The following is a 43,687-nucleotide window of genomic DNA, read 5'->3' on the forward strand; positions in this document are numbered from 1 at the left end:
GTAGATGATGACTTTGGTTAGCAGCTTCGGATGATAGCTGTCTCGTCCACCTCCGGGATAAGCCGCGTCAAAGATGGCGTCGTCAAGCTTATTCACGGCTTCATTAACGACACGAACGAGATGATTTTGAGGAATGTCCTCTTCCAAATCCATTGGCAAGCATAGTTGGTCCATGGTATATTGAATGTACAAAGAAACCGTTCCTTTCGTAAGTGGGTGGGGGTACCTCCATTTTACCAAAGAACGGTTTCTTTTTGTTGTGAAAAATTGAAAAGAGGTGTCCGTAGCCATTTTCATAGCTTATGGGACAGCCTCATATAGATCAGAGGGCGTTTTCGTTTGTTAAACTGGATGCAACCGGTAGCGGCCCGTTCCGTGGAGATTACCCGTAAGATGGCAAGCTGCTCACGTAATCGTTTGTAGGTGGCCTTGTGAATCTCGCGCAGTAGCTTATACATATGTGTTAATGTGAAATCGACTCTTTCAATACCTCCCTAAACTTCATCGGTTCTCGACCGGTCAAGTTAGCCAAAGCGGGATCGGTTTGCGCGAAATCGCCTTTCCGGCTTGCATGAAAAATACCCGTAAGCAGGTTGGCCAGCGCTTCAGGAAGACCTTGGGAAATTAAGTAGTCCCGATATCGTTCATCGGACACGATAGTTCTGCGGATCGGGCGGCCGGTAATCTCCGAGGCAATCGCAGCGATTCCGTCCATGTCAATCGCTTCGGATGCGGTAAGGTTAGGGGTTATGCCGTCATATTTTTGATCAGTTATGATAGCCGCTGTAGCTTCGGCCAAGTCGGAGTGAGATGTCCAAGCAACCGGACCATCCTCAGGAGCGATCAATTCCCCTGTTTTGATTGCTCCACCAATCAACATAAGCGCTGATGAGGCGTAATAACCGTTTCGAAGCGACGTAAAGGCAATACCTGAGGCCTTGAGCATTTCTTCGGTAGCAGCATGGTGGACCATAGGTACGAAGTGCGACATCGGGGAAGCCCCCATGTGGCTTGTATAAAGCACTCGACTTGCACCGGCTTTTTTTGCTGTGTCAATTGCTGTTTGATGTTGACGAATTCCGGCTTCCCCCAGATTGCCGGACGATACGATGAGAACTTGTGACGCTCCCTCGAAGGCATGGACCAGACCCTCAGCGTCTTCGAAATCACCCAGCCGGACACGAACCCCAAATTCCTGAAGTTCATATGCCTTATTCGGTTCACGGACACTCACACCAATCTGTGCGGCAGGAACACGTTTAAGCAGCTGCTCTACCACCGCCCTACCCAATTTTCCGTTGGCTCCGGTAACGATAATCATTAACACAATCATCCTTTCTTTTGTTTTACCTGCACGAATGGGTGCATCAGTTGTGAATTTGAATAATCATACAACGTTGCTTACACAACAGTTTCGTGTAAAATACATTGTATAAGCAAAGGATAATGGAATTGGGCTTTTAGGACAACCGGCAGAAGGCTGTTTTTGTTGTGTTGACAACCTTTATGTATTTTTGTTGTTTTTCATTTTATAAGAAAGTGTGGAGTACTATGACGGTAAACCCTAATGATCCTCGAGTAAAACGAACGCGTCAATTATTCATGCATGCCTTCATGGAACTGCTCGAACAAAAGAAAAATATATACTCCATTTCTGTGCAGGATATTACAACAAGAGCAACCGTTAATCGCTCCACCTTTTATGCGCATTTCGAGGATAAATATGCTTTTCTTGAGAATTGGATGATGGAAAAGTTCCAGATGAACTTACAGAAAAGATTGCCCGATGATTCAATATTCGATATGAACAGCTTGCGGACCCTCGTTCAAACCGTATTTGATTTTCTTATCCGGTTTCGGCAATACATGACTCCGGGAGATAAGCAGTTTGAACCGATGTTTGAAATCGCAATGCAAAAGGAAGTTCATCGGCTCCTGCTCAAATGGTTAAGAGGGGAATCAATTGCCGCCTATTCACAAGAGAGAGTGGAGGCTACGGCCCTTGTCTTAAGCTGGGGCATTTTCGGGTCGGCCATGCAGTACAGCCGTAACCCCCAAGACCGTAAGGTGGAAACGATGGTAAGTGACGTGTTGGAGGTTGCGAAGGCCTGTTTAGCATCCGTTCGGGTACTATAAACCGGGCGGAAGGGAAGCCCCGGGATGAACGGCTTATTTCCGTTAGGGTAGCAATGCGGGAAGGGTTCCATGTTTTGGAAGTTTAGAAATGCACGGGCTTGGAGGAAGGATGCGCCCCGCGTTGAATATAGGTAAGAGAGTAGAGGCGTAGAGCGTAATGAGTAAAAAAGAAAAACGGATAGGGGAGCGAAAACCGTGATGCGAAACGAGCGGGAGCATGCGCGCGCCCGGGAGGTGGAAGAGCGCCATCTGCTGAAGACGAAGCTGTATGTGCCGGAAAATCCGTATTTTCTGTTAGCCCGGCAGCGGCTGTACAGCCGCTTGTCCGAGGCGCTGCGCTTCACGCAGCAGGTTCGGCTGGAAACCGGAACGCACGCCAATACGGGCAGGACCGATCTGCACCCACAGTGGATCGCTTTCAGGCTCTGGGGGCGTGACGGTCACAGCACGAAAGGTTGTCTGGGCCGGCGCCGGATTCTGCTGTTTATGCGCTTTGTACAGCCAATATTTTAATTGATGAACGGTTAGGTTCTGTTCCCCGCACCAGGCTTTCATCGTTTGGCCGCTGGCTTGGTAGGCGATAGTACGCTCACTCCATAACGCTTGCAAATTCGTATCCAATTCAGAATCCATCCTTCCGTCTTGTATGATGGATTCATTGTGACTGATTTAATCGTCCATGAACAGGTGTGCTATATTTGACGCTTACTACATATGTCTGTTCCGCTTAATACATACATACAGAAAAGGTGCTTCCCAACCCATTAAGAACGCCTTTTCTGTACATTCAAGAAATGAAGCATGAGTTTGACAATTCAATATATATTCGCGTTGACGTTTCAGGTGGTAGCCCAAATATGATATTACATGTAATCTCCATGGAACGGGCCTCGCGGATCTCGCAGCTGCTGCTCGTGGCCAACACCTGCAGCGCACACCATTTGCGCCGGCTCAACTGTTCTTTAGTTGCAGCTAGTTCCTTCTGCAACTCTTTCATGGTTTGTTACTCGAAGGGTCCGTTTTGCTCCGGATTGCTTGAAATAGCTGCCCAAGTCACTGAAAAATACATATGTACAAAAAATACCCTCCCACAAGGGAAGGTGGTGTAATTGGCTTACTCTTACTGTATGGAAAAAACAGATCTTTGATCTAGGCATCTGCTTAAATAAGGCCCTTTTATTTGTAAGGTAGCAGTCGCGGCTCGTCACGTAGCAGTCAAAACCTCGCTAGAAGAACAAACCGTGAAGATAGGATGAAGAATGAGAAAAACGAGGTAGAAATCAAAAATAAAAAAACGTTCGATTATGTGGCGATTTAAACGCCGATGCAGAGTCTACCAACACCGAATTTTCGATGACGATAGGGGATGATTTAACAAGCACCACGTTTTACAATCGTAGAATCTGGGTCTGGGATGAGGGGTTGTCCTATTATCCGTACACCTACAGGAAAGTCGAAAGCGGAGACGGTCTGATTCGCACGACCGACTCTACGTATGACGAAGTGCGTAAATTACCGGTACCGAGCAGTGTCTCTACTAAAAACAAAAAAATCAGTACCCAGCTGGAATCGGATGTGAGCACGGTGGATTACACCTACGACATCTATGGGAACAAGTTAACGGAAACCAATGCCCTGAGGGTGACGACTGAATATGGATATGACCCGACGACCCATCCGCTCAAAAGCATCACGCAGCCGATTCGTGCGGGGCTGAGCCTGTATCAAGGGCTGACGAGAAATGCCAAGCATACGGTCACACAGGAAGTGATCAAGGAAAATAACGCCAACGGCAGCGAATTACAAAAGACGGATTATGAGATCGATGGGTACGGGAACCCGGTCCAAATTAAAATTCTGGATGACGTGGTCGTCAAAACATCACCCAACTGGAATACAGCACAGATTATAACGGTGCGTTTCCGACCATGGAAACCCAAACGGTGACCGATGCAGACGGAATTCCATCCACGATCAGCCGGACCTTCGCGTATGACCCGATTAAGGGTAACCTCAAAACCGAATGGGGCCTATATGTTCAACTGATTAAGTAAGCGACAATATGCCAAAAACCGAAAAAGGTTGAACTACTGAAGATGGGTGTAAATGACGCTGTAACCTTTCAGCCTAAATTTATCGTAAAAGGTAAAGGTTTAATCAAAAATGAAGCAGATGGTTGGGGAATTGCCCCTCGGACGAGTATGGCTCAGAAAAAAGGCGGAACCATTTTGTTTATAATCATAGATGGCAGACAACCTGGTTATTCCATTGGAGCTTCTCTATATGACATTCAGCAAATTCTTCTTGAAAAAGAAGCTGTTACGGCAGCAAACCTAGATGGAGGTTCATCTTCAGTTCTTGTTAAAGACAATCAAGTGGTCAATCATCATTCCAGCAGTTATGGCATGCGCTACTTGCCAACCGCATTTTTAGTTTTCGATCATCCCAAACAAGCTCCTGTGAAAAATATTTGGCAGGGCATAGATATGGACCACTTTAACTCAGCCCATAAGCTTTTTTGATAATGATTTGGTTGACTCGCGAACAGATGATGACCCAGGTATGGAGTTTCAATTTTATGGGGGATACTAATGTCACTGTTCCATGGGACGATTGGAGTCAAGGTGAAAGCGGGGTCATAAATAGTGTTTCAATGGATTATAGATGCATTCAATCATCATGGATATATCCTATTATTCCTGTCTCTTTTTCTCGAATTGCTCGCGCTTCCACTTCACGGTGAGCTTCTTATGGGGTCAGCCGGGTTGTTAGTGTTCGAAGGGAAATTGAACTGGATATTTGGGTGTTTCTATTGGCATGACAACCTCCTACTTAATAGGGTATCGACTTGGTGTGCCTTTTGTCCAAAAGTATGGAAAGTATGTTCATTTCGGACCAGACAAGTTGGATCGGACGTCTCAATGGTTTACCTCTTATGGCAACAAGCTCTTGGCCATCGCCTATTTTATTCCTGGAGTAAGGCACTTTACCGGATATTTTGCCGGCATTGTCCGTATTCCTTTTCGGACTTTCGCTTTATATGCATACACCGGTGCATTTCTATGGGTAGGTACTTTTGGTACTTTTGTTACGATCGGCAAGCTGCTCGGACCTCAATGGGAGAAATTTCACAGTATCATTACCAAGTACTTGTTAGTTGGGGTTGCTATAGTGGGTGTTCTTATATTATTGGTTTATTTTCTGAAGAAATATCGCATGCCAATCATTCAATTTTTAGTAAATCTACCGAGCCGATCACATCATCTATTCCATTCGTTGGGTAGAGTTAAATTTATGGTTGCGTTGACGACCGCAGCTTTCCTGTTCTTTTCGCTATTTACCCTTGGACTGATCCAAGATTATTTGGATAATGAATTTGACCAATTCAACGAAGTTATCCTCGTAATGATGGGTTCCTTAATGGAGGATTTTTCGTTTGAATGGGTGAACTCAGCTTCAATATTATTTTCTTTGCCCGCTGGCATTATAATTGTAACTTGGGCTGTGATTTGGATATGGAGGATGGGAAAGGACAGGAAGCTGGAGATAAGTTCTTTGGTCATTACCCTCGTTGGAGGCGAGTTGTGGGGGGAGCTACTGACCAACGTATTTCATCGAATCGGTACACCAACTTCAACAGGAGACGCTGCTTGGATAGATATCAGGTTTCCATCCGAACCAACGCTAACCGCTGTTGTCCTGTATGGGTACATTTCGTTTTTACTTTTACGCCATACCTCTTTGGTTGGCTGAAAAGTATCACTTTTCCAGCGTTGATTGTACTGTTGATCTGGATTGGTTTGAACGATTTATTGGTTTTGGATCAGCTGCCAAGCAACATTGTTGCCGGGTTTTCATTTGGAGGGGTATGGGTGACCTTACAGATTGTTCTGCTTGAAATATTCTGAGTGTTGCAGAGACCGGCTTCTGTTAAGACTTTTTAAAATGGTGGAAGGATTAGAGGCTCGTTCATTTTGTGGGGAGTTAAGAAAAATATCCTATATAATGAACAAATATCATGGCCTAGAAAAATGATAAAATGGGAAATAAGATTGCATTATTATGATACTTTAATACATAATTTAATAAAACAGTTGGGACTTGGTTAAGAACTCCCCCTTTCCTGATTCTATGTGAAAGAAATAGACAGAGCAACATGTGCAACCGTCTATTTCAGAAGAAAAGGACTGGAATGGTTGGGATATTCACCTGCATGCCATTATATAATGATCTGTTAAATTGGGAACTTGTTATTTTACAATCACAATTAACCTTTTTAGTATCCATTCAACCACGCTGTTCCTGATTTTCATAACATACACAGATGTTGTTCTTGTTCTCTTCATTTTGTTGGTTATTATTAGTAGCACATTTATCTAAAAACGACTCTAACTTCCTTCCCGTTGATTGAAGTGCATCCCTTAGAATAGACATTGGTAAAGCCTCAGGTTTAAACGTAAGCGTCAAATCCCGCACACCTAGTAAAGCGACGGGATTAATGCGATCATTTGCGTAGCTGAAAGTTACGCGCGCACGTAAGTAGATGCGAGTTATTTTTCGACCGTGGCCACTAAACTCCCTCGGTAAGATTTAGTTTTTTCACGAATGCTCGCTTATTCGAAGGATTTCTCCCTTGCAAATAAATACAGAAAGATAGTAAAAGGGAAGCCATAGTAGACCAGAACAACATGAGCGTGAGGAAACAGAGGGGGAGATTGAAACCCCATATTCTTCCATATATTGCACGCAATCTCCACGCCGCCCCTGGAGGTTTTCACTCCCATGTCTCAACGGGTCGATGCCCATTGGTTTAATGTATCCGGTACTCCGTGCTTTTTTGAAATCCCGCGAATAAGCCAAAACTAATGCAGTTAAACGGGTAGATGCTGGCTAAGCCGCTAGCTGAATGGGCATCGTTTTATGAGGATTGTAGGCTTCGCGGCTGCGAGCCATTCCAACAAGTATGCGAGAAAGTTTTCCACATAGCTTCATAATAGACCTCATTTTCTTCATCATCTTCACCCGCACGTTGTACGCATGCATAGCTTGAAACTCCGGGTTGTTCATCACCAAACTCATGGTCATCATGAAGATAAAACGTCGTAGGCGAGAGCGTCCTCGTTTGCTAATTTTCATCTGTCCGGTCCATTTGCCTGAGCTGGTTTCTGCGAGGTTGAGGCCAGCATGACGCAGCAGGGCATTGCCGTGAACAAACCCGCTTAAATCGCCTGCCTCACCAAGAATACCAGCTAATGAAATGGCGCTAATCCCTTTGGCAGCAAGCATGGATTTTGCAAAAGGAATGCGATCTAGAACAGCAATGATCTCTGCCTCAACCGTTTTTAGTTGCTGGCAAGCAAGATCGTATTCATCGAGCAGTTGCTTTAAGTGAAGCTTGTAGGCATGTGTGGCTTGTTTAGATCCTACAGAACGACACGCAAGTGAGACAAGCACTCGAGCCTTACGCTCACCAGAATGCCGCTTCATAAGGGTTTTCCAGCCAGCAATAACGTCTTGAGGCTGCAGCTTACTCAGTGCTTCGGGCATTGGAAAAAGACGTAGAGTAGCTAACGAACCGGTGCAAATTAAGCTTTTGAACACTTGCCGCAGCTCAGGGAAAACAACGTCGACCCAGCGATGGATTTGGTTCTTGGCACTCACGAGTCTCGTTACGACAGAGTCGCGGTTTGAAAGGAAGACCCGAAGTTCTTCAAAAGTTTCTGGCGTGTTGTGAGTGAATGAGTAGTAGCCGTTCTTCACCATGTCGGCAATGACTGTCGCATCTTTTTTGTCACTCTTGGATGGCGTATTGTCGCGGTTTTCCTTATTCTTTTTTTACCAAATGAGGATTGACGAGAACCACTTCAAATTGACGCTCAGAGAGCCAGTTGGAAAGGTTAAGCCAGTAATGGCCGGTTGGTTCCATACCAACAATGGTAGCACTTAGGCTATGAACGGCTTGTAACGAGCGGATCCACTGAAGCAGGTTTTGAAAACCTTCTTCATCATTCGAGAAGGATAGGGGATGGCCAAGTGCGATTCCTCGAAAGTTAACCGCACGTGCGACATGAATTTGTTGAGCGATGTCGATCCCAACGACGAGATGCTGAGCGGTAATTTTTTCAATGAGTTGATTTTGTTTGTCCTGCGCTTTAAACTTCATAGTAGAGCGTCCTCCTGGATGATGGGATTTAAAGGGCTATGACCCGTTGCGTACTCCCATCGTACCGAGGCGCTTTTCTTTTTACAAAGACGAAAATTATCCATCTACAGGGATGCTAACGGGCAGAATTTCAGGTGTCTTTACAAAGCCCAATCCAAGTGCTATGATACAAACATGACGTTAACGTTGTATTCTATTTTGGAAGGAGTGATTGATCATGGACCGCATGCGCATCGGCGAGTTGACAGAACGGGCCGGGGTTACCCAGCGCACGGTGCGCTACTACGAGAGCATCGGACTGCTTCCTTCAGGCGAGCGCGAGGGCAACGGTCATAACTACTACACGGAAGAAACGATCGCCCGTCTGCGGAAGATCGATCAGTTGAAAAAGCTGGGCTTAAGCCTCGAAGAGATTCGGGACGTTATCGAGCTCTACTTCACGGACCCAAGCGGGGTGCAGCCGAAGCGGAAGGTTCTCGGCCTGTTGCGCCAGCATATGGCCGACACAGACGAGAAGCTCGAAGCGCTTGGGCAGTTCCACGCCGAACTACAGTCTCATATCGAACGCTTCGAGCAGTGGCTCGAGGTTAATGATCGTGACTAATTTTTTTTTTTTTTTTGCTAAAATCATGACGTAAACGTCATGTTTAAAAATTCGAAGGAGGTTATATTCATGAGAGAAAACATTGGTTTTATCGGGCTCGGCCAGCTCGGGCTACCCATCGCTGCCAATCTGCTCCAAGCCGGTTATGCGCTGACCGTATACAACCGCACCGCTGACAAAGCGGAGCCGGTCGTTGCTCAGGGCGCGTTGCAGGCGGGAAGTCCCGCTGACGCCGTGACGGCCGGTGGCATCGTCGTCACCTTGGTGTGGGACGATGAAGCATTGGAAGACGTCGTCAGGAGCGAGGGTTTCCTGGAGAGACTGGGGCCGGGCGGTATTCATGTGTCGATGAGTACGGTGTCGCCGGATAAGGGCAGGAAGCTGGCGGACTTGCACGCGCGGCACGGCTCCGTATATGTTGAGGCGCCCATCTTTGGGCGGCCTGAGGCAGCAACTGCCAGGCAGTTGTGGATTCCCGTTGCGGGTCCGCAGGAAGCGAAAGAGCGGGTGTGGCCGGTGCTGGAGGCTATGGGAGCCAAAGGGATCTTTGACTTCGGCGAAGGAGCCGGTACCGCCGTGCTAGTCAAGCTGATCGGTAACTTCCTCATCGTCTCCGCCGCACGCTCGCTGGAGGAAGCACTAGGAATGGCCGAGCGCGGTGGGGTCGATCCCAAAGCGGCGGTCAACATGCTTACGAGCACTCTGTTTACCGCCCCAATCTATCAAAGCTATGGCAAAATGATTGCAGAGAAGTCAACAACCATCTCCCAAAGCAAAATTCCGCAGAAGGATGTCGGCCTCTTCCTGTCAGCGGCGCAAAACGTGCAATTCCCTGCTCCGCTCGCCGGTCTGCTGCTCGATATGCTGGAGGACGGGGATCGGAGCAGACAATAGACAAAGCCGATTAGCAAAATTAGAAGGGGCTGTCCCAAGGTCACGAAAGTGATCCGAGGGACAGCCCGCTTTTTTCTTTCATCTTTCTACCGTATGGGGAGCATATCACCGTAGAGGGATGCTCCTTAAACTTGCCGTTAGAGACAGCGCGGTGAAACGAATACGATAGTTCAATGTCCGCCGAGGGCAATCCCAAAAAAGAGTTCCATTTAAACGATTTTATTATCAAGAAACACGAGTATTGAAGGAACACCGAATAACCCCGTATTGGATGGAACGGAGCTGAACGATGCTTATTTGGAATAGACGCGGCATACAAGCGGCAATGAAGCTGACCAGGGAACAAGCTTGCTCAGTGCTTCAGGATCTGCTGGATTGGGAAGCTGTGGCAGCCGCTCAAACAGATGCTGCAAGTACAGATGTGGCTTGAGACCGTTAGCTTTAGCCGTCTCCACGATGCTGTAAATGATCGCGCTGGCCTTGGCTCCGCGCGGCGTATTGCTGAACAGGAAATTTTTTCGACCGATAACCATGGGCTTAATCGAGCGTTCGCTGCGGTAATTATCGATTTCCAGCCGTCCGTCCTGCAAGAATACGTTCAGCTTCTCCCACTGGTTCGTACAGTAAGTGATCGCCGTACCTAACAAACTTTTGGGCAGTACACGCGACCGCTGAGCTTCTAACCAAGCAGAGAACGCGTCCAAGATCGGTCGACTCTCCGCAAGTCGGGCTTCATAATGCTGCTCGGGCGTCGCATCTTTCCACTTACGTTCCACCTCAAAGAGAGCGTTACACAGGGCCAGTCCTTCCGCAGCCACTGTGTTGGAACGCTGACCTGCAGGTAACGCTTGAAGGGCCTCGTGATATTTCCGCCTTGCATGAGCCCAACAACCCAACTGCGTGACACCTTCCACTTGATTGTAGCCGCTGTATCCATCGGTCTGCAGATAACCGGTAAATCCCTTGAGGAATTTGCCCGGATATTCGCTGCCTCGTCCCGTCTGGTAGTCGTACAGAATGATGTCCGGACCAACCCGGCCGGTGCGATACAACCACAGGTACGACTTCGTTTGCGCTGCACGCCCCGGCTCCTTGAGCACTTGAAGGGTTGTTTCATCCGCATGCGCAATGTCTCGTCTCAACAGTTCCTTATGCATGTAGTCATACAGCGGCGTCAGCCAGCGTTCTGCGCCCGCGATCATCCAGTTCGCTAGCGTTTGGCGTGACAGTTCAACGCCCAAACGCAGGAACTGCTGCTCCTGCCGGTATAGCGGCAGGCTGTCCACGTACTTCTGGCTCATAATCATACGCCATCATCGATGGCGATACCAGACTGCCCGGTACCACCGGTGTGGGCATCGGTGAGGTCACGATTGGCGTGGAAATCGCTTCTTGTTCGCAACGACGGCAACCGTACACATAGCGTATATGCTCCACTACGTTCACTTGAGGAGGGATGAACTTTAACTCCCGCCGCACTTCCGTACTCATTTCGTGCAGCTTTTCCCGCGCAACACGAACAAACCTGCTCATCTTCGCTCAGCCGGTATTCAATCGTCTCGACTGGCAGCGATGCGAGTTTCGCTTCTCGACCGCCGACCGTTTTCTTGCGCTTGTAAGTGATCGTCTCCAATATTTCAATTGTTCCAAATTGACTTGATTGGCACTGCACCATGCCACCATCGTTAGTCCGCTGGCCTTATAAGCTTCAATGCGTTTCGCCCACTCATTTTGACGTTGATCACTTTTTGTCATGAGGCAACCTCCTCATTTAGGATGCCTTCATTTTCTCATGAGCTTGAGGTTTCTTGAAAGGTGGGGAGTATTTTACGTTTACGTTATTTAAGAACCCGAGAAGGTGTTCACTAACGGATAACCATGGCGGCTACTGGTCGTTTCTCCTGTTTGCGTCGGGAAGAGCATGAGGTCAGTGGAACTTATAAAGTCGCCATTCTTGCTGCGTCGACTGCTTGCCAATCTTTTTACTCAACCGCATTTTGAAGCAATAAGGAACAGAGCTACTTGTTCGTTACTGTCAATTTTCAAAACATCCATCTAATACGACATGATTCAACAAATGACGACAAATTATCCCATGGAAAACAAGTTTCTCGACAAGATAGAATAGAAAATGCTGGTTTAAAATTGAAAAGGAGGTAAAAACGATTTCCATTGATTACTTCATTACATCATTAAATTAAGACCTACTAAATCGTATAAAAGGAAGGAAGAATCGATTGAAGAGCAAATGGATTAAAGTGACATCGATTGTTTGTGTATTGGCAACATTGTTTTCAGGTAGTCTTACTTCCCTGGCGAGTCCGATTATAAGTAACAACAATAGTCTCCAGAGTAAAGATCAATCCTCAGTAAATCAATCTGTGTATCAAACTGTTTATCAATCTCAACCTACATTACAGAAGTTCAGTTACTTGGTGACTCTAAAAGATGGGGTGGATACGGAAAGATTTTTAGGAAAAAAACAATACAAAAATCAAAAAATCAAGAAATCAAATGAGTCTAGGACGATTGGAATAGAATTGAATTCCAATGATGTGGAAGACCTTAGTAAGGACTTGGATGTAGCTATTATTGAGAAAAATCCCCTACTAAAAATACCTTTAATTTCTCCATTAAGGAACGGTCATCCAGATGCTGAGCAATTGAAGACTGATAAGCAAATAACACCATGGGGTATTCATGCAATCGGTGCCGATCTTGCTATTGAAAAGAAATTTGAGGGCAGTAACATAAAAGTAGCCTTGTTAGACACAGGTATTGGGTCTCATCTTGATTTAAATGTAAAAGGCGGTATTTCATTCGTAGAAAATAATCGATCCTACGTGGATGATAACGGCCATGGTACACAAGTAGCAGGAACATTAGCTGCAGTGAACAATCATTTTGGAGTTGTAGGAACGGCATCAAAAGTAGATCTATATGCTGTAAAAGTACTTGATAGTAGCGGAGTAGGCGATTATGCACAAGTTATTCAGGGAATCGATTGGGCTATTCAAAATAAAATGAACATCATATCCATGAGCTTTGGTGGCAGTGAAGACAGTAAAGCTCTCCATCAAGCTATCAAGCGTGCAATTGATAAAGGAATATTAGTCATAGCTGCTGCCGGGAATAACGGTTCAAGTACAGAGAATCCATTATATCCGGCACGTTTCTCTGAAGTCATATCGGTTGGTGCCGTAGATAAGAACCTTCAAAAGGCCTGGTTCTCCAGTACAGGAGAGAAGATCGATTTAATGGCTCCAGGTACTGATATTTTAAGTACTTCTATGGATGGTCAATATAGTGTTATGTCGGGCACTTCAATGGCTGTACCACATGTAACAGGTTCTGCAGCTGCACTATGGTCTGTTCATCAAAAATGGAATAACAGTGATGTTAAAAACAAGTTAATAGAGACGGCTACCAATTTAGGAGATGTACGTTCTTACGGTCATGGTTTAGTAAACATGGCTAGAGCTTTAAATCTAATCGAGGGTCCTGTACCATTGAATACTCGGATTTCATCAAAAAATGTACTGGATAAAAGTCGGGTTGAAACAGATAAAACTTTGCTTGGACTCGGGAATCGACTTCTTTATCTAAGTGAAAAAGCCTACAAACAAAATAATATGGAGTTGTTCAAAACACTGACTACAAGCTATTATGATCTACTCCAAAAAAATGTTTCTCTACATAAAGCAAATAGCAGTAATGGGGTTTCAAACACTACGATAAAAGAATCTGTGTATGGAGTGGTGCATACTTCATCTGAAAAAAATGAGTATGATCAATTAATACAAGAGTATGAGACGGTCATCGGTCAATATGATCATAAACCTCAACGAAGAATGAGCATTACTGCACAATCGATTACATATCCGGCTATAGGATTGGATACACCTTTTTTACAGGACAACAACGTTGGAACTAATTTCGAATTTACGCCTCCATCAACAGGTGTATATCAATTTATTTTGGAACCCATAGATAAAGAGAGCAGTATGGATATTACCTGTGATATGGTGACCCCACAAGGAGATTGGGTTTATCATGATTATAGTTATATCCATAATAAAACAATTGTAACGGTAAGTCTTGAGGGAGGCATTACGTACCCTATTGAAATAATGACAAACATGTCAGATCCAAGATCACTCGTAACTGTAAGCAAGAAACCAATTATTGATTTGAATCTACCTATCGATGTCTCATTACCAGAAGGACAGTTTACAGTTTTTAAATTTACACCTACACAATCATTTGATTATACCTTTAAAACGATTGGATACGGTGGCTTTAGTCCATATGGAAGTGATTCTCTGATTGGGTTGTATACCGATGCGAATTTATCTAACCTAATTACTGCTAGTGAAATGGAGTTATCCTATTTTTTAAATACGGGAGTTACGTATTATATTAAACTGGCCCCTTTAAATATGGATGAAATAGTGCACACAAGAATACAAATTGTATCCAATAGTAATAATGTGCTTTTAGTAGATGCACCCACAGATGTAGATAAACAAGGTACAGATACTTGGATATTAAATTTTATTCCCCCCACGACAGGAAACTATAATATAGCTACGGATTACTTTGGTGGTATAGAGACGGATAGAACCCCACCATATACAGTAGTCAGTGTGTATGATGAGACATTATTCCAGCTGTTTGGGTGGGGTTATGGGAGTGTGAATGATTTACATTTAGATGGTGGGCGAAGTTATTATGTGAAAATAAAAGTCTATACGCCACAGGTAAAAGTAAGGGTTGCGGTAACTCTAAAAGATACAGCTGTTGACGAAGTGCAACCCAATACAGCAATAGATGTTATGAAACCGTATCAAGTAGTGGCCCATTACAAATTTACTCCTGGTACCTCGGGAAAGTATGTATTCTGGACTTCATCGTATGGGGATCAAGGAAGTGAAAATGATACGATTCTTGAGATCTATAATAACCCGACGTCTTCAAACTTATTGGCCACCAATGACAACTACAACAGTACCCGTTTTTCCCGGGTAGAAATGGACTTACATGCATCGACCCCCTATTATATCTCGTTGAGATCTAATGAGGCACTACAAGCAAGGTTTATGGTTGCTGCATTAGGTGATTCATTAAAACCAACCAATTTAACCACAATGAACATAGATAATACCAGTTTACTATTAAGTTGGAAAGCGGCGTTGAATAAAGGGAATGTAAGTAATTACAATATTTACAACGGGGCGTCACTGATCGGAAGTGTGGGCGACAGCACGACCACGTACATTGTTACAGGCTTGAACACGAACACGAATTATAGTTTTACGGTAGAAGCAAAGGATACGACAGGGAATATATCGGTTGTAAGCAATGCAGTCAGTGCAATTATAGACACGCAAGCACCGACTGTACCAACTAATATAGCCGTTAGCGGTACAACAGGAAGTACAGTAACACTGACATGGACAGCTTCTACGGATAACGTAAGTGTGAGTGGTTACGATATTTACAACGGTGACAGGCTGACCGGAAGTGTAAACGGTAGCGTGACCACGTACACGATTACAGGATTGACTGGGAATATGAGTTATAGCTTCACTGTAAAAGCGAAGGATGCTGCAGGTAATATATCCGCAGCTAGCGATGCAATCAGTGTCTATGTTGATAACCAACCACCCAGTGTACCGACAAATCTATCGTTAATAAGTTATACTCCCAATAGTGTAATTATGACATGGTGGGGATCAATAGATAATGTTGGGGTAACGGGTTATGATGTGCTTGTAAACGGTCAAGTATACGTTACCAATTATGGAGCTACCAACTTTACAGTAAGTGGATTGAACGCAAACACGACATATAGTATTACAGTGAAAGCAAGGGATGCAGCGGGTAATGTATCGGCAGCCAGTAATGCACTCAGTGTCTATATAGATACCCTGGCACCAAGTACACCAACGAATCTATCGTTATTAAGTTATACTCCCAATAGTGTCAGCGTGGCATGGGCCGGGTCAACAGATAATGTTGGTGTTACGGGCTATGATGTGTTTGTAAACGGTCAAGCTATCGTTACCAATCATGGAACTACCAGATACACTGTGAATGGATTAAACGCAAACACGACATATAGCATTACAGTGAAGGCACGGGATGCAGCAGGTAATGTATCTGCAGCCAGTAATGTATTCAGTGCCTATATAGATACCCAGGCACCAAGTGTACCGACAAATCTAACGCTATTAAGTTATACTCCCAATAGTGCCACAATAGCATGGACGGGATCAACAGATAATGTTGGGGTTTTGGGCTATGATGTGCGTGTAAACGGTCAATTCTTCGCCGTCAATCATGTAGCTACCAGTTACACCGTGAATGGATTAAACGCAAACACGACACTTAGTATCACAGTGAGAGCAAGGGATATGGCCGGTAATGTATCAGCAGACAGTAATGCACTCAGTGTCTATATAGATACCCAGGCACCAAGTATACCGACAAATCTCATGATAGCAAGCCGTACAGTTAATAGTGCTAGCATCACATGGGCAGCATCAACAGATAATGTAGGAGTTACGGGTTATGATGTTTATGTCAACGGTCAAGTAGTCGTCACCAACCATGGAGCTACCAGCTACACCGTGAATGGATTAAACGCAAACACGACATATAGTATCACAGTGAAAGCACGGGATGCAGCAGGTAATGTATCGGCAGCCAGTAAAGCGATCAAAGTTTTTTGGATTACCGCTCCCCATTATGTGTACGATGCTAATGGTCGACTGGATTACATCCAAATGCCTTCAGGGCAAATTATCGATTACCAGTACGATAACAATGGAAATATGACTAAAGTCGTATTACCGTGAATCCATGAAAGAATGTTTCCAAGACGCATCAATAAAACGATCCAAATCCATTGTATGAACCGATAATGATCCCGGAGGTAATTATGTTTAAGAAGCTCACAGCCATATCGCTTGTATTCCTTATTGTATTCAGCCTGGCCACACCTTTGCTAGCCGCCCCAAACCCATCCTTTGAAAAGGATGAAGAAATCGGCTATATTGTCAAATTCAAAGACGGCCCCAAAGGCAACACAGCATTACGTACGATGAATAAAAAGACGGAGAAGGCATTCAGCAATCGTCTGAATGCCCACGCAACGGTGCGTTTAAAGAAAGCTGACCTTGCGAAGCTACAGCAAGATCCCAATGTGGCTTATATCGAACCGGATGGTTACGTCCATAAAACAACGGACCAGATGACACCCAATCTGACACAAATACGCTTGCCGAATGTCACAGATAGTGTATACGGCAGCGTTTATGGTGGTAAAGGTGTGAAAATTGCTGTATTTGATACGGGAGTATCAACAAGTACAGAGGAATTGCGTATTTCAGGAGGGGCTTCTTTTGTTCCCAATGACCCGACGTATAATGATATAAATGGTCATGGTACGCACGCGGCAGGAATCATCGCTGCCTTAAAAAATGACAAAGGAATCGTAGGGATTGCTCCCCAGGCAGACATTTATTCAGTTAAAGTTTTGGATGAAAATGGAGGTGGCAGATATAGTTGGATCATTAGCGCATTAGAATGGGCGATTGACAACCATATGGATGTGGTGTCCATGAGTTTCGCGGGTAATCAATATTCCAGAGCTCTGGAAGAAGCTTCTCAATTAGCTTATGACAATGGAGTTTTACTCATAGCAGCTACAGGAAACGATGGAGTGAATGTGGTTTCCTATCCAGCAAAACTTCAATCCGTAATTGCTGTTGGAGCTGTTGACTCTTTTAATCAGTTAGCTTCTTTTTCAAACACGGGTAATGAAGTCGAGTTGGTCGCTCCCGGGGTTAATATACAAAGTTTGGATTTGAGTGGGCGGATTGTTTCCATGAGCGGTACCTCGTCTGCGGTACCTCATGTTGTTGGGGTTTCTGCATTGATTAAATCCCAATCACCTCATATCAACAATAAAGAGATCAGGAATGTACTGACCAAAACGGCAGAGCGGCTTGGTGCAAATGAGCAATATGGTTACGGTCTACTTAATGCTAGTGCAGCTTTGGATCTGATCAGTCATTCAACACAGAGTAGCAGTCAACAACTAAATAAACAACAATTGAGCGCTACGTACAATACTGCTGAAGATTGGATTCAGCAATGGTTAGATCAGGGCTATACGTTGGATCAAGTTGGACAAGCCTTGCAATTTAAACAAGATTCGGGTAAATCCATAGAAGAATCGCTGAACCATGTCGCGCCAGGTTACGCAAAACCAACGACTCCAGGTAACTCCTCACAGCAGAATTCACCTTCGCCAGAGCCCGATGCGATGCAAGACTACTTCGTCCAAGCAACGGCTCAACCCGAATCATTTTTTGATCCCGACGCTTTTTCTCAAGTTAAAGTGAATGCGGACCAGGCTCCGTACTCGGTGAAAAACGGGAATGAAAATATTTCTACTTTGAGTGGTTCTCTCTCGTTAAGTAATGCTGAATTTCATTTACCAGGAAGAAATGGGTTATCTCTAACCTTGCAACGTATGTATGATAGCTCGTCTTCACTCTATTTCGAGTTGGAAGCTCCTAAACTATACAAATGTGATTGCAAGGTGAGCTTTAATGGCTATTATTATACAGAAAAAATCAAAAATAATGTTGTCATTTCACAGTCCAATCCGATCCCTTATCGATTTAGTTATGAAGATACCTACCGTCTGGATGCAGATCGTCGAATGGATTGGATCAAGAGCCTCGCCGGGCAATTGTTTGATGTTCACACTGATAGTCCGGACTCAAGTGGCACATCAACTAAATATTATAATTACGTAAACACAATGGATCAACTACAACCGGAAGTATATGTTAGATATTTTGGAAACGACCATACTAATTTCGTGCAAAATGATACCTTTAATCTACCGGATGCCGAAAAAATATTTCATCTGGGAAAAGGCTGGAGATGGAACCTCCCTTATCTTTCCATAGATAAGGAAAGAGGGAAGAAGGTTTACCATACAGCTGAGGGCGCATCCTACGAAATCCTGGTTGACATCAATGGAAACGGTAGTCTGCGGGATGCTCAATATACAGATTTGAGATATAACGGCAGTATCGTACATACCTTAACCGGAGTGACTGAAGAATTTGATTATACGACCGGACATATCACAAAAATAAGAGATTTGAATGGCAACACGATTTCATTTACGTATGCTAATCATACGAAGTATGGAACGGTGCTTTCCAAAATTGAAGATGCAATCGGGAATACAATTGAAATCACCTACACGAATACTTCCGTCACCATAAAACAGGGAGACAGTTTCGTCACGTATAATAAAACGAAATCGAACACGACGGCTTCTTACCCCTGGCAAAATATTGACCACGAACTGTTAACCGAAGTTGTGGATCCGATCGGAAGAAAAACGCAGTATACGTACATGAAAAAAAATGGGGGATTTAGTCTTACTTATGGCGGAGGCGCAAATGTCGATTCCGCTTTACTAACACAAATCATTCATCCAACAGGCGGCAAAACGAACTATACCTATGCAAGTGATAGGAAATATTTAGGGGGCAACTATGCAGGATTCTCCTATATTGACTCTCATGTGATCACATCCAGAGAAGATCAAATGCTTACTAACAATGGAAATAGTGAAATTAAAAATCATAGGGAGTTCACTATTCCTGTAGGACCTTCTGATAGAAATGTGTACGGCGACTATACTTCTTCCTCATCAGTATGTGATGGACCCAGTTCGAGTACATGCGTTAACCGGACTACCTACGTGTATAAAAGGAAATATAAAGCGGAAACGAGTTTAATTAAATCACAGAGTGATTATTACAACATACAAACCAGCCAATTTTTAAATAATACGACGGAGTTGCGAACCGATAAAACATATGATGAAACTAATCGGAACCCTTTGCCAGTAACGATCAGTCAGTCAGTCAATGGTAACGATAAAGCGACGACAACAAGAACGTATAATTATCTGGGGCAAGTAACAAGTGAAACGGATGCCCTGGGCCGTACGGCGAAGTATGAATATAACTTTGAAGGTATTCCGACATCTTCACTTATACCGATCAGTGCAACATTAAATTTATACCAATCCTATGTGTTTGATTACAGACGTCAATTGACAAAATTGGTCGCCCGGGAAAACAATCAGGAGGGTAAACTCGTTCAACAAATTGATATTCCGGAACGGGATAGTTATGGCAACATACTGAAGACGGTGGTGAAGGATGATACTCGAAACATCGTCACGACCCGCGAATATAGTACGGATTACCAATCCGGTTTTCCTACCAAACAATCCACATACTTTATCAATGCGAATAATGTGGGTTCCTATAAGGTGGTTCAATCCGAATATGAGATGCTAACCGGTCGAATGAAAAATTATAGGGACGGAAACGGATACAAGACCTCCTATTCCTATGACAAGCTGGGTCGAGTGGTATCTGTAACCCATCCAGATGAATCCGTTGTTAAGCTGGAATATAACGATATCGACAACAAGATCACACAAACGGATGAAACCGGTAAGCAAACCATTGTGACATGGAATCCTATTGGTGAAAAGATACAGGAAGGCATTCTGGATGGAACGTATAAAGCTAAAATCAAATACGGGTATGATGAATACGGACGTTTGCAATGGATGGAAGATGCAGAGGGTAATCGAACCTTGTATGCCTATGATAATCTGAGCCGACAGCACTATGTGATGTTTCCTGGTGGTGGTCAGTCGGAAATGCGATATGATGATGCAAATCGCATGCAAACGTCGATAGACCCCGAGGGGAATGGCATTCGAACAACGGTTGATAAACTGGGACGAGCTATAAAAAGTGAAGAGGTTCGCAATAGTGTAATTACAACACTTGGAAGTACGGAATATAACTATGCGGGACAAGCAATAAAGCAGACGGATGGAAAAGGAAAGTCTACAACCTATGATTACGACACATTTGGGCATTTGCTATCCGTAACGAATCCACTTCTGGAAACAACACGGTATACCTATTCAATGGCTGGGCAATTAACGGAGTTGCAGTACCCAGATGGTAATAAACTTAAGAAGCAGTATGATGAACTCGGACGGGTAATCCGTACGATTGATCCTATGCAACTGCAGCATGTGTATGAGTATGATGGCAATGGGCAAATGACCCGGCACCAGGATCCAAAGGGACAGGTATTCAAACAGACGTATAACAATCGAGGATTCCTGACGAAAGTGGAAGCCCCTGACGAAACTCAGGACTATACGTACGACGCAGCAGGCCGCCGGACCAGCATGAAGGACGCAACCGGCATTACGAGCTACAACTATAAGGCAAATACAAAGGAACTGGAAACGGTCACCTACCCAGATGGGAAAACGATTGGCTATGCGTACGACAGCCGCGGCAACCGGAGCTCGATCCGCGATCCGTTCCAGAACACGTACTATTCGTTTTATGATCAACGCAACCGGCTGCAGGCTGTATCGACCTCATCGGACCGCAATGCAACCGGAGCATACGAGGGCAGCTACAACTATTTTAACAACAATTTGTTAAAGACGATTCAACAACCGGGCAGCCTGACAACGTACACCTATGAGGGAGTCAAGCTGCAAACGTTGAACCAAAATAGCGGCGGTGGAACCAACCAGTACACGTATGGCTATGATGACAATCAAAACATGAGTAGCATCAGTGGAACGCTGGGAGCGAGAAATCCAGTGACTCCGTTTCAGGAATCGTTTACGTATGACGATGTGAACCGGATTGCTACTGCCAGCCAAAGCATACAGGGGCAAACACCGAATCCATTGAAAGAGAGCTATACGTATACGAACCGGGGCAACCGGGAGACGATGCAGTCCAACCGCGGTGTGAATATTTCGGGGGATCAGTATGTGTATGATAGCTTGAACCGATTGAAGCAGGTGATCAAGGATGGGGGCTCGACGATCTCTTACTCGTATAATGGGGACGGGTTGATGGTGGGCCGAACAGAAAATGGGGATACGACGAAGTATTACTACGACGGCAACCAGATTATTGCGGAAGGTTCAGCTAATGGAGCCTTTAAAGCGCGGACAGTTCGCGGACTGGGACTGCTGGCACGACAGGACAATGTGGCCAAGGGCTACTACCTGAGCAATGGACATGGAGATGTAACCGAACTCAGGAGTAGTGCAGGTACTTTACTGAACGCTTACACGTATGACATTTGGGGAAATACGCTATCTGCTCAAGAAGCGATGTCGAATCCGTTTAGGTACAGTTCCGAATACTGGGATACGAGCAGCCAGCTTCAATATTTACGAGCCAGATGGTACGATCCGAGTATGGGGCGGTTTATTAATAAGGATACGTATGAAGGGGATATTAGTAATCCGCTGAGTTTGAATTTGTACACGTATGTAAGTAATAATCCATTGAGGTATACCGACCCTACAGGGCATTGGCAAGATGGGGATGAGTACATTCCTCAAGATTCTGGTGCGTATACAAACATCAAGTTCTGGTCAGCCGTATGGGATACGGCAAACAATGGTGGGTATGAAAATAATTCAAGGATGAAAGATTTATCATCGGAGCAAGCTAGTGTAGCAAGAAATGGATACTGGACTTCATTTGGGGAGAATATTGCAAGTGGCATTGACCAAAATCAGGCTCCTATGTTTGTTGGTGGTGTAGCAGGAACAACAATTACTGTTCCAAGAGCAGGTAGTGAACCTATGTCAAGGGGCGCAGGTCTGGGTTTATTAGGACTCGGTCTCGTAATTGCTGAAAAGATTACCGCTAGTATGGATGAAGTTTCCAATAATAATTCCCAATCATTTATTTTCCGTGATGGTTCAGGAACAAATACTAATCTAACCCCAAGACCAGTAGATACAGGTGGATTGTCTTATTTCACTGCTCCAAAAACAGGTAAGTATACTTTCACTACCTTAGAAGCAGTAAATGAGACAGGAGTATTGAAAGCATTTATTGACAATGCTTCAACAGGTCATGTGAGTGTAATTGCAACAAATCCTGCCCATCAAACTGCTTGGATTGCATCCAGAGCAAATGCTGAAGCTAATCCCTATTACTTGACAACAATTTTGAGGTCAATTTCTATTAAAGGACCATAACAAGAACTATTGGAGGAGAGAATGAGCGAACACCTTTCTTTTATTGAATTGATGGATAACAATAATACTGTAGTTGATTCAAAGCTATTCGTTAATTTTAGGAACTACAGCACGGTTTATTTATCATTAACAGCAGATACCCTTTTTTATGAGAGTCAAGAGAATACTTATTTAGAAGCTTTAGCAACAATATTTCGTCAACTTCCAGAAGGTTACAAAGTGAAGTTACAAAACAGAGTTGCTGTAACTTCGGGAAAGGGAAATCATTTTATTGATATTACTGAGTTAGTTTCATTAACGTATCTTGCTTCGGCTGATGATAGCGTTTTGAGATTTGAAATACAGTGCTTATTTAATGATACTCAATATTCCGCTGAAGCTACTGAAGATTTCTCAATAGCATTACAGAAGTTAAAGAATAAAATGAATGTGAATTTCAATATCTGTGCATTTTGTGAGAATGGAGATTTTATGTCCACTGGTGGGGAGGATTTAAGGCACGGTTGGTATTGTTTAAGAGAAGTAATGCCTCGGGAACGTTTGTTACCTTGGTTTGAAAGAGAAGATGAATTTAAGAAAGCAATACCGAATCTAAGTGCATTTCATTGGTGTCCAAAATTTAGCCTTAGTGATAAAGAGTTCATTTAGCAAGCTGTTTTAAAACCACAATGCCACTGTGCTTGTGGTTTTTTGGACAACAAGAAAAATCGACATTTATGTGCCCGCGGCGGCTAAAGTGAGATATGGAATAGCTTCTTTTCTTTAATGCTGTCCCAAGCAGGATGATACTAAAATCGGGCGTCATCACTTCTTGAGTCAATGCTTCACATTAAGCTATACCATTCACTCGAAGAGAAGTGATACACAAGCACAGGAACTGTACATTAAACAAGGGAAAAGTGTTCTAGTGGCTGGTGTACACAAAAAGGATTTGAAATAAGAAAGTATAAAAAAGTAAATACCAACGGGAAAATGGATCGATATGGAAATAAAACTGGACAAATGTATGCTCGTATGATATAATATAATTTATTTGAATTGGATCGGGAATATGCATATCTAAGAGGATGGTCATTGACCATCTTCTTTTTGTGGTTTCATTTTCTGTAGATAGGAGGATATAAGGTTGAAGGTGCTGGCACATTTCCTTGAATGTACCATAAGCTTGGTCAGCAACTGGGAAAATAATCGCAGCAGCATGTTACAATAGAAAATAAGAAATTATATCGAGTATGTTGATAGAGAATGAGGTTAAAGCATATATGTAACGATCATGCGTGATAATTATAGATCACGTTTATTTGTCGTTTCCGTAAAGATCATGGAGGTATTCAAAATGTTTAATGAAAGAGAATTTTATTACTGTTATTCTACGAACTTGTTTAAGTTCTTGAAGATGGAAAAGAAGATAAATTACAATTGCTCAGGACTACATGAGGTTACATTACGGAAGTTCTGGCAATTCAAGCGTGATGAAGAGTTGAATCAAGCGTTGGTGGAATATAAACAACGTGGCGTGAATATGGGCGTTAGATAAAGCTGGTTCAAATAGGATTAATACTAAGAAGGTTAAATTAAAGGAGATTTTGAATATGAATATGACTGAATTAAGAAAAACTTTATGTGTAAGTGAATTGACTAAGGATGGAAAGCTCCCAATACTTTTTATGCCTAATGAAATATTTAACGATATTAGAGATAACGTTAACGGTACTTCTCAGTTTGTAGCGAGTATATACTGTTGCTATTACTTAGATGTGTTGCTTTATAGGTATGCTATCTATGGTAATAATCATGAAACTTTGAAAATACCAACGTATAAAGAGATTCTTGGCTATCCAAGAAATAGTAGGGTAATTGATCCCATTATCAAAAAAGATGGTCTTTTGAATTTAATGGGCTACACACGACCAGAATCAAATTATCCAATAGGTTGGTCTTTAACAAAAGAGAATGATCCGATTTACGAGCTTGAGTTTGCATTGTTGAAAGATAGAAGGATTGATGAAGATGGTAAGGATCACGGTTACTATCTGCCAGACATGATTATGAAAGCGGTGGCTAACAGAGTGAAAATTCATTATCCTATTAAAGCTTTTGTTAGGCAACATACAGACACCAACGGAGAGAAAAGTGAACTTGGAACATTTTATAGTATTTCACATACGCATGGTATCGAGTTAGAAACATTTTTGAAATGTATGAGCGATCCTGAGTTGGGAGTTGAAGGATTTTACTTGTATGCTCTGATTAAGAGTAAAAGTGATTATTTTCAAGAGTATTGGAATGTAAAATTCGATGATTTAATAAAAATGTCTGGGCTAAAGCCTACTAAATTCAAAGAAGTATTGTTAACATTAAGGGAATATCGAATGATTGATGTTGAAAATATGCCATGGGTTATTGACAGACCATCACATATTAGCACTAAAAGTAATGGATATAAAGCAAACGATTACAGTCAGTTTAAAAGCTTTAAACAACCAGTTGCAAAACCCATAAAAACTAGTTGGGAGCGTTGTATGAGGGACTACCCCGATGCAATACTTAGTCAGTTAAGTCCAGATGAATTAGATGGGATAGAACTACAACTACCTTAATATGAAATTTAAAAACGTCGTTATACGGCTTATATTAAATATACTACCACCCACCTCTAACTCTAGTATATTACAGGGGTATAATATATATTTAATATAAGCCGTATAAACACGTTATTGAAAATCGGAAAGAAAAATATTTCAATAATAGAAATTCATAAGAAATAGTAAAACCTTTTATGATGATTATTTGGGACTACTCTAAATAGAAGGCTACTTATACAAATAAAGTTTCAACGAAAAATTCTTAGTTCTTAAGGATCACATTAACTAAAAATGATTATAGCTATAGGGCTTATTCTTACATAGGATAAGTCCTTTTTTTGTGATTTTCACGATCATTCGCTTACAAAAATGTGGATATCATCTAAGCTCAGCACGCCACCAGACGCTCAGATTTCGTGTTCAGAGTTACTTGGATAAGTGGGAGAGGCTATGTAATGTTGAGGGTGAAAGTAGCCTTCTGATTACAATCAAGGCTATGCTATCATGTGTTGTTTATGTTGATGTCCTAATTAAGCTAACGAGTAGGCATGGTTTTCTTCCTGTTCTGCAGTTTACGTTCAGGCAGGTTTGAATATAAATCTGAAGAGTTTGAAGAGGTAAATGATAATAAAAACATATATCGAATATGAAGAAGTAGGAGCTACCGATTAAATACTGTAACCAGTTTAAAATACTCATATAAGTCTATAAAAGTGTTCTACGGTGCTACACATGTTAAAGCTTACGATAACTATTAGATAATCTCACTTTTTCTATAAAGTATTTGACTAATTATCTTGTGAAAATTGCTGATGGGTTCTGTGGAAAAACTGTGCTTATCATTAAAAAATTTTCATTTTCATCGATTCCAGATTGATGAGCAGCTGCATACATAAAATCGGAGTTTTATCTAAGCTCCACACATAACCAGACGCACAGATTTCGTGTTCAGAGCCACTTGGATGAATTGGAATCATTATGGTATGTTGAGGTGGGTCGGGGCTTCTGATCAAAGACAGATCGTGTAGGGTGAGGAAATTGGATTAGCGACATCTTTCTCATCAAGTTTTGTTCAGTCGTTTGCATATGAAGGTTTTTACACAAGCGGAACGAATTTGGGAAGTAATGTATGGGCAAGAAGATTTGAATGGAAGGTGAAAATTAATGGATACCGAAGCGCTAAAACATTTCATCACAACATATAATGTTCTTCAACGCACTTTAGATGGATTTCAATACTACATGGATAAATGGAAGGTTGATGATCAAAGTGATTTTGAAACTACGTGGGAAAATATAGACCCAAACTCCATAGAAGTCAGGGTTAAAAAAATATCTTTAACGATTAATTACACTTTAGATACTCCTATTGAATACGTTCAAGCATATGCCTGTATTCTGAATGATGGTGAAGAAATCACGGTATATCACTCATTATTTACACTTGATGGCTTGGGTTATGATGATGTATTGAGTTCCACTGCTTTAGAATGAGAGAACAATTTTGTTAGCGGAGGCAATTTATGTACGATTTTATAAGCATTTGTTCTGATGCGATGTACTCCAAGAAGATTAGAACAGAGGTACTGGAAGAATACTTAGTTTCCATGCTAAAATTTACAAAGGAAAGCAACTTGATTTTTTCTATGGAGAGTGGTGGAGAAATTGTGAGAATTACGGGTATTCCCGCTAATTCGCAAGGAAACTATGCGTTTAATTCGCTTGAGGGGGTCGAAGAAGTGAATTTGATTGAAATAGCTGTCCCTTGGAAAATAAATGATGATTCAGAAAAAGTAATATCCGACATTGCTAAAGCAATAACAAAAGAATATGCATGGATAATTGATGAGGGGTGAGCTAATGGATACGATCAGGAAGTTACTAGCCAAAATCGAAAATCTCCCTTATTGTATCATATACCCTGCTACTACTATACCAAGTATTAATGGAGGACATATTTTGCCTCAAGATGTACATGAATTTTATCATCGATGTGGTGGTTTAAGCCTATATTCAAATAGTGATTTTGCTATTTCTGTTGTTCCACCGAAAGAATTAATTTTAGCTAATCCAGTTATTGTTGGTGAAAAATGCGAAGATGATATTTCATCTACGTGGTATACCATTGCAAAAGATGATAATGGAGATTATCTGACCATAGATCTTCAAATCGAAAGATTAGGGAAATGCTATGACAGTTTTTGGGATAGACATGGCGTGATAGGCGATTGCCCAGTTATAGCAAATTCGTTTACTGATTTACTTAAGCAGCTTATAGAGAATGGTGGAAATAGGTGGTATTGGCTAGAAAATGATTTTGTTTCATTAGGCGATGCTTATGATGATGTTGTTTAAGGACTTACATGAAAGCACTTAAATAAGGGAGAACACTAATGAAAAAATCATTATTCACTTCTCTAGACTATGTTGATGAAGGTTTTATAACATACTTGGATAAAATGCAGATTGATTTTCCAGTTTGGCTAGATGCTCGATATTTAGAATATGAAGAACCGCTCCATCTTCTATTAACTTATTACTATTTCCTGAATTATATTGCAGATGAAGGAGTCTTGTTTGGAAACCATCGTGGTACATTGTTACTCGCTTCGAAAACAATAACTGATTTGTTAGGGGTATACAGTTGTTCGAAAAGTGGTTGTATACATCAAGCATCGACTATTACTAGATCACTCTTTGAGACAGTAGTAGCAACAAAGTTCATTTATCTCGATTATGAGCAACGTATTGATTTGTTTTATGATTTCAAATACATTGAGCAACATCAAAGACTTCAGAAGGATCAAACGGCGATAGAAGCATATATGTATGAAGAAATTGAGCGTAAATATCAAGAAATTAAGTTTAACTACAACCCTAAATCAAGTTGGTATAGTAAGTTGTTATTAAAAATTATACAAAGTGATCCTAGATTAAGAGGAAAGCACAGGAAAGCTACTTTAAGAGCTTTATGTGATGCTGTTGATATGAATGAGGACTACGATAGGATTTATAGTTCGTTATCATTAACAGTACATGGTTCCCCAGTGCTAGATCATCTATTTGTGGAAAATGGAAATTTTACTGCAGCTCCAGTTTTCAATAGTCTTGTTTTCACTCAATCGAGTTTGGCTATGAACTATGCTCATAAAATATTTTGTTTAATTTTAGAGCGGATAGATAATGATAAAGCTCTGCAGTTGATTGACTATTCAAGGTGGCTTCTCTATGCGAGTTTAGAAATTACGCAAAAAAACAACAAATAAAAGAGAAGTTTTATGTAAGACCAATCGTATCTGAGAAGGAGAAATATGATATGAGTTATTCGTTTTCAATCATAACTGTTTTAATGCAAGTCATTTCATTGCTAATGGTAGTATTACTAGTTTTTGCGTTGATCAGCGGAATAAGGTACTTTAATTGGAAGAAGAAAAATGATGTTGAAATAGCAAGAAGCTTGATAAAGTAATTGAAATGCTTGGTAAGGATAGGTCATAAAAACGAATAGATAAGTTTAATCATTTATAGGCAAGATCATAAAAAGAGCACAAACAAATCAACATAATAAAAAGTGAATTATTTTATGAGCAGGGAGCAATGCGCCAAACAAAAGGAGGTTAAGTGGAAATTGGAAATTGGTGAAATTAAGGAGCTTTTAACTAAAAGATATCCACACTGGAATTTGTTTTTTGATAAGTATGGTGTGGCTGTCTGGATAAGTATGAATGATGGCAAATCAAATTACTTTGAGATACAAGTCACTCCGAAAGATGGAGTAGGGATATCGACTAGAAGAGAAATAAATGGTTTAGATTTTAGTGGTCATGATGAAGCATTTAATAGTCTTTATGAAGCGTTGGATTACATGGATAACATAGTTGATTGAAGCTGATTCTTGGAAAATTGTATTTCAAACTTTAAGGAGTAGACGTTATGTCCATCACATTTTTAAAGTTAATACCAGTTCATCCAGAGTTCACACCAAATCAAGCAGACTTAATTGCTGTTAGAGACTGGATGAAAGTAGATTACCATGACAACGATGAAACGAGATATGTTTTAACGGATGAAGTACGCTTTATTGATCAAGGTGAGAATTTTGAAAACATACATTGTCCTTGCTGCTCCAGACAGATTGATATCTCTTGGTGGCAACAAAAAATGGATGAGGCATATAAAAGTCTATTTCATAGTCTCCAAATTGTGCTTGATTGTTGCGGAGAGGCAATTTCCTTGAATGATCTAGAATATAAGTGGGCTGCTGGATTCGCACGTTTCTCAATTGAAATCATGAACCCAGAAAACGATCTAATAGACAAGGATATATCCAAGCTAGAACAAATACTGAAATGCTCAATAAGAAAAATTCTTGCATATTACTGAATAGATCTACGGATTTATTTAAAAAGTATCGAGAGGTGAACTTGTGACAATAAGTAAAAAGGGTTCCAGAAAAATAGTTGTAGACGAAGAAGAATATAGGTGGATTATCTCTGCAACTTCAAAAGGACGTATCGTATTAATTACGGAACATGGTCAAGAAAAAGGACAAAGAATTGAAGTGTATATTGAATCAGACATTAATGAGTTTTGGGTCGAGTTTCCTTATGTTGATGATTTGAATTTGAAGATAGTAAAGCCAAAAGAAGTAGCAGTGATTATAACAAAAGCAATTGAACAAGGCTGGAGATCAAAGGAAAAGGGTGCTCCGATTGCATTTGATTGGTTTGAAAATAAGTTGGTGAAAAGGTGAAATGAGACTTGATTATTTGGTATTAGGTAGAGATGATATGCCAGATATACCAAGACGCTTTTTTAAAAATAATTTAGGAGAAGATCACAGTGGATGATAAATTTCAAGAACATACAAAATACTTAAATATTGAATCTGATAATGATAAAATATTAGGAAATGTTAGACTAATATATGACAATAAATTTATAGGAATACAAATCTCGCAAAATGATGAAGATGGAATGACTGCGGAGATCCAATTAAATATTACTAAGTTTCAAAGAGTGGTGAAGGCACTTGAAAAAGCATATGATCTAATTTTAAATGGTGCTTTCCATCATGAGAGAGAGACTGTTGATATTATTTACACCAAAGGATCTACAGAAAAAAGAAAAGGTTTTGTGCTTGTTAGTATTTTTGAAGACTCTATTATTATTGTTGTTTCACTGACTAATGGGGGTGACCCATATCTAATGATAAGGAAGAAACAGATTTCGGAACTGATAACGTTATTTCAGACTGTTAAAGCAAATTAATTAAAGCCACAATACGACTTACGATTTTGGTTCATTTCAAGAGCAAGCAGTTGTTTTTGAATAGGAGGTAAGTTATGCAATATCCAGTTTTTCTTGTGAAAGTAAGTGAATCGTCCGAAGAAGTAATTTATAAATATACTAACTTCGAAAATGTCCCACTTGGTATAGTTGAGATTGATTTTGAAAAAGGATAGTACACATCAATAGCGCAAATGAATAGCGAATCAGATAAGTCACTTTTCAATGAGTTAAGAACAAATTTAGATAGGCACTATCAACCAACGATTATGCTATTCCTAGAAGCTAATGAAGAAAGTCTGGCTAAATATATATGTTTTAATTACAATCAGGAGTTAGTTTGCCGCTTTCTAATTAATAAAGTATCATTATCTATTTCACCTGTTGATGTAAATAACAACTTGAATCAAAAAGAGGACTTCATTGAGAAGTCCAAAGAAAGACTGAATCAGCACCTTTTAACGAAGTTTTATCCTTCAAGCGTTTTTATTACAATGCCAGAAGAGATTGTTTCAGACAATTTGTATATGTTGATGGATTCTAGTCATAAAAGTAAAATGGAATATTTATACTCTAATTCAATAATTCCATTCGGAGAAGTGCTATTATCTAAATTAAATGGAATTGTCACAATACTTTCAACAATCTATGTTTCCGACAGTGAAAAAGTATTTGAAGTTGTTCGTAAAAGACTCATGAGCTGCTATATGGAAAAGCATTATCATAATTCCATCAAGTTAGAGTACATACAACCAATAATTCAGATTAGCAATGACAATATAACATTAGCTGATATTCCAAAACCAAATGCATCTTGGGAAAGAATAAACCGCTTTGCCTTATCATTCAATGGTTATCAAGAGTTTGGTTCGTTTGATGCTGTTGTTAAGATTGATGATATAGTCAATGATAAGTACAAGGAGACAGGCGATTTTTCATTATGTAGTATAACAGAACTGCGAACTAGCTTGTTTTTGATTCAAAGAGGGTGTACGCATAGAGGAGATCAACCTGAAGGTGAGCATCTGTCATTTGTACAAGAATTGATTGAAGAAATTAGAACGAAAGTGAATGGGAATGATAACTGTTCTTAAATAAAACAATGAGAATGATTTTATCAAAGTTCTGAAAGGAGTACTCTATGGTACGAGGAGGTGAACAGTTATCTCAGTTTCATCATCTTTCGATTTTAGTTTTTCTCAATGTTATTCTGCAACTAAAATATTAAGAAGTTTACTAGATTTCGGCTGGACTTTAAATGACAATGGTTTAATATCATATTTGCCAATAGGTGATGATGATAAGTTTGACTGGAAAAGTGAAAAAATTAGTTTTGAGTCACTTATACAAACCATAGAAAAAAAAGGAACGAATTGAGGAAATTATTGGCGTTATTCTAACATGGCAAGATACAGGAATTGGAGGACAATTTTTATTTAGGTGTAATGGAATAATCTCCGTTAATGTAACATTATTGCGAAAGCGAATAAGTTCAAATTCAAATGTAGAAATAACAGATATTAATTGGTATTTGACCAGGTTACTCAATGTATTTAATGAAAAGGGTATGCAGGTAGAGCATTTTTCATATGAAGAACATGTTTAGAGTACAATTGTATGAACAGGATGGTGAAAGACTGTGTTAAATATTAAGAATTTCGGTTTAGTAACAGAGAAAGTTACTGATTTCACATTAAGTGACTTACAATTTATCTGGGACTTAAAGTATTCCATTAAAATAGATACGGTTTCCTTGTTCGATGTTTATAATAAATCAATATTAGACATTAGCTTCATTTTAATCCCAAAACAGAATGTTAAAAATTATAAGGTTGAATTTCGATTTCATAATTTAGGTAGTCTACAACTCAATGCAGGTGGAACTGCTATTCAATTAACTGGATTTGAGATTTTGGATATTATGGATAGTGGCTGGGAATCAAAAAAGTATCTTGTAAGTGATATTGAAAATGAAGATGATTTTAAATTTTATTGCAATGAGATTGAAGTCATATCTATTGAGGAAATCGAACTATGGATTGGATAAAACATCATAAGAGAGGGAAATAAAAGACGGTGGAAATACAGTTGAAAGGTAGCTAATTTCAATTGTAACGAAGGTAGCTGAGTGATAAAAGTCCAAATGAGATATGGAGGCTCATGATGAAAGAAAAACCTTATTCCATGTGGATTGAAGCGGAAAACTGGGTAGATGGTGAATGGGATATATATGATGATAACACAGATGTGATAGCAGACCTGTTGATTAACCAGATTTTGTAACTCTAACCTCAACAGAGACATACGTTTGAATGAAGCGCTGAATACAAACGATCCATTCAACGGGTAACTTACCAAGAACGAAAAAGCGTGAAAACTGAACAAACGAGAGCCTTGCATGCCGAGGCATTCCCGTGGAAACGGCGTCAAATAACCAGGTAAGCAAAACATAGACCATTAAAGCAGAAAATAACTGGCCATATACGGCGTTTTCGGTGGTGCCGAATAGTGTAGCCAGGTTTAAATGCTGCTTGATCCAGCGGAAAAAGACTTCGATCTGCCAGCGAGCTTTGTACATCTGCGCGATCTGCTCCGCAGTCACTTGCATCAAATCGGTCACTACCCGGATTTCACGGCCCTCGAAATCTCGAAAGATCACGACGCGATGGCGCTTTTCCGAACGACATTGAGGGGTTCCGAGCTGGCAGGTGATGTCGCGAATGACCGGAGAATCCGTGGGGCTTTGGCGACGCAATGCTTTTGGTTTTTCCAGATGGATATTGTCGCGTAGGCGAATGACGAAGGATTGTCCTTCTATTTTATAGCGATCCAGACGCTCCAGCTTGCCATATGCCCGGTCCATCACCAGGATAAAAGAGGACGGAGTCAGGCTTTCGCTTACGGGTCCGTCGTGTCGGGAGCCGACGGTTTCCACGACTTGCAGTGGTTGCTGCGTTTCGGCCTGAAGGGCCACATGCAATTTGATACCTGCTCGTTTAAGGAGCCCAGGGTAAACGGGTTTTACCTACCGTCACCGTGGTGGAGTCGATGAGCAGCAGTTCCTTCGGGAAAGCCAGTTTTCGCCGAATTTCCCGGTTGCACTTACGGATAAGTAAATGAAGGAGTTCCTTAAATACGGCAAACGGTACTTCGGACGCTTTACTTGAAAACCGGGAATAATGAACTTCTGGTAAGCCACTGAGGGATGCACGATCGGCACCAGCGCGATAACTCGGCCATTCTTCGTAAGCCGCCGTGCACCAATACTGTAACAACGGGTGTACCGTAAATTTACGGGCTTTATCCTCGTACCCCACCTCTTTGACGACGGATTCGACCTCTTCTTGGCTCAAAATGGATTGAAGAATAGACAGGATCGTGGTAGACTTTTTCATGGAGTCGCCACCTTTCGGGAGTTTGTAGGGGTACAAACATTTTACCGATTTGGCGGCTCTTTTTCTACCATTTTGTGGTTATTCAACAGGTCTGATGTGATAGTTACATTTGATGATGGATCAAGATGGGTAGCATCATTTTTCACATACAAGAACATACAAACACTGACTGAAAAGAACAGAAAGACTGGTGAGTGCTTATATGGTAAGTATTTTTGGGGAAGTGACATGTTCCTTGTAGATGAATGTAGTCGTAACCGTATTGAAGAAGTAATTAGGGATCTAATAAAAGAGGGTGATTTTGAAAATATATTTAATAGATGTGAGGAATCCAATTAATCATGGAGGTTAGTATGTATTTGAAGGAATTTGAATTAGACCTGCCTTATGCTTCGGATAAAGATAAATTTATTGAATATTTTAAACAAAATGAATTACCTTTACGGGGTAAGGATAAAGATTGTCCAATTGAGTGGAAGTGGATCAGGCGTGAGTTTGTGCTCGAAACCAGATGTATTACAGCTATGTTTGAAAGGTTATTTAGTAATTACAAAGTAAGAGGAGGTCGAAAAGTTCTTGTTGAGTGTGTAGATCTAATAAAAAGCGAAACTGTGCTAAACTTTTCAGGAGTATACGTTGTCCAAGTAAAATTTAATTTTTTAGATTTTATAACACTTTCGGATTCTGATAAAAAGAAAGTTTCATTGCAATTGCTTAGAGAAGGTGTAGAAAAAATAGCTTCATTAAATAAATGGATATTTGCTCCGTTTGATTTGGTATTCTCAAAGATTGTAGAAGAAAACTACAATAATGTGTGGGTTTGGAATAAGCCTGTAAAAAATGCTAATAAACAATATGTTGCTGAAGTTATTTGTGAACATGAAGTGAGGGCAATAAGTATCTTTATAGAAGTGAAAAATATTAAAGGCATAAGTTTGGGGAGAAAGCTTGTAGTTACAGAGCAACCACATGAATTTGCTTATGCTAGACAACTTGGAGATATCATATGGCTCACAGAAGAAACTGTTGCACTAATCAGCAAACAACATGATGAGAAGTGGATATTAGATATGAAGCAATTAACTTAAAAGTAGAGGTTCGCCACAATACGACTAACCCTCGCTTGTGGTTTCTATTGCCATGACCGCTGATAGTCTACATTTTCCAATCGTATATGATATTGGAAATCTATGAAAACACGAAAAATAGTAACAACTGATGTAGCGGCAAGAACAAGATCAATAGCAGCATATCGATTCAAGAAGGGAGCAACTTTTAATTAAGGAGCATATTTAAGAAAAGTTTGACTATCCTTTTCATATATTGAAGAAATACCAGATGTCCTATTCAGGATTTAAGACCTGTTTGTAATATGTGAAAATAATCTCTCAAAATCTCATCAAAATTGGGTTCATCAGATAATTCCTCAATATATCTCCAAAAAATTAATTCTTCAGTATGCTTATTTAATACCTCATACTCCATTTGTCGCGATTTCCACACAGTTACTTGTCCCAGACAATTATATGATTCATGTATAATTCCTGTTGAGGGATTAGGAATAAGACTTTCATCTGTATTTGCATGGTTTACATATTCTATTGAAATAAATAATTCCAAAAGTTTATCATTATTGCCTTCTATCCAATTCTTGAATTTCTGTCTAATCATCTCTTATATACTTCCTTTCTTTTAAAAGGAATTTAAATTATATCATAAATGCATGATGCAGGATTTACCAGTAATTTGTTGAATTTTGTAATAATAAGTTAGAATCTCTTCGTAACATATACGTAAATAAGAGAGGAATTATGGAACTTTTCTTGGTCAATCTTGTAGCAACATAAAACGTGTTGTATTAGTGAACTTGAAAATAGAAGAAGATACATGGATTAGGATAAAAAGGTTGTTCTCTAGTGAAGTTCAAGTTGAATGGATAACAGGGCAAGAATGCGTAAAAAAGATGGCTCTTAGATTGTTAGATGAGGAAGAAACTGCTACACCAATGCAATAGATTGTTGAGGCTCAGATTCGAAGGAGGAATTATTAATTGTGCAAGGAATGCTTCTAAGATATTTTCTGGTTGAAGGTAAACCGAATGGGTTGAGAACTGTAGAGATATCAAACATGACGATTTATGGTACGATTTTTCCTAGAACAAAAATCAACCTATTTGAAAATAGAGAGTCCGCTACTAAGCCAGGCGTTTACATATTGCTTGGAACAGATGTAGATAACCTTGACCAACCAGTTATATATTGGTGAAGGTGATCCTGTTCTACCAAGATTAAAGCGACACTCCGTTAATAAGGATTTTTGGACTGAATCTATTGTATTTACTTCGAAGGATGACTATTTAACAAAGACACAAATACAATACCTTGAATCGGTTTTGATTGAACAAGCTAAAGATGCATTTAAAGCAAAAATAGATAATACGAATAGTCCTGCTAAGCCCAATATCTCAGAAGTAGATAAATCAGAAGTTGAACAATTTATTGAAGGGATTGAACTAATTTTGTCCTCACTGGGATATGATTTTTTAGTACCGAGGACTCTTAATAATGATTTAGTTGAAGCAAAAAAATCTTCTCAAGTATTTGAGCTTAAAACAAAAGATGTAATAGCTAGGATGTTGATTATAGATAATAGTTATGTTGTTTTGTCAGGCTCAACAGCAGTTTTAGAGAATCGTACATCGATTCCAGGTTCAATTCAAAAACTACGTAAAGATTTGATTGATTCGGGAATTATGTTGAATGAAGGTAACGGAGTCTATACGTTTAAGCAGGATACCTCATTTAATAGTCCAAGTTACGCTGCGGCAGCTATAATAGGGGCAGCAGCTAACGGAAGGAAAATTTGGAAATATGGTAATAAATCACTGAAACAAATTGATAATGAACAAAACGGTAAAATAGATTATGAAGTTTAGAGTAGAGGGGAAATCTTTAAATGACCTAAGTGGTTATTTTTTAAAAGATTCTTGTATCTACTTTATTATAAGGCATTGTCAAAAAGTATACTTTATGCCATGCCGATTCAACTTCCATTCTTTATAGTATTTTGCCTTTCAAAATGTGGGGTTTCCATATTTGAAACATTTCAAATAAAACTGTCAATCGTCAGTGAAAATGTCACCATGAAGCGTACTTAATTATTCAGTGAAAATGTCACTTTTAATGGGTTGAGGCGATGGGTTTACAGCGAGCCTCTGGCGGCCGAGCATAAGGCGCTGTGGCGACTCCAAAAGGAGCCGCCTTGGCACAAGCCTACTCAGCCGCCTCTCGCTGTAAACCCATCTAATTGGGGTGGTTTTTACCATGACCCTTCTGCATAGCTATTATGTTGGGAGTTCATGGCATCTTGGAACTGAACTTGTTTTCTGTTAGAATGAACTTGGTTATTCGTGAGGCTCTCCTTTGTTTTCCAAGGTGGCCTGCAGCGGGTTTGCGTGGCGACGCAGAGCCCGCTTTTTTGGTTTCTACGGTGGTTGGACGATCAGGCTTTTGGGTGATGCGAAGCGGGATCGGGTGGCCTTGATGAAAAAGTACGACTTCCCCCTGAAGGGTTTCCCGGACTTCCACCAGCGACTTATTCTTAAAGCTTACGGTCTGTTTAGCGTCTAGGGTATAGAGCTTGCCGTTATAAGATAGCGTCTGTCCGTGGCCGATCTGACGATGCTCTCTGAGCGTAAAGACATAGGTTAGATCCGTGCCGTTTTTGAGCTGTCGATACGCAGAATCCTCCTCTTTGGGGAGGACGGCAAACTGGTGGTTATGTTTGGCCATGAGCTCGGGAAGCAGAGCATTGGCTTGTTCGAGTGTACACACATTCCGTAAACGAAGCTGGATGACTAAGCGATCTTGCAGCGTACCCCAAAGCCGTTCAATGCGTCCTTTTGCCTGAGGAGTCATCGCCTTGATGTGAGAGATGTGAAGCTCAGACATGGCTTTTCCAAATTGGGACAGGGGTTGATGCTCACCAGCTAACTCCTGTTCCAACGTGAGCTTTTCGTTGGGTGAACGAAAGATGTTGTGGCGATCGCTGTAAAGTCCCAGCGGAACTCCATAGGTCTCAATAGCTTGCCGCATGACGGTAAAGTAGCCCTCCCGGGTCTCGGTCGGTCGGAAAACAGCGCCCACGACCTGTCCGGTCGCATCATCAATAGCTGCGTGAAGTGTGAGTCTTGGCCCTCTATCTTCTAACCAGGCGTGAGAACTGGCATCGGTCTGCCAAAGTGCACCCGCTTGAGATCGGCGCTCACGAGGCTGATGAATCCGTTGGCGTCGCCGTGCTTTATTTTGCTTAAGTCCAGCGGATAACAAAATTCTTCGCACCGAAGATGGACTCAATACTAACGCCTCCTTCTCTTCCAATAGTTCGGCAAAGTGGCAGTTGTTGCTGTCACGATATCTACCGCGGTATCTACCGCGGTATAGCTGAATGACTTGTTCTTTAACGTGATCCTGCGTTGTGTGAACCGGCTTACGCCCCCGGTTCTTGTGGATGAAACCCTTTGCTCCCTCCTGTTGATAGGTTTTTTTTAATCGAATTACCTGTCGGTTAGATAAGCCCAAACGTTCGGCTGCTTCCCGTATGGTAAACTGGCTAGCAATCACTTTTTCGATGACTAAAACTTTTTTCATCTCGGCATCGGTCAATGTAAAGGTCTCCTGTCTCATAGTGACATTTTCACAGAAGAGTTACATGGTGACAATATCACAGCACAACAACACATTTCAAATAAAACTGGTATGTTTTGAAATAACATGCTAATATACTGGAAACCAATCGAAGGGTGAGAGCCAATATGGGAGAGATACGGAGCTTTGGCTATATACGTGTTTCAACGAAAGAGCAAAATGAAGCAAGACAAATTGAAGCATTGAAAGGTTTGGACATTCAAGAACGCGATCTTTACATAGACAAGCAAAGCGGTAAGGATTTTGACCGACCAAAATACCAAGCATTAAAGTTGGTATTGAGAAAAGGCGATATACTTTTTATTAAAGAGCTGGATCGGTTAGGCAGAAACGCAGAAGAGATAAAAAAGGAATGGAAGGAAACCACTCAGGAAATTGGCGCGAATATTGTTATTTTGGATATGCCAATTTTAGATACCAGGCAATACAAGAATGGTTTAGAAAAAGTCATAACCGCAATAGTATTAGAATTATTGTCGTATATGGCTGAAAGAGAAAAGGAAAAAATCAATAGTAGGCAAATGGAAGGAATTGCAGCGGCTAAAAATAGCGGTGTTAAGTTTGGTAGACCAAAACGTGAAATTAGCAATGAGTTTATTGTTGTTTATGAGGAATGGAAAACTGGAAGCATTACCGCGGTAGAATGCGTAGGGTTGATATGAAACCTAATACGTTTTATAGAAGAACAAATGAATATGAACAGGAGAAGGCATCCATTTAATAATGGATGTTATTTTGCATAGAAAAGCGGTCAGTCTTGGTGGATTGCAAAAAATGTATGTGATGTATTAGATAATAAGAATCCAACAATGTCATTAAAGAAGCTAGACGAAGATGAACTGACTAAGTATAACTTAGGGGGTCAACAGGGAGAAATAAACATAGTAAATGAATCTGGTCTTTATACGCTTCTTCTTGGAAGTCGGGAGAAAGAAACATTGAGAATTTTAATCTCCTTAATTTTAAGGAGATCGAATATACCGATACAATAGGTAGGAAACTACCAATGTATGAAATGACGCGTGATGATTTTATGCAAGGGGTAGTAGCAAGAAAACATTGAAAATTTCAACGACCTTAATTTTAAGGCGGTTGAATATTTCGATAAAAAGGCAGGAAACTGCCAATGTATGAAATAGCACGCGATGGGTTTATGATGTTGGGTATGAGATAAACGGTCAGCCTAAATGAATCTGGTCATTACTAATAGACACACGAAAACATTAAAAATTTCACTGAACGCAATTTTGTTGTGAGTGAATATTTCGATACACAGGCAGAAAACTGCCAATGTATGAAATGATGCGTGATGGTTTCATGCAAGGTGTAGTTGCAAGAAAACATTGAGAATTTCAACGACCTTAATTTTAAGGCGGTTGAATATTTCGATAAAAAAGGCAGGAAACTGCCAATGTATGAAATGACTCGTGATGATTTTATGCAAGGGGTAGTCACAAGAAAACGTTGAGATTTTAACGCGCTCAATTTTGAGCGCGTTGAATATTCCGATACAAAAGGCGAAAAAAGACCCATGTATGAAATAACGCGTGATGGCTTCATGATGTTGGCTATGGGATTTACTGGTCAGCCTAAATGAATCTGGTCATGGTAAGTAGTAGCATTGAAAACGTTGAGGATTTTAATCGGCTCAATTTTGAGCCGATCGAATATTTCGATAACATAGGCAGGAAATATCCAATGTATGAAATGACACGTGATGGGTTTATGATGTTGGATATGGGATTTACTGGTAACCTGGTTTGTTGTGACATACTGATATATGCTAATACAAATTAATCAACGGAACCTTCAAATGAGAGAGCATCTAATAATAGTGGATGCTTTTTTTCTTATAGGGGAAGGGGGGATGGGATATTACTATGTAGCAAAAGTGTATTTTGTAGCAGGGTATAGGCACTGCAAATCGCCGCGCTGTATTTTGAATGAGAACGATAATTATCAACTACAGCTACATGCCAAATGGTATAATAGGTATAAATAGGGAAAAAAGACGTATCCTTTTGGAATACTTCAGAGATGAAATATGGACTCAAATGAAACCTTGGAGCGTTGAAGATCATGAACAGGTCTGTCTTCAAAGTTATTTAGCGATGATCCGCAATATGATTGTATGGAAAAAAGCAGAAAAACTAACAAAATAATAATTTATATAAAACAATTGTGAGGTACATGGAATAGATGAACATCGAAAGCTTATTAACTCAACTAAAAACCATTCCTGATTGTGTTGTTCATTCACCAAGTGGATTTCCTATTTTAGAAGAAGGGCTTCTATTGCCTTCTGATCTGACTGATTTTTATAAGTTTTGTGGAGGAGTAACCCTTTTTACAAAAGGTGATTATTCGATTTCCATTGTTTCTCCTAGTGATTTTGTATTAGCTAATCCAGTTATTGTTGGTGAAAAATGCGAAGATGATATTTCATCTATGTGGTACACCATTGCAAAAGATGATAATGGAGATTATCTGACCATAGACCTTCAAATAGAAAGATTAGGAAAGTGCTATGATAGTTTTTGGGATAGACATGGCGTGATAGGCGATTGCCCAGTTATAGCAAATTCGTTTACTGATTTACTTAAGCAGCTTATAGAGAATGGTGGAAATAGGTGGTATTGGCTAGAAAATGATTTTGTTTCATTAGGCGATGCTTATGATGATGTTGTTTAAGGACTTACATGAAAGCACGATTTTAAATAAGGGAGAACACTAATGAAAAAATCATTATTCACTTCTCTAGACTATGTTGATGAAGGTTTTATAACATACTTGGATAAAATGCAGATTGATTTTCCAGTTTGGCTAGATGCTCGATATTTAGAATATGAAGAACCGCTCCATCTTCTATTAACTTATTACTATTTCCTGAATTATATTGCAGATGAAGGTGTCTTGTTTGGAAACCATCGTGGTACATTGTTACTCGCTTCAAAAACAATAACTGATTTGTTAGGGGTATACAGTTGTTCGAAAAGTGGTTGTATACATCAAGCATCGACTATTATTAGATCACTCTTTGAGACAGTAGTAGCAACAAAGTTCATTTATCTCGATTATGAACAACGCATTGATTTGTTTTATGATTTCAAATACATTGAGCAATATCAAAGACTTCAGAAGGATCAAACGGCGATAGAAGCATATATGTATGAAGAAATTGAGCGTAAATATCAAGAAATTAAGTCTAACTACGACCCTAAATCAAGTTGGTATAGTAAGTTATTATTAAAAATTATACATAGTGATCCTAGATTAAGAGGAAAGCACAGGAAAGCTACTTTAAGAGCTTTATGTGATGCTGTTGACATGAATGAGGACTACGATAGGATTTATAGTTCGTTATCATTAACAGTACATGGTTCCCCAGTGCTAGATCATCTATTTGTGGAAAATGGAAATTTTACTGCAGCTCCAGTTTTCAATAGTCTTGTTTTCACTCAATCGAGTTTGGCTATGAACTATGCTCATAAAATATTTTGTTTAATTTTAGAGCGGATAGATAATGATAAAGCTCTGCAGTTGATTGACTATTCAAGGTGGCTTCTCTATGCGAGTTTAGAAATTACGCAAAAAAACAACAAATAAAAGAGAAGTTCTATGTAAGACCAATCGTACCTGAGAAGGAGAAATATGATATGAGTTATTCGTTTTCAATCATAACTGTTTTAATGCAAGTCATTTCATTGCTAATGGTAGTATTACTAGTTTTTGCGTTGATCAGCGGAATAAGGTACTTTAATTGGAAGAAGAAAAATGATGTTGAAATAGGCAAGAAGCTTGATAAAGTAATTGAAATGCTTGGTAAGGATAGGTCATAAAAATAAAATAGATGAAATAGCCTGTATTCATTCTTTGTTAGATGACGAATATGTAATTGAAGTAAAGATGATGATAACACAAGTTGATAGTTACAGTTTATTTGGTGAAAAATGGGTACGGGAGTACTAGAATCATCTCAATAGAACCGCCCACAAACTCAATTCGTAACGTACTTCCATCGTACTGAGGCGCTCGTTTTTTTACAAAGCTGAAATTTATCCATCTACAGGAATCTAACGGATAACTATAGGCTCAATAAACAACTAAGATGCAACTGCTGGCATAGATCGTCAGCCGTGTTGTGCTAACGGGAGTTTACTGGAAACACTGCATCTTGGTTGCAAAGCAAAGATAAATCTGGGAACATAAAAAAAGATTTGGATTCAGGAGGTGACGTTGATGGGAAATGACAAGGCTAAAGAAGTCTTGACTCAATTTGAACGTTTATCCGAAGAAGACAAAGACTCCGTAGTCAAAGCATTTATACATCATTTCGGACAAATAAGATTTTCATTGGACGAATTAACGAAAATGGACCTAAAAGACTTAGAAATAATTAAATCAACAATAGGTGGTTTGATTCTTACCAGAGAGTGTTTACCAGATATTCTAATGGAATATACAACAAAGGATAACGTATTACCCTCTAAAATTTCTTTCGGTATACATTCTGAACGTGACAAGGATTAACGTTTTATCGCTCCTTCAATATAATTTAGAAAAAGGAGCTTCTCAAAGGATGCTCCTTTTGCTGCAAGAAACTTGTTCGTATTCGAAGTGCCTCAAGTTGTATGAGTCTGTAAAATAGATTGTGTAAACTCCAAAACCTATTAAAATGAAAGAATAGGAAAGGTAGGGGAGCACACATGGGATTATGGACCAAACAACAGCTTCGTCAGTTCATAAAGGAGAATAAGCT

Annotated in this window: 38 protein-coding genes and 7 pseudogenes; 34 read left to right on the forward strand and 11 right to left on the reverse strand. The window is 40.4% G+C overall.

The genetic code is table 11. From position 1 onward, the window contains the following. The 3 genes from LRL21_RS47115 to LRL21_RS42420 all read right to left on the reverse strand — a co-directional run. Window positions 1–192: transposase (locus tag LRL21_RS47115; protein WP_476703995.1), on the reverse strand; the 192-nt coding region annotated here is incomplete at its 3' end. Window positions 193–293: 101 nt separating this feature from the next. Then, window positions 294–458 carry a hypothetical protein gene (locus LRL21_RS42415; RefSeq protein WP_240421791.1) on the reverse strand — a complete coding sequence of 55 codons (165 nt, stop codon included), beginning with the start codon at window positions 456–458 and terminating at the stop codon, window positions 294–296. Window positions 459–463: 5 nt separating this feature from the next. Then, window positions 464–1,321: an SDR family oxidoreductase gene (locus LRL21_RS42420; protein ID WP_240421792.1), complete on the reverse strand. Its 858-nt coding sequence runs from the start codon at window positions 1,319–1,321 to the stop codon at window positions 464–466. Between the two features lie 293 nt (window positions 1,322–1,614). On the opposite strand from LRL21_RS42420, the gene LRL21_RS42425 reads away from it, so the two are divergent. Beyond that, entirely contained in the window at window positions 1,615–2,136 is a 522-nt protein-coding gene (locus LRL21_RS42425; protein WP_240421793.1) for a TetR/AcrR family transcriptional regulator, read from the forward strand. Between the two features lie 294 nt (window positions 2,137–2,430). Here the strand turns inward: LRL21_RS42425 and tnpA (LRL21_RS42430) are convergent, their stop codons facing one another. Then, on the reverse strand, window positions 2,431–2,757 hold the full coding sequence (gene tnpA, locus LRL21_RS42430) for an IS66 family insertion sequence element accessory protein TnpA (protein ID WP_240421794.1): 327 nt from the start codon (window positions 2,755–2,757) through the stop codon (window positions 2,431–2,433). 732 nt (window positions 2,758–3,489) lie between these two features. On the opposite strand from tnpA (LRL21_RS42430), the gene LRL21_RS42435 reads away from it, so the two are divergent. The 4 genes and pseudogenes from LRL21_RS42435 (at window position 3,490) to LRL21_RS42445 (ending at window position 5,889) form a co-directional block, all read left to right on the forward strand. Then, complete coding sequence (locus LRL21_RS42435) at window positions 3,490–4,083, forward strand: hypothetical protein (protein WP_240421795.1); 594 nt, start codon at window positions 3,490–3,492, stop codon at window positions 4,081–4,083. Then, window positions 4,065–4,190, forward strand: coding sequence for a hypothetical protein (locus LRL21_RS45965; protein WP_275901175.1), 126 nt, complete (start codon window positions 4,065–4,067; stop codon window positions 4,188–4,190). The genes LRL21_RS42435 and LRL21_RS45965 overlap by 19 nt, the downstream gene beginning before the upstream one ends. Window positions 4,191–4,220: 30 nt before the next feature. Next, window positions 4,221–4,658, forward strand: a pseudogene (locus LRL21_RS42440) (phosphodiester glycosidase family protein); the annotation flags it as partial. A gap of 277 nt (window positions 4,659–4,935) precedes the next feature. Further along, the gene (locus LRL21_RS42445) at window positions 4,936–5,889 is read left to right on the forward strand and encodes a DedA family protein (RefSeq protein WP_275901176.1); all 954 of its coding nucleotides are present in this window, start codon (window positions 4,936–4,938) and stop codon (window positions 5,887–5,889) included. A 1,137-nt stretch (window positions 5,890–7,026) separates the two neighbouring features. On the opposite strand, the pseudogene LRL21_RS45970 reads toward LRL21_RS42445, so the two are convergent. Next, a pseudogene (locus tag LRL21_RS45970) lies at window positions 7,027–8,299 on the reverse strand (IS110 family RNA-guided transposase). A gap of 217 nt (window positions 8,300–8,516) precedes the next feature. On the opposite strand from LRL21_RS45970, the gene LRL21_RS42460 reads away from it, so the two are divergent. Further along, window positions 8,517–8,903, forward strand: a complete 387-nt coding sequence (locus tag LRL21_RS42460; protein ID WP_240421797.1) for a MerR family transcriptional regulator — start codon at window positions 8,517–8,519, stop codon at window positions 8,901–8,903. 69 nt (window positions 8,904–8,972) lie between these two features. After that, a complete protein-coding gene (locus LRL21_RS42465) occupies window positions 8,973–9,797 on the forward strand; it encodes an NAD(P)-dependent oxidoreductase (RefSeq protein ID WP_024630035.1) in 825 nt (274 codons plus the stop codon). Between the two features lie 293 nt (window positions 9,798–10,090). Here LRL21_RS42465 and tnpC read toward each other — a convergent pair. Both tnpC and tnpA (LRL21_RS42475) read right to left on the reverse strand, forming a co-directional pair. Beyond that, window positions 10,091–11,430 (reverse strand): annotated as a pseudogene (tnpC, locus tag LRL21_RS42470) (IS66 family transposase); the annotation flags it as partial. Beyond that, window positions 11,337–11,552, reverse strand: a complete 216-nt coding sequence (tnpA, locus tag LRL21_RS42475) for an IS66 family insertion sequence element accessory protein TnpA (protein ID WP_240421798.1) — start codon at window positions 11,550–11,552, stop codon at window positions 11,337–11,339. The pseudogene tnpC and the gene tnpA (LRL21_RS42475), both read right to left, overlap by 94 nt. A gap of 482 nt (window positions 11,553–12,034) precedes the next feature. On the opposite strand from tnpA (LRL21_RS42475), the gene LRL21_RS42480 reads away from it, so the two are divergent. The 15 genes from LRL21_RS42480 (at window position 12,035) to LRL21_RS45975 (ending at window position 33,110) form a co-directional block, all read left to right on the forward strand. After that, window positions 12,035–16,657 carry a fibronectin type III domain-containing protein gene (locus LRL21_RS42480; RefSeq protein ID WP_240421799.1) on the forward strand — a complete coding sequence of 1,541 codons (4,623 nt, stop codon included), beginning with the start codon at window positions 12,035–12,037 and terminating at the stop codon, window positions 16,655–16,657. 83 nt (window positions 16,658–16,740) lie between these two features. Then, the gene (locus LRL21_RS42485) at window positions 16,741–22,953 is read left to right on the forward strand and encodes a S8 family serine peptidase (RefSeq protein WP_240421800.1); all 6,213 of its coding nucleotides are present in this window, start codon (window positions 16,741–16,743) and stop codon (window positions 22,951–22,953) included. Window positions 22,954–22,974: 21 nt separating this feature from the next. Continuing rightward, a complete protein-coding gene (locus LRL21_RS42490) occupies window positions 22,975–23,601 on the forward strand; it encodes a hypothetical protein (protein ID WP_240421801.1) in 627 nt (208 codons plus the stop codon). Between the two features lie 944 nt (window positions 23,602–24,545). Further along, window positions 24,546–25,553, forward strand: coding sequence for a hypothetical protein (locus tag LRL21_RS42495; RefSeq protein WP_240421802.1), 1,008 nt, complete (start codon window positions 24,546–24,548; stop codon window positions 25,551–25,553). A gap of 1,149 nt (window positions 25,554–26,702) precedes the next feature. Beyond that, entirely contained in the window at window positions 26,703–27,032 is a 330-nt protein-coding gene (locus LRL21_RS42500) for a hypothetical protein (protein ID WP_240421803.1), read from the forward strand. A gap of 29 nt (window positions 27,033–27,061) precedes the next feature. Beyond that, entirely contained in the window at window positions 27,062–27,394 is a 333-nt protein-coding gene (locus tag LRL21_RS42505) for a hypothetical protein (RefSeq protein WP_240421804.1), read from the forward strand. A gap of 4 nt (window positions 27,395–27,398) precedes the next feature. Continuing rightward, window positions 27,399–27,893, forward strand: a complete 495-nt coding sequence (locus LRL21_RS42510; protein ID WP_240421805.1) for an SMI1/KNR4 family protein — start codon at window positions 27,399–27,401, stop codon at window positions 27,891–27,893. Between the two features lie 38 nt (window positions 27,894–27,931). Continuing rightward, entirely contained in the window at window positions 27,932–28,804 is an 873-nt protein-coding gene (locus LRL21_RS42515; protein ID WP_240421806.1) for a DUF5677 domain-containing protein, read from the forward strand. Window positions 28,805–29,166: 362 nt separating this feature from the next. After that, window positions 29,167–29,424, forward strand: a complete 258-nt coding sequence (locus tag LRL21_RS42520) for a hypothetical protein (RefSeq protein ID WP_240421807.1) — start codon at window positions 29,167–29,169, stop codon at window positions 29,422–29,424. 47 nt (window positions 29,425–29,471) lie between these two features. Further along, on the forward strand, window positions 29,472–29,921 hold the full coding sequence (locus LRL21_RS42525; protein WP_240421808.1) for a hypothetical protein: 450 nt from the start codon (window positions 29,472–29,474) through the stop codon (window positions 29,919–29,921). A 43-nt stretch (window positions 29,922–29,964) separates the two neighbouring features. Beyond that, on the forward strand, window positions 29,965–30,291 hold the full coding sequence (locus LRL21_RS42530; protein WP_240421809.1) for a hypothetical protein: 327 nt from the start codon (window positions 29,965–29,967) through the stop codon (window positions 30,289–30,291). 89 nt (window positions 30,292–30,380) lie between these two features. Beyond that, complete coding sequence (locus LRL21_RS42535; protein WP_240421810.1) at window positions 30,381–30,809, forward strand: hypothetical protein; 429 nt, start codon at window positions 30,381–30,383, stop codon at window positions 30,807–30,809. A 212-nt stretch (window positions 30,810–31,021) separates the two neighbouring features. Further along, window positions 31,022–31,921 (forward strand): hypothetical protein, encoded by a 900-nt coding sequence (locus tag LRL21_RS42540; protein WP_240421811.1) that lies wholly within the window; start codon window positions 31,022–31,024, stop codon window positions 31,919–31,921. Between the two features lie 545 nt (window positions 31,922–32,466). Then, on the forward strand, window positions 32,467–32,874 hold the full coding sequence (locus LRL21_RS42545) for a hypothetical protein (protein WP_240421812.1): 408 nt from the start codon (window positions 32,467–32,469) through the stop codon (window positions 32,872–32,874). 113 nt (window positions 32,875–32,987) lie between these two features. After that, complete coding sequence (locus LRL21_RS45975) at window positions 32,988–33,110, forward strand: hypothetical protein (protein ID WP_275901177.1); 123 nt, start codon at window positions 32,988–32,990, stop codon at window positions 33,108–33,110. Here the strand turns inward: LRL21_RS45975 and LRL21_RS42550 are convergent. Together LRL21_RS42550 and LRL21_RS42555 are read right to left on the reverse strand one after the other, a co-directional pair. Further along, entirely contained in the window at window positions 33,094–33,801 is a 708-nt protein-coding gene (locus LRL21_RS42550) for an IS4 family transposase (RefSeq protein WP_240421825.1), read from the reverse strand. The two genes, LRL21_RS45975 and LRL21_RS42550, sit on opposite strands and share 17 nt — an antisense overlap. Before the next feature lie 22 nt (window positions 33,802–33,823). Continuing rightward, on the reverse strand, window positions 33,824–34,222 hold the full coding sequence (locus LRL21_RS42555; RefSeq protein WP_240421813.1) for a hypothetical protein: 399 nt from the start codon (window positions 34,220–34,222) through the stop codon (window positions 33,824–33,826). A gap of 359 nt (window positions 34,223–34,581) precedes the next feature. On the opposite strand from LRL21_RS42555, the gene LRL21_RS42560 reads away from it, so the two are divergent. After that, window positions 34,582–35,310 carry a hypothetical protein gene (locus LRL21_RS42560; protein WP_240421814.1) on the forward strand — a complete coding sequence of 243 codons (729 nt, stop codon included), beginning with the start codon at window positions 34,582–34,584 and terminating at the stop codon, window positions 35,308–35,310. Window positions 35,311–35,569: 259 nt separating this feature from the next. Here the strand turns inward: LRL21_RS42560 and LRL21_RS42565 are convergent, their stop codons facing one another. Continuing rightward, on the reverse strand, window positions 35,570–35,893 hold the full coding sequence (locus LRL21_RS42565; RefSeq protein ID WP_240421815.1) for an immunity protein TriTu family protein: 324 nt from the start codon (window positions 35,891–35,893) through the stop codon (window positions 35,570–35,572). A gap of 568 nt (window positions 35,894–36,461) precedes the next feature. On the opposite strand from LRL21_RS42565, the gene LRL21_RS42570 reads away from it, so the two are divergent. Then, on the forward strand, window positions 36,462–37,157 hold the full coding sequence (locus LRL21_RS42570; RefSeq protein WP_240421816.1) for a GIY-YIG nuclease family protein: 696 nt from the start codon (window positions 36,462–36,464) through the stop codon (window positions 37,155–37,157). Between the two features lie 383 nt (window positions 37,158–37,540). On the opposite strand, the pseudogene LRL21_RS42575 reads toward LRL21_RS42570, so the two are convergent. Beyond that, window positions 37,541–38,886: pseudogene (locus LRL21_RS42575) on the reverse strand (ISNCY family transposase). A 149-nt stretch (window positions 38,887–39,035) separates the two neighbouring features. On the opposite strand from LRL21_RS42575, the pseudogene LRL21_RS42580 reads away from it, so the two are divergent. From LRL21_RS42580 to LRL21_RS42620, 10 genes and pseudogenes are all read left to right on the forward strand, one after another. Further along, window positions 39,036–39,649 (forward strand): annotated as a pseudogene (locus LRL21_RS42580) (recombinase family protein). Window positions 39,650–39,689: 40 nt separating this feature from the next. Then, window positions 39,690–39,920 (forward strand): annotated as a pseudogene (locus tag LRL21_RS42585) (BRO-N domain-containing protein); the annotation flags it as partial. 338 nt (window positions 39,921–40,258) lie between these two features. After that, a complete protein-coding gene (locus LRL21_RS47120) occupies window positions 40,259–40,396 on the forward strand; it encodes a Rha family transcriptional regulator (protein ID WP_420832565.1) in 138 nt (45 codons plus the stop codon). Window positions 40,397–40,408: 12 nt separating this feature from the next. After that, a pseudogene (locus tag LRL21_RS45980) lies at window positions 40,409–40,525 on the forward strand (Rha family transcriptional regulator); the annotation flags it as partial. 8 nt (window positions 40,526–40,533) lie between these two features. Next, a complete protein-coding gene (locus LRL21_RS46565) occupies window positions 40,534–40,725 on the forward strand; it encodes a Rha family transcriptional regulator (protein WP_240421826.1) in 192 nt (63 codons plus the stop codon). A gap of 146 nt (window positions 40,726–40,871) precedes the next feature. Further along, complete coding sequence (locus LRL21_RS42600; protein ID WP_240421819.1) at window positions 40,872–41,090, forward strand: hypothetical protein; 219 nt, start codon at window positions 40,872–40,874, stop codon at window positions 41,088–41,090. Between the two features lie 37 nt (window positions 41,091–41,127). Beyond that, window positions 41,128–41,619, forward strand: coding sequence for an SMI1/KNR4 family protein (locus tag LRL21_RS42605; protein WP_240421820.1), 492 nt, complete (start codon window positions 41,128–41,130; stop codon window positions 41,617–41,619). Between the two features lie 42 nt (window positions 41,620–41,661). Next, the gene (locus tag LRL21_RS42610; protein ID WP_240421821.1) at window positions 41,662–42,534 is read left to right on the forward strand and encodes a DUF5677 domain-containing protein; all 873 of its coding nucleotides are present in this window, start codon (window positions 41,662–41,664) and stop codon (window positions 42,532–42,534) included. 50 nt (window positions 42,535–42,584) lie between these two features. Continuing rightward, window positions 42,585–42,767, forward strand: a complete 183-nt coding sequence (locus LRL21_RS42615) for a DUF4083 family protein (protein WP_240421822.1) — start codon at window positions 42,585–42,587, stop codon at window positions 42,765–42,767. Between the two features lie 400 nt (window positions 42,768–43,167). Further along, the gene (locus LRL21_RS42620) at window positions 43,168–43,458 is read left to right on the forward strand and encodes a hypothetical protein (RefSeq protein WP_240421823.1); all 291 of its coding nucleotides are present in this window, start codon (window positions 43,168–43,170) and stop codon (window positions 43,456–43,458) included. Window positions 43,459–43,687: the final 229 nt, after the last annotated feature.

It is taken from the genome of Paenibacillus periandrae, assembly GCF_022458865.1.
GTDB classification, from domain to species: Bacteria; Bacillota; Bacilli; order Paenibacillales; family NBRC-103111; genus Paenibacillus_S; species Paenibacillus_S periandrae.

Excerpts from the sequence above, each read along its gene's own strand:
- LRL21_RS42615 (WP_240421822.1), top strand. The coding sequence starts at position 42,585 with ATGAGTTATTCGTTTTCAATCATAACTGTTTTAATGCAAGTCATTTCA.
- LRL21_RS45975 (WP_275901177.1), top strand. The coding sequence starts at position 32,988 with ATGATGAAAGAAAAACCTTATTCCATGTGGATTGAAGCGGAAAACTGG.
- LRL21_RS42600 (WP_240421819.1), top strand. The coding sequence starts at position 40,872 with ATGAGAACGATAATTATCAACTACAGCTACATGCCAAATGGTATAATA.
- LRL21_RS42435 (WP_240421795.1), top strand. The coding sequence starts at position 3,490 with ATGACGATAGGGGATGATTTAACAAGCACCACGTTTTACAATCGTAGA.
- LRL21_RS42605 (WP_240421820.1), top strand. The coding sequence starts at position 41,128 with ATGAACATCGAAAGCTTATTAACTCAACTAAAAACCATTCCTGATTGT.
- LRL21_RS42465 (WP_024630035.1), top strand. The coding sequence starts at position 8,973 with ATGAGAGAAAACATTGGTTTTATCGGGCTCGGCCAGCTCGGGCTACCC.
- LRL21_RS42415 (WP_240421791.1), bottom strand. The coding sequence starts at position 458 with ATGTATAAGCTACTGCGCGAGATTCACAAGGCCACCTACAAACGATTA.
- LRL21_RS42540 (WP_240421811.1), top strand. The coding sequence starts at position 31,022 with ATGAATAGCGAATCAGATAAGTCACTTTTCAATGAGTTAAGAACAAAT.
- LRL21_RS42485 (WP_240421800.1), top strand. The coding sequence starts at position 16,741 with ATGTTTAAGAAGCTCACAGCCATATCGCTTGTATTCCTTATTGTATTC.
- LRL21_RS42510 (WP_240421805.1), top strand. The coding sequence starts at position 27,399 with ATGGATACGATCAGGAAGTTACTAGCCAAAATCGAAAATCTCCCTTAT.
- tnpA (WP_240421798.1), bottom strand. The coding sequence starts at position 11,552 with ATGACAAAAAGTGATCAACGTCAAAATGAGTGGGCGAAACGCATTGAA.
- LRL21_RS42620 (WP_240421823.1), top strand. The coding sequence starts at position 43,168 with ATGGGAAATGACAAGGCTAAAGAAGTCTTGACTCAATTTGAACGTTTA.
- LRL21_RS42610 (WP_240421821.1), top strand. The coding sequence starts at position 41,662 with ATGAAAAAATCATTATTCACTTCTCTAGACTATGTTGATGAAGGTTTT.
- LRL21_RS42420 (WP_240421792.1), bottom strand. The coding sequence starts at position 1,321 with ATGATTATCGTTACCGGAGCCAACGGAAAATTGGGTAGGGCGGTGGTA.
- LRL21_RS42505 (WP_240421804.1), top strand. The coding sequence starts at position 27,062 with ATGTACGATTTTATAAGCATTTGTTCTGATGCGATGTACTCCAAGAAG.
- LRL21_RS42515 (WP_240421806.1), top strand. The coding sequence starts at position 27,932 with ATGAAAAAATCATTATTCACTTCTCTAGACTATGTTGATGAAGGTTTT.
- LRL21_RS42565 (WP_240421815.1), bottom strand. The coding sequence starts at position 35,893 with ATGATTAGACAGAAATTCAAGAATTGGATAGAAGGCAATAATGATAAA.
- LRL21_RS46565 (WP_240421826.1), top strand. The coding sequence starts at position 40,534 with ATGGTAAGTAGTAGCATTGAAAACGTTGAGGATTTTAATCGGCTCAAT.
- LRL21_RS42490 (WP_240421801.1), top strand. The coding sequence starts at position 22,975 with ATGAGCGAACACCTTTCTTTTATTGAATTGATGGATAACAATAATACT.
- LRL21_RS42555 (WP_240421813.1), bottom strand. The coding sequence starts at position 34,222 with ATGAAAAAGTCTACCACGATCCTGTCTATTCTTCAATCCATTTTGAGC.
- LRL21_RS42525 (WP_240421808.1), top strand. The coding sequence starts at position 29,472 with ATGTCCATCACATTTTTAAAGTTAATACCAGTTCATCCAGAGTTCACA.
- LRL21_RS42500 (WP_240421803.1), top strand. The coding sequence starts at position 26,703 with ATGGATACCGAAGCGCTAAAACATTTCATCACAACATATAATGTTCTT.
- LRL21_RS42460 (WP_240421797.1), top strand. The coding sequence starts at position 8,517 with ATGGACCGCATGCGCATCGGCGAGTTGACAGAACGGGCCGGGGTTACC.
- LRL21_RS45965 (WP_275901175.1), top strand. The coding sequence starts at position 4,065 with ATGGAAACCCAAACGGTGACCGATGCAGACGGAATTCCATCCACGATC.
- LRL21_RS42425 (WP_240421793.1), top strand. The coding sequence starts at position 1,615 with ATGGAACTGCTCGAACAAAAGAAAAATATATACTCCATTTCTGTGCAG.
- LRL21_RS42495 (WP_240421802.1), top strand. The coding sequence starts at position 24,546 with ATGAATATGACTGAATTAAGAAAAACTTTATGTGTAAGTGAATTGACT.